The following is a 57,671-nucleotide window of genomic DNA, read 5'->3' on the forward strand; positions in this document are numbered from 1 at the left end:
CTCGAAAAAGACGCTCCTCCGCGTCTGGAGCCGCGGCGGCACCCGCTTTGTCCTCGTTGACGAAACCGAATCTCCCGAAGCCTCGAAAAAATAAAACGAGGCGGCCCGAAACATAACCATCATACCACGTCCCGGCCTGCGCCAACGCAGACCGGGACGTTTTACTTTCGACCGCGGCGGCATCGCTCCACTTGAATCGACCCAAATCGGTTTAAGTCGAATTACATCGCGCCCTCCAATCGGGGACACACACCCGTTTCCAGCCTTGCCAGCGCGGCGGCGCGGGCATTACGCATTTGCCCATCGTGTTATCGCGCTTTCTTCCAGAAGATTTCGACACCGCCAAACCCATCACGCTCATCGCCGGCCAGGGGCGATACCCCGTGCTCGTCGCCGATGCGATACGACGGGCGGGCATACCGATCCGGCTGCTTGCATTTCATGAGGAAACACCGCCCGAGCTTTACGCCACCTTCCCCGACGCCGAGCGGCGCATGGTTTATGTCGGACAACTGGGCAAGGCGCTGCGCGCGCTGCGCGAGTTTGGCACCGGCTACGCGCTCATGGCGGGGCAGATCACGCCCAAGCGCCTCTTTGGCGGGCTGCACCCCGATTTGCTCGCAATCAAAATCCTCTTTTCGTTGAAACGCCGCAACGCGGAAACAATTTTTGGCGCGCTCGCCGCCGAAATCGAAAAAGCCGGCGTGCGCATGCTCGACGCCCGCTGCTTTCTGGACGAGCAACTCGCCTCGACAGGCGTCATGACCGGGGGAAGATTCCCCATCAACAACGAATACCTGGAGCACGGCATCCACATCGCGCGCGAATCCGCGCGCCTCGACATCGGCCAGGGCTGCGTCGTCCGCAAGGGCACCGTGCTCGCGGTCGAGGCGTTTGAGGGCACCGACGAAATGCTGCGCCGCGCGGGAACATTCAAGACTGACGGCACGCTCTTCGTGAAAACGGTCAAGGCCAACCAGGACTACCGGTTTGACGTGCCTGTTTTTGGACAGCGCACGCTCGAAGTGATGCGCGAATCCGGCCTGCACGCCGCCGCGCTCGAGGCGGGCCGCGTCATCATGCTCGACAAGCCAGCCGTGGTCGCGCAGGCCAAGGCGTGGGGCATCTCGCTCTGCGGGTTCGAGTGACCCCGGCCCCCTCGGCGCGGGTGAAATCCAACAACGTGCGCGCGATTTGCGCATATGAGGAAGTGATCGCACCAATCTAAAAAAATTGACCCATCCATTTGTTCGATGTTTTAAGTAAAAATCGTTGTATCCCCCTGCCCCGAAGGGGTATCCCCGCGCATCGCCGCACCTCGTTACTCCACGGCAACCCGAAGCATGTTTCACTGGCTGAAAATTCCTGAAAGGGCTTGACGGTCATTCGAGAATAAGGATTTCTCTAAAAATTATATGACCGACTTGAATCATAAATAAGCCCCCTGGTCCCCAATCGTTCAAATCCCTCAACGCCTGCCTTCGCATCCCGTTACGCCGCATCCCCGTTTTCGCAACAACATCCACTAAAAACATCCGACACTCAATGAAACTGCGCGCACTCATCCCCGCAATCATCGCCAGCCTGTTCCTCGCCGGCACATTCCTTCACGCCGCAAACGCGGATGGGGATTTCCTCAAATACACCAGCCACAATCCCGATCAGCCCGAGCACACGCTCGACGCCGCGGCCTTCGCCTCGCCCTCGGGCTGGGCGCGTCCGCAAACTTGGTGGCACTGGCTCAACGGCAATGTTTCGCGCGCGGGCATCGAGGCCGACTTGCGCGAGATGGCCGACAAGGGCATCGGGCAGGCGCAGGTTTTCTCCGTCGGCAATCGCGACAAAAACCCCGCGCCCGTCCCCTTCGCCTCGCCCGAGTGGTTCGACCTCTTTCGCTTCGCCACCGAAACCGCCGCGAAACACGGCATCGAAGTCGGCATTCATAATTGCGACGGCTGGTCCGAGGCCGGCGGCCCGTGGATCACTCCCGAGCAATCGATGAAGGAGCTCACGTTCAAAACCCTTCGCGTCACGGGCAACGGCGCGGAGCAGTCCATCGCGCTGCCCGAGCTCGACCGCAAGCTCGACTTCGTCCGCGACATCGCCGTGCTCGCCTGGCCCGCGAAAGGCCCCTCGGGCAAGTCGCCCGTCACGCGCTTCAAGTTCATGGCGGGCGCCGCCAGCGACCGCGGTTCCGGCCCCGAGGGAGCCGCGCCCTCCAAGCCCGTCCCTCCCGAGCGCGCCCTGCGCCTCGACGAGATTCGCAACCTCACCGCCAGCGTCACCGGCGGCGCGCTCCGCTGGCGCGTGCCCGACGGCGAGTGGGTTGTCATGCGCGTCGGCTACACCACCACGGGCAAGACCACCTATCCCGCCACCGTCGAGGGGCGCGGCCTCGAGGTGGACAAGTTCGAGCCCGCCTTCGTCAACCAGCACTTCGACGGCTACTCGAAAAAAATGCTCGACGCCGCCGGCCCGCTCGCCGGGAAAACATTTTCCGTCATCGAGACCGACTCATGGGAGGCGGGGCACCAGAACTGGACGCAAAACTTCGAGCGCTATTTCCGCGAGCAAAACGGCTACGACATCCTGCCGTGGCTGGCCGTTTACGCCGGCGAATGCATCGGGGACATAACCACGACGGAAAATTTCCTCCGCGACCTCCGCCAAACCTTCGCCGCCCTCATCGCAAAAAACTTCTACGAGACAATGGCCGCGCGCATCCACGCCGCCGGCCTGCGCTACGAGACGCAGGACCTCGTTGAAAGCTTCGCGCGCAACCCGCTCGGCGGCTACCGCGCCTCCGACGTTCCGATGGGAACCCTCTGGCAGCCGCACCGCGAGAAAAACCTTATCAACAACATCCGCGTCTCCGGCCCCGCCAAGCTGTCGCGCCGCGCCGAGGCCGCCAGCGCCTCGCATTTTTATGGCAAGCGCTATGTCGCCATCGAAACGATCACCGGACGGCGCGGCAACTGGGCGCATTCCCCCTGGAGCCTCAAGGGCACGGTGGACAGCAGCTTTCTTGACGGCGCGAACCTCCTCGTCTTCCACACCTTCTCGCACCAACCCGACGAGCGCTCCCCCGGCTGGCAAATGAATCCCTGGGGCACCGCCCAAAACCGCAAGCTCACCTGGTGGCCGTTCTCCAAGCCGTGGTTCACCTACATCTCGCGCACACAATACATGCTCCAGCAGGGCAAGCCCGCCAACCGCGTCCTCTACTTTTACAGCGACCAAGTCCCCTCGGGAAGCGCCCACCTTGCGCTCCGCACCAATCATCAATACGACATCGCCGACGGCGACGCCGTGCGCAATTTCCTCCGCGTCGAAAACGGACGCCTCGCCAGCCCCGGCCGCATGAATTACGAGCTCATGGTCGTCTCCAAGGACACCACGCTGCTCCCCGAAACACTCGAAAAACTAAAAACCCTCGTCGAGGCGGGCGCGCGCGTCTCCGCCGAAAAAAAGCCCGCCTTCAACCCGACCCTGCGCGGCGGCGCCGAAGCCGGCGCGCGCTGGCAAAAACTCGTCGCGGAACTTTTCGGCGACGGCTCCAAGTCAGCCCGCAAAATCGGCAAGGGCGTTTTCTACGCCGGCCACACGCCCGACGAGGCCATCGCCGCCCTCGGCCTCCGCGAACCGTTCACATGCATGCTCGATGATGCCTTCGCCCCCAAGGACATCGCGTGGACGCACCGCGAGCACATCGACGGCTCCGAGTGGTTCCACATCGCCAACAAGGACTCCACCGCGCCGCGCTCGGGAATCATGTCCTTCGACGTCGCCGGAAAACCCGCCTCCATCTGGCGCCCCGAAACCGGCGAAATCACACCCGTGCCCGTGCTCGACGAAGCCGATGGCCGCACGCGCATCCCCCTCGCGCTCGCGCCCCTCGAAGGCGTCTTTGTCGTGTTCGGCGGCAAAAACGCGCCGCGCGCGCAACCCGCGTCGAGCGTGACCGTGGACGGCAAGCCGGCGTTTCCCGTCACGCCGCCTCCCCCCGCCGACGACCAAACCATCATTGACAACAAAACCATCACCAAAAACTTCACGGTTTTCGTGACCGTCTCGCCCGCCGCGAAACGCCGCGTCACCGAGCGGAGCACCACCGGCGTCATATCGCTGGACGGGGAAAACATCCTCCTTGTCCCCGAGGAAATGCACAAGAAAGTCGGCGACAAAAAGCACGCCTGCGCCGGCCTGAGCGTGGGCCGAAACTCCATCGCCGTCTTCGAGCACGGAGCCAGTTTCCGCAACAGCGTCCTGGTCTGGAACAACCCCGTGCCCCAAAACGCGCGCATCGCCCTCGTTTACAAAAACAACGTCCCCACGCTCTACCTCAACGGCAGGCAAATCGCCGCCGGCTCCGCCTCCGGCCGCGTCGTCCACCCGCCCGCGACCCTCCGGGGCGCGTTCAGGGGCGGGGCGGACGGATTCTCCGTGCATGACACGACATTCGACGCCTCCAAAATCCTCGCCGACGCCCGCGCCAAAAACGTCGCGCCGGACACAATCAAAAACACCGCCCCGTCCGACCGCCCCGCGCTGGCTGACAACACGGCAATCGCGGGCGACTTCACGGTTTTCGTGACCGCCTCGCCCTCGGCCGACCGCCCGCTCACCAAGCAAAACACCCGTGGCATCGTGTCGCTGGACAACGAAAACCTCGTCCTCTATCCCGACCAGATGCACAAGGCCCTCGGCGACAATAACCACGCCTGCGCCGGCCTGAGCGTGGGCCGCAACTCCATCGCCGTCTTCGAGCACGGCGAGCGTTTCCGCAACAGCGTCCTGGTCTGGGACAACCCCGTGCCCAAAAACGCGCGCATCGCCCTCGTCTACAAGGACAACGTCCCCGCGCTCTACCTCAACGGCAAACAAATCGCCGCCGGCTCCGCCTCCGGCCGCATCGTCCACCCGCCCGCCGGCACCCGCGAGGCGTTCAAGGGCAAGGCCCGCGAATTCGCCGTTTATGACACCGCGCTCGACGCCAAAAAAATAACAGCCGACTCCCGCGCCAGCGCCAGCGGCAGGGCACGCAACATGCAAGACTCCCCGCCCGCCCTGGCCGACAACGCCGCCATCGCGACAAACTTCACCGTCCTCGTGACCGCGACGCCCGCCGCCGACCGTCCGCTCACCGAACAACAAACCAAGGGCGTCATATCGTTGAAAAACGAAAACATTCTCCTCTATCCCGAGGAAATGCACAAGAAAGCCGGCGACGACGCCCACGCCTGCGCCGGCCTGAGCGTGGGCCGCAACTCCATCGCCGTCTTCGAGCACGGAGCCCGTTTCCGCAACACCGTTCTGGTTTGGGACAACCCCGTGCCTGAAAACGCGCGCATCGCCCTCGTCTACAAAAACAACGTCCCCGCGCTCTACCTCAACGGCAAACAAATCGCCACCGGCTCCGCCTCCGGCCGCGTCGTCCACCCGCCTGCGGCCATCCAAGGCTTGTTCAAGGGCCGCGCGACCGGCTTTGCCGTGTATGACAAGGCATTCGACGCCAAAAAAATCGCCGCTCTCGACCTCGCGAAAGCGCCGCCCCCCGAATGCGCCGAACCGGAGCCGAAATCGCCCCGCCTTTACGTGACAACCAAGGGCAAAATGGGCGCGGAATTTTTCACGCCTGGGAAAGTTGAAATCAAGAAAGCCGGCGGCCAAACGCGCGCGCTCGCCGCCGACAAAATCCCCGAGCCCAAAACGCTCGCCGGCCCGTGGGCAGTGACATTCGACGCCAAATGGGGCGCGCCCGCCGGCCCGCAACGCTTCGCCACACTCACTTCGTGGACGGAGTCGCGGGAGCCCGGCATCAAGCACTACTCCGGCGTCGCGACGTATGAGAAGGAGATCGCGCTCGACAAAAACGAAACCGCCGCCGGCCAGCGCGTGTATCTTGAGATCGACCAGGTCTGCGAAGTCGCGCAAGTCACGGTGAACGGAAAACTCGCCGGCACGCTCTGGCGTCCGCCCTACCGGCTCGACATCACCGACGCCGTGCGTCCCGGCAAAAACACGCTGCAAATCGCCGTGGCCAACACATGGGTGAACCGCTGCCTGCACGACGCCACCCTGCCGGAATCCGAGCGCCTCACCTGGGCGAACACGATGGACGTCCACTTTCCCGATCCCAAAAAGGCCAAGCCGGCCAACTCCATCCACTGGGCTTACGGCCCCCTGCCCTCCGGCCTGATCGGCACGGCAAAACTCGCGTTCTCAAAACTCGTCGAGGAAAAGTAAGCATCCCTCCAGTCCTCCCTATTCCATCGGACGAAGCATTCCGCTTCGTCCGATTTTTTTATTCCACGCCAAAGACGCTTCACCGCCCGCGCGAACACGCAAACAGCAGCATCAGTCAAAACCCCGTTACCTAATTTTGCCCCAAATGCCATTCGTTTCAGTGGCCCCCAATAGGTTGCACTCCCTATGAAATCTGCCGCGTTTAGAAACTGAAAAAAACAGACGGCTTCTCAGACATCCCCTCAAACGCGGTTTATCACATCAGCGCATCCGCGCGTAAAACCAACCGCCGATGAGCAACAACGCCGCGCCCGGCAGGCATGCCGCGACAACAGGCGGCAAAATGCCCTGCGACCCCATCGACTCGGCCACTTTTTCCAGCGCAAAATAAATCGCAAACAAACCGAGCGATTTCGACACGCCGACCGCCGGATTCACGCGCACGCCGGTGATGGCAAATGGAATCGCGATCAAAATCACAATCAGCGGCGCGAATGTTCCCGCCAGAATCCCGTAGTAGCGCATCGCGTAAATCTTGAGCTTCGGGCTCTCCAGCACCTCGAAATAATCCATGATCTGCCTGAGTCGAAAAAATGACAGGTCCTTCGGTTTTACGTCGAAACTCAACATCAACTCAGGAGCCTCCTTGTAATACGAAACCGCCTTCTCGTCGAAAGGCGCGGAGCCCGTCACCGCGCCGGTTTCGGGATCAAACAAAGTCTCGCGCCCATTGTGAAACACCCAGCAGCCAAGCTCCTTGTCGAGATGAGCCTCCTTTGCGTAAATGCGCAGCTTTTCCTGTCTCCGCACGGTGAACTCGGACACCGTCACGCCGTAACCGCGCTGCGCGTAGCGGCTGTAACGGTTCATAAACCAAATGCGCCCCTCGCGGTCGTTGTCGAACGTCACCATGCGCGTCACCCCGATCGAACCCGCGTCGGTCGCGGCCTTCGCCTCGTTGCGAAATCCGAGCTCCTGCAACATTGTCAGCGATTTCTCCACCGACCAGGGCACGATGCTCGCATTGAGCCACCACATCACGCCGCACATCAGCACGCCCACGACCCAAATGCTCCGCGTTATCTGCCCGTAGCCCAGCCCCGCCGCGCGCATCGCCGTGATTTCGTTTCCGCGGTGCAACCGTCCCAGCACATACAGAAGCGACACGAGCAGGATGATCGGCAGCACAAATGACAAAAAACTCGGCACCCTGACCGCGAAATACTGCCCCATGTCCACGATATTCGCGCCCTTGTTTCGCAAATCGCCGAAGTCCTGAATCATGCACTGGACGAGCAACATCCCCAGCGTGGCCAACACCACGATGAGCAGGAAGCCCAACCATTCGCGCAAAATATGCCGGTCGATCGTTTTCAAGAACCGCTGATAAAAAATCACAACCCGCCCGATGCAAGCCGTCATTCCCTGTCCGCAAAAACATCCGGCGCCTTTGGCGGGGTGAAACAGCCGGGGACCGTTCGTCTATCGCCCACATTTCGGCCCAGCCGGAGGCTTCGCCCTACCGTTTGAGCTTCTTCCTAAACTCGTCCGCCGGGCACGCGCAGTTGTCGCCGCAGCCGGGTTTCTTGCGCTTGCTCCACGCGCGCCACACAAGCCACGTCGCGGCGACCCCAACGATCACCAACGCCGCCACAGTCTGAAACGTCGCGCTCATGGCAAGGTGGCACAGACATTTTTGTCTGTGCCATGAATCGTGCGCCGCTCGGCACAGACAGGAATGTCTGTGCTACCTTGCGAGCGCCGTCTTCTGTTTTTATTCGTGTTCATTCGCGTCCATTCGCGGTTAAAAACCGAGCAGCGTGCCCACTTGATAAACCGCGAAGCACACCACCCACGCGGTGCCTGTCATGTAGCCGAGCTGAAACAGCGGCCAGCGCAGCGAATTGGTTTCGCGCCGCACCACGGCGAGCGTCGCCAGGCATTGCATCGCGAAAACATAAAATATCATCAGCGTCAGGCACACCAGCGGCGTGAACAGCGGACGTCCATCGGGCCACGTGGCCTTCGCCAGCGCATCGCGCAACGGCACCACGTCGTCCTCGTCCTTGCTCTCCACGTTGTAGACCACCTTCAGCGTCGAGACAAACATCTCGCGCGCCGCCAGCGAACCGATCAGCCCGATGCCGATTTCCCAGTTGAAACCGAGCGGCTTGATAACCGGCTCAAGCGCGCGCCCCGCCATGCCCGCGAAACTATGCTTCAGTTGCTCGCTTTCATTTCCGCCATTCTCGACAACAACAACCGCCTCCGCGTTCGCCGCCGCCATCTCCTGACTCCTGACTCCTGACTCCTGACTCCTTTCATTATCCAGCTTCGGATACGCCGACAAAAACCACAGCACGATCGAAATTCCCAAAATCACCGTGCCCGCGCGTTTCAAAAACATCCACGCGCGCTCGAACATGTGCAGCAGCACGTCGCGGATGCGCGGCAGGCGATACGGCGGCAGCTCCATGATCAGCACCGGCGGCTCGCCCTTGAGCAGCGTGCGCTTGAACAACCACGCAAACCCAAACGCGCCCGCGGGCCCGAGCATATACATGAGCATCATCAGGCCGACCTTCATGGCCAGCGACGCCTCGCCGCCCGGCACGATTGTCGCGATCATCAGGAAATAAACCGGCAGGCGCGCCGAGCAGCTCATGAACGGCGCGATCAAAATCGTGACGAGCCGGTCGCGCGGGCTCTCGATTGTGCGCGCGGCCATGATGCCCGGAATCGCGCACGCGTGCGAACTGAGCAGCGGTATGAACGCCTTTCCGTTCAGCCCCACAAAACTCATCAGCCGGTCCATGATGAACGCCGCGCGCGCCATGTAGCCCGTGCTTTCGAGCAGTCCGATGAAGAAAAACAAAATCAATATCTGCGGCAAAAACACCACCACTCCGCCCACGCCCGTGATCGCGCCGTCGGTGATCAAGTCGCGCAAATCGCCCGGCGCCATCGAGTCCTTCACCCGGCCCGCCAGCCCGTCGAACCAGCCCTCGATCAGCTCCATCGGATATCCGGCAAACGTGAAGATGCTCAGGAACAGCACCGTCATGAGCGCGCCGAGCACGAGCCAGCCCCACACCGGATGCGTCACCACCGCGTCGATTTTGTCGCTGCGCGACGAACCGGCGGCGGCGTTTTCCCTCTGCTCGACAATGCCCTCGCAAATCGCGGAGATCGCGTCGTAGCGGCTGTTCACAAGCGCGCCCGACCAGTCCATCTCCTCGGTGTCCCAGCGCTTTTTCCAGCCTTCAAGAATCGCGTGCGTGCGCGCGCTCAACGGAGTCGAGCCGGCCACGCGCATCGCGTCCTGGTCGGTGAGCAGCAGCAACGCCTCCGCGCGCGCGATGAGCGGCGCCTTGCCGTCGTTGGCGACGAGCGACGATTGCAACTCCGCGACCGCCGGCGCGATCTCCGCGGGCACGTCCCACGCGTGGCGCGAGAGCGGCAGGTCGGCGCGGCTCATCGCGAGCTTGATATCGACGATGCCCTTTCCGTTGGCCGCCTCGCAGGCGATCACGGGGATGCCGAGCAATTTTTCCAGGCGCGCCACGCGAATGGTGATCCCCGCCTGCTCCGCGAGATCCATCATGTTGAGCACGAGAATCACGGGCCGCCCGAGATCGAGCACCTGGTGCACGAGGTAAAGATTCCGCTCCAAATTCGCCGCGTCAACGACGCACAAAATCCGGTCGGGCTGCGGCGTGTCGGCGCGGCGGCCGAGGAGCACGTCGCGCGTCACCGCCTCGTCGGGCGAGCGCGCCGCGAGCGAATACGCGCCCGGCAAATCGATGAGCGTGATCGGATGCCCGTGTTGCGAATACGCGGAGCCGACCTTTTTTTCAACCGTGACGCCGGGATAGTTTCCGACCTTCTGCCTCAAGCCGGTGAGCGCGTTGAACAGCGTGCTCTTGCCGCAATTCGGATTGCCCACGAGCGCGTAGACAAGCGGACGCGAAGGCGCGGGAGAAGACTGGGTGGCGCTTTCGCTCATTGCGCCGCCTCCACGATCACGAGCTCGGCCTCGCTTTTGCGCAGCGTGAGATTGTAACCGCGCACTTTTATTTCGAGCGGATCGCCGAGCGGCGCGGCGCGCATGAAAGTTATTTTTGCGCCGGGCAACAGGCCCATTTCGCGCAGGCGCAGCGAAGCCGCGCCGGTTTTCGGCATTTCGCGCACGACAGCCGTCGCGCCGATGGTGAGCTCGGAAAGTTTGCGGGTGTTTGGCATGAAATTTTCTAACCGCGAATGAACGCGAATTGACGCGAATAAAGGCAGAAATACTTTTGTCTATTCGCGTTCATTGGCGTCCATTCGCGGTTGATAGATTGAATTGAAAAAACTCACACCGCGCGCGCCGCCGCGCCGCGGATTGGCTCGACGACGATATGCTGCGCCGCAACCGAGCTGAGCGCCACGCGCACGCCGCAAAGCTGGCAGAGAAGCGTGTGCCTGCCGGAAATCTTATCGACGACCGCCGATTCGCAAAACCCCATCTCGCGCAACCGCTGGCACACCTCGACCTTCCCCGACAACTCGCATACGCGCCCCGACGCCCCCGCCGGAAGCTCGGTGAGCTTCATGCGCTGCCCCCCCCCGTGCGACTGGGTGCGACCGTGCGGATTATGCGGTTTGGTTGTCATTTGAAAAGTGAAACGCCGACTAAAATGAGACTGGGTTTCAATGTCAACCAAAGGCTGCCCCGCAGAGCCCATTTTCTTCGACTTGTGTCGACTTGCGTCGGTTCCAGTCGACTCCAGTCGAATCGGAAGCCGTCTCACGCCAGCCCGTTACGCTTCATCAGCGCGTCGATGCTTGGGTCGCGGCCCATGAAATCGCGGTAGAGTTTGTCGGCGTCCTCGCTGTTGCCCTTGCTCAAAACCGTGTCGCGAAACGCCTTTCCAGTTGCCGCGTTAAAAATGCCCTCGCGCTGGAAGCGCGTGAACGCGTCCGCGTCGAGCACCTCGGCCCATTTGTAGGAATAATACCCCGACGCGTAACCGACCGGGCTCGAAAACAAATGGTGAAAACGGTTCACGTTCGTGCGCGCGGGCGGGTTGGTCGGAATCAGGCAGTCGGTGATCAGGCGGCGGATGCCCGGCTCTACGTCGGGCTCGCGCTTGAACTCGCCCGCGCTGATGTGCAGCAGCAAATCCATCGTGCCAAACGAAAGCTGGCGCATCTGCCCGCACGCCGAGCGGAAATTGCGCGCGGCAATCATGCGGCGGAAAAGTTCGTCCGGGATTTTTTCGCCCGTCTCGTAATGGCGCGCGAACAAATCCAAACCCTCGCGCTCCCACGTCCAGTTTTCCATAATCTGCGAGGGCAGTTCGACGAAGTCCCACGCGACGTTGGTGCCGTTGAGCGATTTCACGGGAACAGCCCCAAACAAGTGATGCATCAGGTGCCCGAACTCGTGGAAAATCGTCTCGACTTCGCGATGGTCGAGCAGCGCGGGTTTGCCGTCGACGGGCGGCGTCATGTTGCCGCAAATCAGCCCGAGGTGCGGCGCCCATGAACCGTCCGCGCGCGGCCCGCCGGTGACGAACGCGTCCATCCACGCGCCCGAGCGTTTCGACTCGCGCGGATACCAGTCGGAGTAGAACGAACCGAGATGCGTGCCGTTCGCGTCATACATCTCGTAAAATTTCACGTCGGGATGCCACACCTCGACCTTGCCCGGTCCCGTGCCGGTTTCACGCTCCTTGACGGTGATGCCGTAAATGCGATTGCACACTTCAAACAGCCCCGTGAACACGCGATCCGCCGGGAAATACGGGCGCAGCGCCTCCTCGTCGAAATCGTGGAGTTTCTTGCGCATTTTTTCCGCGTAATAACTGATGTCCCACGGCGCGAGATGCTCGCCCTTCCTTCCCGCAAACGCCTCCAATTCACCGCACTCGCGATCGAAGGCGGGCTTGGTGCGGCGTTGCAGGTCGTTGACGAACGCGATTGCGCGCGCGCCGGATTTCGCCATGCGGCGCTCGAGAATCATGTCCGGGAAATGCGCCTTGCCGAGCAGCGCGGCCTTCTCGGCGCGCAACGCGAGGATGCGCGGAATGAGCGGTGTGTTGTCGGACGGCGCCTGCGCGCCGACGGCGTTGGACGCCTCAAACAGCTCGCGGCGCAAACTCGCATCGTCCGCGTAGGTGAGCACGGGATTGAGCGACGGCGCGTGCAAGGTGAAACGCCACGCGGGCTTTTCGGGAGTGGAGAGTCCCTTCGATTCGGCGTTGGCGCGCGCGGCGTTTTTGGCGCGCTCCGGCAGCCCGGCCAGGCGCGACTCGTCGGTGATCACGAGCTCGTAGGCATTGGTGGCGTCGAGCACGTTTTCGGAAAATTTCTGCGTGAGTTGCGCGAGCTCCTTTTCAAGCTCGGCCATGCGCGTGCGTTTCTCCGGCGGCAAATCCGCGCCCTGCTGGCGAAACTCCGCGAGCGTTTCGCTGATGAGGCGAAGCTCGACCGGCTTGCGCGCCGCGCCCTTCGCGTCCCCGGATTCCGAATACGTTTTCAGCCGCTTCCATAATTCCGCGTTGAGTGGAATGCTCGCGACAAACGCGGTGACGGCGGGCTGCATTTCGTTGTAGGCCGCGCGCACCGCGGGCGAGTCCGCGACGGACTTCAAATGTTCGACGCGATTCCAAACGCCCCTGAAGTGCTCCGTCACGCGCTCGAGCGCGGCGAACGTGTTTTCGTAAGTGAGCGAGCCAAGCGGCAGCGCGGCGATGGCGTCGACTTGCGCCTTCGCGTCGGCGATGGCCTTGGTGATGTCGGGCTTGACGCGATCAGGCGTGAGCCGCGACCAGGGTATTTCAAAACGGGCGTCGAGAAAGGGATGATCCATGATGCCCTCCATGCGACGGCATAAAGCGGCGGTTTGTCAAGTAGGGGCGCACCTCGCGTGCGCCCTCGCACCCGTCCGCGTTACGGCCGGGCGCGCAAACAAAATGATTTTCGAAACCGAGGGCGCACGCCAGGTGCGCCCCTACATTCCGCGCACTTCCGCGTCCACCGCCTCGTGGCGCTCGACGATTTCTTTCGCGGGCGGCTTGCCGAGCAGGCTCACGACCACGATGGTAATTCCGCCGAGGACGAAGCCGGGGATGATTTCATAAATCGCAAAGGGCAGATGATGCTTGAACAGGATCATCAAAAGCACCGTCGCCGCGCCCACGAACATGCCCGCGGCGGCGCCGTTGCGCGTCATGCGCGGCCAGAAAAGCGACAGCACCACGGCGGGACCGAACGCCGCGCCGAAACCGGCCCACGCGTCGCTGACCATTTTGAGCACCTTGCTGTTCGGATTCATCGCGATGACAATCGCGATCACCGCGACGACGAGCACCATGATGCGTCCGCACCAGACGAGCTCCTTTTGCGACGCGGTTTTGCGCAGAAACGCGCGGTAAATATCCTCCGTCAGCGCGCTCGATGTGACGAGCAACTGGCACGAAAGCGTGCTCATAATCGCCGCCAAAATCGCCGCCAGAAACACGCCCGCGATCCACGGGTTGAAAAGATTGCGCACCAGCTCGATGAACACCAATTCGCTGTTCTTGCCCACCGCGCCCGCAATCGCGGGATTGTTCGCGAAATACGACCAGCCGAAAACGCCCACGGCCACCGCGCCCGCGAGGCAAACCACCATCCACGTCATGCCGATGCGACGCGCGGCCGGAATCTTCGCGGCGCTTTCCGCCGCCATGAAACGCACGAGGATGTGCGGCTGCCCGACGTAACCGAGCCCCCACGCCGCGAGCGAAATGATGGCGAGCGTGTCGAGATCGTGCGTGAGGCTGAAGAAGCCGGGCTTAACCGCCACCGTGTCGGCGAAACTTTGCGCGACTCCGCCGCCCGAATAAATCACCATGAGCGGCGTGATGATCAGCGCGGTGATCATGAGCGAGGCCTGAATCGTGTCCGTCCAACTCACGGCGAGGAAGCCGCCGATGAACACATACGTGATCGTCGCCAGCGCGCCAATCCAGAGCGCGGTGTTGTAAGGCATGCCGAACATCGACTCGAACAAACGCGCGCCCGCCACGACGCCCGACGCGCAGTAAAGCGTGAAGAACACAAGAATCACCGCCGCCGTGAAAATGCGCAGGATGCTGCTCTTGTCCTTGAAGCGCACGCTGAAGTAATCGGCGAGCGTGAGCGCGTTGTCGCATTTCTCGGTGTAGATGCGCAGGCGGCCCGCGACGAATTTCCAGTTGCACCACTGGCCGATGATGAGGCCGATGGCGATCCACGATTGCGACACGCCGGAAAGAAAAATCGCCCCGGGCAGCCCCATGAGCAACCAGCCGCTCATGTCCGACGCGCCCGCCGACAGCGCCGTCACAAAACTGCCGAGCCTCCGCCCGCCGAGGATGTAGTCGGACAGGTTGCTCGTTGAGCGGTATCCGAGCCAGCCCACGAGGAGCATAAGCACAATATAAACGGCAAAAGTGACGATGGTGGGAGTGTCAACGATCATAGGGTCAAACAGATGGTAGAATTTCGCGGTGCAATAAAAACCGCACAGAGTGGGAAAAACTCGAATGGGTGGGAATGACAAAAACAGCGTTTCGCAAAAAAACGCGCGTCCCACAGGTTTGATCACCCGCAAGCGCACAAACCGGCTTGTCACCCCGCCGCAAAACGCCTCTCTAACCGGCATGGATTGGACACAACTCGACTGGCAGGCGCTCGACCGGTTGCGCGACGGCTTCATCAAGGGAACCGCCGCCGTCGGCCCCTATTGGCGCACGCCCGCCGACCTCGCCAACTACGACATGACCTACGCCGAGCGCATCGGCTGGAAATGGGACGCCGTCCTCTCCGAACTCCGCCGCCGCAACTGGACGCCTCCCGCCTCCGCGCGCGCTCTCCTCGACTGGGGATGCGGCAGCGGCGTCGCCTCGCGCCGCGTGCTGCGCGCCTTCGGACCGGAAAACTTCGACACGTTGCACCTCTGGGATCACTCGCCGCTCGCGCGCGACTTCGCCGCGCAAGCCGCACGCCGCGATTTCCCCGACTTGAAGATCGAGCACTCCGCGCTCCGCACTCCGCCTTCCGCATTTGTCCTCCTCCTCAGCCACGTCATCAACGAGCTTTCCGACGCCTCGCTCGCCGAGCTCACCGCCCTCGCCCGCCGCGCCGGGGCGGTCATCTGGGTCGAACCCGGCACGCATGCCGACAGCCGCGCGCTCGTGTCGGTGCGCGAAAAATTGCGCGTTGATTTCGACATCGTCGCCCCCTGCGCGCACGCCGCCCCCTGCGGACTTCTCGCGCCCGGCGCGGAACGCCACTGGTGCCACAATTTCGCCGAGCCCCCGCGCAACATCTACGCCGATTCTGATTGGGTGAAATTTGGCAAGCGCGCCGGCGTCGATCTGCGCAGCCTCCCCTACAGTTTTCTCGTTCTTCAAAAAAAATCCGCTCCTTCAGCGGGGACCGCGCGCGTCTCGCGTGCTGACAGCGTCGTCCCCGACGCTGCCGCCCGCATCATCGGCCGCCCCCGCATCCACAAGGCGCACGCCGCGATCTGCAGTTGCGACGCCGGCGGCGTCAACGACCTCACCCTCTACAAACGCGACGCCACCGTCCTCTTCAAACAACTCGACCGCGCCCCCGCGCATCCGCCGCTCTACATTTGGAAACGCGATCCGTCCAACCCCTCAAAAATCCTCGGCGGCGCACCGTCCTGAAAACACCCGAAGGCGAGTAAGCCGGAGTCAGCGCGATCAAAGTCGCGTCCAAGACAATCAGCCTTTGCGCAAGGGCGTCGTTTGCGGCGCCCCTGTTTGCCTCACCCTCTGCCGCGGCTTCTTCTCAAATCAAACGAAACCTGAACCACGCATTCGCGTTTTGCCCCTGTTGTGGCGCGTTGAAAACGCCACTGGCGCAAAACCGTTGAACGCGCAATATCGTCCAAATCCGCATGCCCCGAACTCCGCTCAACATCAACCGAGCGCGCGCGGCCCGATGCATCAACCACCACGGCCAGTTCCACCACGCCCTCGCGGCCTTCACGTCGCGCCAGTTCCGGATAAAGCGGCTCGGGCATAAACGTCACCGCCCCCCCCAGCCTGCCCGATTTGGATCCGCCAAATTTACCGCTTTCAAACCCTGCAAAAGAAAATCCGCCCGCATCAAACCCGCCCGGACCTCCGGCAAGCGATGCCCCGTGCAGCCCCGCCGTCCCGAACGCCCCGTCCCCGCCTGCAGCGGATATTTGTCCGCATGCCTCGATCCACGCGAACGCATCCAAACGCGATTGCGTCAATTCCTCCGAAGCAAATTCCGATGCCACCGCGGCCAGTTCGTCTCGCGTCAACGCCGGCAAATCCTCATCCGTCGGTGCGTTCGTTGTTTCGCCTCCAACCGAGCCTCCGCCCGCGCGCGCCGCGCTCATGGAGGAGGCATCGACCAGCACAAACGCATTTTCAGCATCCGTCTCGGCACCACCTCCCGCAACACCCGCATCCCTGGTCGGGGTCGCCGGCATCAAAAACAGCGCCGCAAGCAACGCCGCCGTGATGAGCATCGAGAACGCATATTGCGCAAACCACGCGCCAATGACCGTGGTCGCGCTGAATTGCCGGAACGCAACCACCGCCCACTTGCACCTTTCCGGCACGCGCTTCCAGCACCAAGTCAAAAGACGAAACCTCGCGTTCATTCTTTCCGCATGAGACGCATCCAGTGCGTGATCTCTGCTTGCAAAAACTCCATCCCCTCGGCGCAACAAACCGCTCCATTCACCTAAAAAAATGAACATGAACGAGAAAATAATTTTTTTCCAATTACTTAAGAGCATTAAGACCAATGATTAAACACATATGAGACAATGGCTCATTAATAATGAGATTGAGATTGACTCCCAGTAACATCGTGAAAATCGTCCCGTTGCGATAAAAAAATCAAACTATTCATTTTTTTAACACTAACATCATGAACAACACGCTCACACGCCTGACTTCACTCACCGCCGCTCTCGCGCTCGCCCTTCTCGCCGGCTCCGCGACGCTCAACGCCCAAGCCGACGCCAAACCGCTTTCGGTCACCGATCTCGTCGCCGCCATCGACGCCAACGTCGGCAAACGAATCGTCGTCGAGGGCATGGCCACCTGGGTTTGCCCGCACATGGGCTGCAAGGCGCAGATCATCAACGCCGACGGCGAATCCAAGACCGCGCTCCTCCTCACCCAGGGCAAGGGCGCGCCCAAGTTCTCGCCCGAGCTTCGCGGCGACACCCTCCGCGTCACCGGCATCCTTCACGAAACCCGCGTCACCGCCGCCGACCTCGACGAACAGGAGGCCGCCATCAAGAATCCTAAAAACACCGGCGCGCACGATCACGATCACGGCCACGGCAAGGACGACGATTGCGAAAGCTGCCCCACCAAGAAGCAAGAGGTCTCCGCTGAACAGCTCGCCAAGACAAAGCAGGCCCAGCTCGCCCGCATCGCCAAACATCGCGAAATGCTCGCCAAGAGCAAAAAAGGCTATCTGTCCTCGCTCTCGTTCGAAAGCCTCTCGTGGCAAAAAGCGGACTGAGCCCCCGCGACGCCGCAGCCATCCCTTCATCCCGACTTAAATCGGCTCCCGTCGATTTAAGTCGATTTAAGACGCCCGCCATCCTTGAGCACCGCCCGCCCGCCCACTCCCGCCACTCCCGCCGCTCCGCCGCCCCCGCAACGCCCTCCCCGCTGGCGCGCCCTGTTTCGCGCGCTGCACCGCGACCTCGGCTACCTCTTTTTCGGCGCGACAATCGTGTATGCCGTTTCCGGCCTCGCCGTGAACCACCGCGCCGACTGGAACCCCAACTACAGTGTCGAAAAACGCACGCACGCCGCGCCCGCCGAGCTCGCCGCGCGCACCCCGTTCACCAAGGACGCCGCGCTCGCCCTCCTCGCCGACGCAAAAGTCGATGCGCGCTACAAAAAGCACTTCGCGCCCGACGACCGCCACATCCGCATCTTCGTTGACAACGGCGCCGCCACGCTCGACCGCCAGACCGGCGCGCTCGACATCGAAGTCCTGCGCCGCCGCCCGGTCCTCGCCACCTTCAACAAGCTCCACCTCAACCCCGGACGCGCCTGGCTCTGGTTCGCCGACGCCTTCGCCGCCTCGCTCCTCATCATTGCCGTCACCGGCCTCTTCCTCCTGCGCGGCAAAAACGGCATCACCCGCCGCGGCGGCCTCCTCGTCGCCCTGGGAATCATCATCCCCGCCATCATCGCCTGGCAAAGTTTATAACCGCGCCCGTTTCAGCCCTTCAGCCTTTCAGTCCTTCAGCCCTTTTCCCATGCAGCCCGTCATCGAATGCGACCACCTCACACACTACTACGGCGACAAACCCGCGCTACGGGACGTCTCGTGGGCGCTTCGCCCCGGACGCATCTGCGGCCTCCTCGGGCGCAACGGCGCGGGCAAGACCACGACGATCAACATCCTCAACTCCTTCCTCACCCCGCGCTCCGGCCGCTGCCTCCTCCTCGGCGAGGACTCGCACCGGCTCACCCCCGCCACCAAGGCCCGCATCGGCTACCTCATCGAGGGCCACGTCCAGTATGGTTTTTATAATATACACCAAATCGAGAAATTTTATTCGCAATTTTATACAAACTGGGACCCCAAAATATATTATCACCTGATGTCCAAGCTCGACATCACCCCCGGGCAGCGCATCGCCACCATGTCGTGCGGCCAGCGCTCGCAAGTCGCCCTCGGCCTCATCCTCGCGCAAAACCCGGACCTCATCATATTTGATGATTATTCGATGGGCCTCGATCCCGGCTACCGCCGCCTCTTTATAGAAGTCATCCGCGACTACGCGGCCGACGGCAAGCGCAGCATCCTGCTCACCTCGCACATTATACAAGACCTCGAAACCCTCATCGACGATTGTATAATCTACCAGCGCGGCCGCGTCCTCATCGACACGGAAACCAGACGGCTCCGCGACACCTTCCGAAAATATACATTCGCAACCACCCCCGCCGTCACAGACATCCGCGACGAGCCCGCCAACATCCACCTCGAACGCGGTGAAAAGCACAGCGCGCTCCACGGATTCCTCGACGAAAATACCGCCCGCGCCTGGCTCGCCGCCAAAAACATCCCCGCCGCCGACCTCCGCGCCGCCCCCCTCTCGCTCGAGGACACCTTCATCGCATTAACCGGAAAGTATTAATCAACCAACCACCTCGACTTAAATCGATTCAAGTCGCGCTCCCTCTCAATGACACTCGCCCTCTTTCACAAGGAATGGATCAAACTCCGGCTCTGGTGGACGCTCATGGTCGTCGCCGGCATCGCCTTCGCGCTCTTCCTGTTTTTCAAACTGCGCTACGTTTACACGGTCAACGACAGTATCGCCGTCTGGAACGCATGGATAACCAAGGCGTGGCTCTGGTTTCGCGCCTACCAATACGCGCCGCTCGTCCTCGGCGTGGCGCTCGGCTTCCTGCAATTTTTGCCCGAGGTGCAGGCGCACCGAATCCGCCTCGTGCTGCACCTCCCGCTCGGCGAGACGCGCGCCGTCGCCATCCACCTCCTCGCCGGCGTCATCCTTCTCACACTCGCGCTGCTTCCCGCCCTGCTTCTTTTCACAATCGCCGGCATTTATTATTTCCCCGCGGAATGGTTGTATAATTTATACACGGTCGTCGCGCCGCCGCTGCTCGTCGGATACGGGGAGTATTTCGCCGTCAGCGCCATTTTGCTGGAAACCAACTGACGCCACCGCGTTTTCCACCTGCTCCTCTGCCTCGGCGGGCTCCGTTTATACATGATGGAAACCGCCTTCGACAGTTACGCGCGCATCATCGCCCCGCTCGCGCTCTGGGCGCTCGCCCTCGTCATACTCCCGCTTTTTTCCAGCTATCGTTTTAGAAAGGGCCTCGTCCGATGACAAAGCATCTCGCCCGCATTTTCCTGCTCCTGTCCGCCGCGTTCCTGCTCGCCTACTACCTGCCCTTCGCGTGGCACGTGCTCACCGCCAGACGCGCGCGCGTCCCCTTCGTGCAATACAGCGACACCGGCCACGGTTTCCTCTTCACCCGTTACAACATATCGCCCGAGACGCGCGACGTCTCCATCCGCTACACCGACGCCGCCGGCCGCGCCTACGAACGCGACGCCTTCGAGCAAATGCTCCCGCTCACCTATTTCATGCAGTTGGAGAAAAACGGCGCCATGCCGAAAACAATAAACGGCGTGAAGATCACCCCCAGCGCCATTCGCCGCGAAATGTGGAGCCTGCGTGTCCGCCCCGACTCGCTCGACACACCCGCGGTCCCGCTTTATACAGTTTTCGAAACCGACAGCGGACGCGCCCGCTTAGAAATGCCCGACGACTACATGCGCATTCATAAAAACGGACGCGTCGAATTCCTCAGCCCAAAAACAAACAAAGTCCTCCCCGAAAAAAGCGCGCTCTACACCGAAGCCTTCGCCAACGCGCAGTTCGCCTTTCCCGTCACCGCCCTCGGCTCCAAGCCAAACCCGCGCAAATCCTACGACGAAGGCATCTACATCGCCGATGCCAACGGCCAACTCTTCCGCCTCCTCCAAGCCAAGGGCATGCCCCGGCTCGCGCGCATCGCCGACACCGCCGCCGATCCCGACGCCTGGCGCGCGCTCCGCCCCCGGCATATAATAATAAACGAAATCGAAACCCGCGAACTCCGCGCGTTTATTATAGACGACACCGGACAACCCTGGCTCGTCACCGGCAAGGACTACCGCCTGATAAAACTCCCCGTCACCAATTATAATCCGACAACGGACAGCCTGGCCATCCGGGCCAACCTCCTCAGCCGCCTTGTCCTCCTCCAAAAAGAGGACAGCCTCGAAGCCGTCGCGCTTGATCGAAACTACACAGTCCTCGACCGCCACGAGGAAAAAATCGAATCCCGCGACCAGCAACCCGCCGCCAAGATTGCAAAAATCCTTTTTCCCCTGCGCTGGTGGCTTGTTGACAGTGATTCCGGTTATTTTGGCTTTTATACAAAAACCGGCGCCGCCTGTTCCCTGGCGCTCAACGCAATCCTGCTCCTCGGTTATATAATTTTCCTAAAACTGCGCCGCCACAACCTCCGCGCCCAGCTCCCCGAATACGCCCTCATCGCCATCGGCGGCCTCTGCGGCTTGATAGCCGCACTACTCGTCCCGCGCGTTGAATAATATGAGGCAATCCGTAAAGAGTTCCTCCAAGGTAGCACAGACATTCCTGTCTGTGCCAGTGAGACTCGCGCTCCCTCTGCACAGACAAGTTTCGAGCGCAAACGACGGTCCGCCATGTCTGTGCTACCTTGTGACAAAAGCTGTAACTAATTTCACATTACATTCGCGTCCCTTCGCGTCCATTAGCGGTTACAAAATACATTCTTTTAGCATCCGCTAAACACACCCCGCCCCGTCCGTCCGCCCGTCCGACTTTTCTTCCCACTACCATGAACACAGTAAAATACTACAAATTCCAATTGAGACTGCATCCAAGTCGCCACAATATAAAAGCGACATTCGGCCTCCTTACCGCGCTCGCCTTGTCCGGCATGAACGCAAATCTACCCGCGCAGCAAACCGACGCTGCCAAGGCAAACACGGACAAGGAGGTCATTTCCGTCACCGTCGAAGCGAAGGCCGACCAGCCTGGAAAATTTACTATCGATCGAGAGAGAGTTGAACTCACGCCCTCAACCACCGGCACCATTGAGGAAACGCTGCGCCCACACTCTAATATACAATTCGACCTCACCTCCCGCAGCAGTTCGCTGGGCGGTGAAATAACTCCGCCGCGCTTTTCGATCCGGGGCGGAACTTACTACGCCAACGCCTTCCTTGTGGATGGAGTCAGCAATAACAACGTCTTTGGCCAAGGCGGCTTCTTGGACACAAACACCGCCCCCAACAGCGCTCCCAGCGGCGAGGCACAGTCCATCTTTCTCAATCCCGACCTGATTGGCGCTATTGTTGTTCACACGGACAATGTTCCCATTGAATACGGCAATTTTACCGGTGGCGTTTTTGATGCCAAAATTCGCGATCCTAAAACTGACAGTTTCCACGCCTCGCTAAGTTTTCAAGGCTATACGCGCGATTCGTGGACCAGCCAGAAGTATAGAGAGGGAACCGATCCCGATCTCACAACCAATACCAACACGCATCAGCCGCGTTTTGAAAAATATTCGTTCGCCGCGACTGCGGAAAGCCCGCTTTTCAAAAACATCGCCGGCTTGCTTTCCTATTCGGAAAACCGCTCTACCGTTCCGGTGTGGGACACTCTCACGCCATCTGCCGAACACACCGATCGCTCGGTAAACAGGAACCTTCTTGTTAAACTTTCCACATACGGGCTCAACGGCTTCCGCGCATCGCTCACAACCACCTATGCTCCCTATGAACGCGAATGGCGCGTGGCATCTCGCAAAAACAGCTTTGTAACAAGCGAAGGTGGTGGCATCAGCACTGTTCTCAACTTGGAAAAAAAGCTCTCGTTTGCGACGCTCAGTAGCGACATCTCCTATCGTAAAAATTCCATCTCTCGCGATACCGCCACAAACCAATGGATTACTTGGGCAAACAGCTCCACTAACGCATACGCCAACTGGGCGGGCACAAGCTCCAGTGCCAGCGAAGGCAACTGGGGGGATTATGATCAGGACGCAAAAACTTTTGATCTGAACGCATCCCTGCAATTTGTGGAGTTTGGCCCGAAATATTTCAGAAATCACATTAAGATAGGCGGCGAATGGAAGTCCTCGGAAATGGACCGAACAACCGAAGGCTCCGCCATGTATCTATGGAATAAATCCAACGATCCTGCAAATGCCGCGAACGGGCTGGATGTCAATGCCGTTGGCGACAAGGAAAACGGCGTTATCACCGGCGAACAATGGCTTAATACACGCTGGATTTACGAGCCCACCAGCAAGTCGCTTCGACAAAATGATATTTCTTTCTACGTGGAGGACACGGTCAAAATCGAGCGCCTTACCGTGCGTCCGGCAATACGCTTTGACCATGAAACCTACCTTGACACAAGCGCGTGGTCGCCGCGGATTTTTGTCAATGTAGACGTCTTGAACAACGGCATTCTCAATATATTTGGCGGGGCGGGTCGTTATGCGGGAAGCCCGATGAGCTCCGTTAAATACTCGCTTCTTAACATGCAGGAGACCATCCGACAAAAGCGAAGCAGCTATGATGCGGACTGGGAAACCTATCAAATAGCCGACGCATCCGATCCATATGGACTCAAGGACCTGAAGTGGTCGCATTCCAACTCCTTTAATCTCGGTGCGTCCACAGTATGGAATGATATTGTTTTCCGACTCACCGGCAACATCACCCAGCACCGCGATCAAATCCGCACCATGCCCGGCCTGGCAGACGGCTACACCCGCATGTATATAAACTCGGGAGAAAGTGATTACAAGGGCATCACGCTCGAAATTGAAAGAAAACTGTTTGAACTCGGATGGGCGGGCAGGCACAGCATGCTTTTATCTTTCACCTGGTCCAAGACCGAAAGCAACTCACGAGTAGCCTATGCAATGGAGGAACTCGAAGGCGAGGGCACCAATTTCACACCTTACTATGTTTTCCATAATGGTAAATTAGAACCTGCGGACAACCTGCCGGCGACAAATTTCAACTCGCCATTGGTTGTCACATTCTCCGATTTGGCAAGTTTTTGGGGAGGGCGCGTCCGCCTGTATAACATCCTCCGCTTTGAAAAGGGAGGCGACGGTCTCGTGCAATCGAACAAGGATCCGAATATGTCGGCTGGCGACCCCAACTATAATAAATACTATGCTTTGAACGATGGCCGGGACGCCAGCTTGGGTGGTGAATATGTGAGCAGCATTCCGACCGGCCAGGGTCGTCTCGTTCGCTATTATACCACAAGAAAATATTCGAGCACCTGTTTCTGGGATATGACTCTGGATATTGATATTATAAAAACCAAGGCCGGCACGATCACGCTCCAGTTACAGGTGACGAATGTGCTAAACCGTCACAGTTTGGCAAACACTTCCCTCACATCGACTGGTGGCACATACAGCGCGGGCCGCCAGCTCTACACCGGCGTTCAATATAAGTTCTAAAAGAATCACTGTTGGATAAGAACGGTCCCCGCCTTTTTCAGCGGGAGGACACCCTCGCTAGGTCCTCTCACGGCCAAGGTCTGGACATTCCCCAATGTCCTATCTTAACTCAAAGCCACGATTCAAAAAAACAAACGGCCACAGATGCGCGCATATATGGAAAGCCATGTGCTTGTGATTCGATGGTTTGAATATCTGTGTTTATCTGCGTCCATCTGCGGTTGGTTTGTTTTTGAATCGCTATTAATATACACAACCACCCCTCCCGAAACCAATCCGGACGTTATTCACACATCATATCCAGCGCCTTCGCGACCGCCTCGCGGCGCCTGAAATAATACCGCGCCATCAAACCTTGATATATGCACGTCACAAACCCCACCACTGCGTAAAGCAGCGTGTGACACATCCGGAACAATAACATGAGCTGCGCGTCGTCGAGCGCGTCATAAGGATTGTCCACTTTGTAGCGTCGGCTTGCCTGTTCCGTGTATTCGCGAAACTGCGGGATCAACTCCCGGTAAAGTCCCTCGTTAAAATGCGTGAGCTGCCATGTCGCATAGGCGAGTATCACAAACATGAGCAGCAATTGCGCGCGAACCAGCCAGTTGACGCCCCTTTCGTTGCCGCGCGCCAATTGTTGCGAACCATGTATCTCCATCGCGCCCGTGCCCGCTGCGAGGCACGCCGCCACCGCGGCGGTATGACTGCCGCCCGCCGCGGCCAAAAGCGCCCCGATGCCGGCTATCCACATGACCATATGGCCGTCGAACCGCGCGACTTTCATTACGCGCTGGTAAACGAGTTCGGGAATGGGTGGAGGTTTGGCGGACATGGTTGAAATTAAGAATCAAGAATTGCGATTTAAGAAGGACAATCCGCCAATTCGCCAAAAGGCAAAACGAGAAAACTCCCGCCGCAACATTTCCGGCTTCTTACTTCTCAAATCTTAATTCTTAATTTCCCCCTGCGTGACCGAAAACCTCCCAGATTCCTCCCAACCGCCTTTCCCGTTCCGCCTAGAGTTTCCGCCGGAACTGCCCATCAGCGCGCGCGCGGACGAAATCACCGCCGCCATCGCGCAAAACCAAGTCGTCATCCTCGCCGGCGAAACCGGCTCCGGCAAAACCACGCAAATTCCCAAAATGTGCCTCGCCGCCGGGCGCGGTTCGCACGGCCAAATCGCCTGCACGCAACCCCGCCGCGTCGCCGCGCTCTCCATCTCGCGCCGCGTCGCCGAGGAGCTCAACGTCAACTGGGGCCGCGAAGTCGGTTGCAAAATCCGTTTCGACGACCGCACCTCGCGCGCCACCGTCATCAAGTTCATGACCGACGGCATGCTCCTCGCCGAAGTGCAAAGCGACCCCATGCTCCGCGCCTACGATACCGTCATCCTCGACGAGGCGCACGAGCGCTCCCTCAACATCGACTTCCTCCTCGGCCACCTCCGCAACCTCCGCTTCAAGCGCCCCGAGCTCAAAATCATCATCACCTCCGCCACCATCGACACGGAGATGTTTTCAAAGGCCTTCGACGACGCCCCGATAATAGAAGTCTCCGGACGCACCTATCCCGTCGAAGTCATTTACGCCCCGCTCGACGACCTCGGCTCCGATTCCGCCTCCGACGAGAACGACAAAAACGCCCGCGCCGAGGCGCTCCACTACATCGACGGCGCAGTCGAGGCCGTCGAGCGCATCGTCCGCGAAACCGGCGCCGGCGCGGGAGGAGCGGGAGGCGACATCCTCGTCTTCATGCCCGCCGAGCGCGACATCCGCGAAACCACCGACCTCCTCGAAGGCCGCGGACGCTCCGCCAGCGCGCGCCTGAAAAACTGCGAAATCATCCCCCTCTTCGGGCGCCTCTCCAGCACCGAGCAACAGCGCGTCTTCGCACCCACGCAACGCCGCAAAATCGTCATCTCGACCAACATCGCCGAAACCTCGCTCACCATTCCCGGCATCCGTTTCGTCGTGGACACCGGCCTCGCGCGCGTCAGCCGCTACGCCCCGCAAGCGCGCACGCGCCGCCTCCCCATCGAGGAAATCGCGCAATCCAGCGCCGACCAGCGCAAGGGCCGCTGCGGCCGCGTCGCCGAGGGCGTGTGCGTCCGCCTGTATTCGGAAAACGACTACAACGACCGCCCCCGCTTTGCGCAGCCCGAAATCCAACGCGCCAACCTCGCCGACGTCATCCTCCGCATGAAGGCCTTCGGCCTCGGCGACATCGAACGCTTCCCCTTCATCAACATGCCCGCCGCGAAATCCATCCGCGCCGGCTACGCGTTATTGGAAGAGCTGGGCGCGCTGGAAGAAGCCAGAAGGCCAGAGGCCAGAGTGCCAGAAAGCCAGAAGACAGACCACTCCGCCCCTCCGACATCTACTTCTCCGACATCTGGCACTCCGGCCTCTGGCACTCTGGTCTCTGGCCTTCTGGCCTCTGGCTTTCCGGCCTCTTCTCTCACCCCCATCGGCCGCGAACTCGCCCGCCTCCCCGTCGATCCCACCGTCGGCCGCATGATCCTTGAGGCGCGCAAGGAAAAATGCGTGCGCGAAGTCGCCGTCATCGCCGCCGGCCTTTCGATTCAGGACCCGCGCGAACGCCCCCTCGAAAAGCAAGCCCAGGCCGACGCCGCGCACCGCCGTTTCGCTCACGCCGATTCCGATTTTCTCACGCTCCTCAACATCTGGGAAACCTTTCACGACCAGTTCGAGACGATGACCCAGTCGCGCCTGCGCAAATTTTGCCGCGAGCATTTTCTCAGCTACACCCGCATGCGCGAATGGCGCGACATCCACGCGCAACTCCTCGAAGTCCTCACCACCCGCAACGACTTTCGCAAGCAACCCAGCTCCGTCGCCGACGGACTCGACGCCAAACGCCTCGCGCGCGAAGGCGGCGTCCCCCTCCACTACGGCACGCCCGCCTACCGCGCCATCCACCGCTCGATCCTCTCCGGCCTGCTCGGCAACATCGCGCTCCGCGACGACGAGCGCGGCGGCTACAAATCCACGCACGACCGCCGCGTCGCGATCTTCCCCGGCTCCGTCCTCTTCACCCGCGACGAACCGAAACGAAAAGACGCGTCATCGACGCGCGGCAACGACGCGCGCAACAAAAAACCGCCCAAGTCCCCCGCCGCGTTGATGGCCGCCGAGATCATGGAAACCACGCGCCTCTACGCGCGCACCTGCGCCCGCATCGACCCGCAATGGGCGATCGAACTCGGCGAGCACCTCCTCAAGCGCACCCACAGCGAACCCTTTTGGGACGGGCAAAAAGGCCGCGTCCTTGTCAAGCAGCGCACGCGCCTCCACGGACTCGAACTCGAAACCCGCGCCGTCGGCTACGGCAAAATCAACCCGCGCGAAGCCACCGAAATCTTCATCCGCGAAGCGCTCGTCAACGACACCATCACCTGGCCCTTCGACTTCCTCATCCACAACCGCGCCATCCGCGAAAAAGTCGAGGACCTCCTCACCCGCGCCCGCGACAACCGCTACATGAACCTCGACGAAGGCGTCTACCGCTTTTACGCCGGGCATTTGGCGTGCGGCGATTCATCGCCGCTTTCGACGGGCCGATTCATCGGCCCGCAATCTTCCGGAAGCGACGGGATAAATCCCGCCGTCAAAAGCGGTGATGAATCACCGCACTCCGTGTCCTCCGTCCCCGAACTCATCACCCTCGTCCGCGAACGCAAACCGCGCGACCCGCATTTCCTCGAAATGCAAATCGAGGACCTGCGCGCGCCCGAGGAACTCCGGCACGACACCCTCGCCTTCCCCGAAACCGTCCCCCTCGAAAACCGCGCGCTCCCGCTCTCCTACGCCTACAAACCCGGCCAGGCCGACGACGGCGTGACCATCCAAGTCAACATCCGCGAAGCCGAGGCGCTCACGCCCGCCGCGCTCGACTGGGCCGTGCCCGGGCACCTCGAAGCCAAGGTCGAGCACCACCTGCGCGCCGTGCCCAAGGAACTCCGCCGCGCGTTCATGCCCCTCGCCGAAACCGCGAAAACGCTCGCCGCGCAAATCACCTCGCGCGACCGCCTCACAGGCCGCCGCGAAACCATCGCCGAATCCCTCGCCGCGCAAATCGCCGAGCGCTTCAATATACAAATCCCCGTCGTCACCTTCGCGCAAAAACCCCTGCCCGACCACCTCCGCGTCCGCGTGCGCGTGCTCGACGACGACGGCGGGGAAATCTGCGCCAGCCGCGAACTCGACGAAATCCGCGCCGCGCTCGGCGCCCGCACCCGCGAAGTCAGCGCCGCCGTCTCGCGCGACGATCCCGCCATGTGGAAACGCGCGCGCAAGCGCCACGAAAAACCGCCCGCCGAGACATGGGCCTTCGGCGACATCCCCGGGCGCATCATCATCGGCGACCTCGCCGGCGTCCCCGTCGAGGCGTATCCGGGATTGAGCATCGGTTTGAGTGGCACGGGCGACTCGCCCGTGGGTTTGGAAAATGCAAAAGCCAAAAACATTGGCGGCTCGCCCGCGCCGCACAAACCACACGGACGGGCCGCCCGTGCCACGCCACCGCCCGACGACGGCGTCTCCCTCCGCCTCTTTCGCACGCCCGAAACCGCGCGCGAGGAAACCCGTCGCGGCCTCTTCCGCCTCCTCGAGCTCCACCTCAAATACGAACTCGCCTGGACGGAGCGCGACCTCGCCAAAAGCCTCCGCGCCCTCGCCCCGCTCGCCGCCTCCTTTCTCTCCTTCGAAAAACTCCAGGCCGGTGCCTTCGCGCTTCTGCGCCGCCACATCTGCGACCCCGCGCGCGTGCGCGCGCTCACCGCATCCGCCTTCGCCGCCGCCGCGACGCAAGCCACGCACGACGTGCGCACGATCATCCCGCGCCTCACCGAACTGCTCCGCGAAATCCTCACCGCGCGCGTCACGCTCCAAGTCCTCCCCGGCGCGCACGCCACGCTCGCGCGCGACGCGGCCTCGCTCGTCTCGGAAAATTTTCTGCAAGACCCGTCCGTCACGCTCGAACGCCTCTCGCAATTTCCGCGCTACCTGAAGGCGATGCGCCTGCGCGCCGAACGCCACAAACAAAACCCCGCGAAGGACGCCGAGCGCGCCAAGCAACTCGCGCCCTACGAAAAAGCCGCCGCGTCGCTCGCCGCCGATCCGCGCCCCGAGGCGCAAACCTTCCGCTGGCTCGTCGAGGAATTTCGCGTGAGCCTCTTCGCGCAGGAACTCGGCACCGCCGAGCCCGTCTCCGCCGTGAAGCTCGACCGCGCGCTCGCCGCGCTGCGCAAAACCGGCGCGCCTCCGTTCGGCGCAGCCGCCGCGCCCGCCCCCGCCGCGGCGCCGCCACCCAAGCCGCTCATTTCAATGACGCCCTCCCCCGGAAAAAAATCTGCCCCGCTAAAAAGTCTCAACGCGCTCGATTCGTTCTTCAAGCGATAGGGCGTCACGCGAGCCTTCGACATGAATCGACGCAAATCGACTTGTGTCGAAGCAAGGCGGGTTATGAGGGGTTTGATTCCGATCCCGGCTCACCGGGGGACGGTTCGCCCTACCGTCCGGCGCGCAGCTCCACGGCAAACACCACGGGACAATGATCAGAGGCCACCGGCTCGGGGATTGCCTTGTATTCCCGCACCTCAGGTGCCGGGGTTTTTGTTCCGCGCGTCCGGTATAAGAACCAGTCAATTTCCGATTTTGGATTGTGAGAAGGGAATGTTGCTTTCGCTGTTTCGTGTTTTTGAGGCATCAACCAGTTGTGTTGCTTTCTTACCACATCCCAAATCGGCGAGGTTTCCCTCGCGTTGAAATCGCCGCCCCAGATCGCCACCGCCGATGAGTTCTTCTCCATCAGACGCTCCACTTCCTCCGAAATCTGTTTCGCATGCTCCAGCTGCGTTTCCTTTTTTTTGTGATCCAGATGCACGCTCACCAACATGACCCGATGCCCATTGTGCGCTGCCGAGGCATCCTTCGCGCCGGATCGGGGCACCACGATTTCCACGATTCCCGCCGAGCGCGGCTCGACCCCGCCCGCAAGCGACAGCGTGGACGTGTGCGCAAACGGCAGCTTCGACAAAACCGCGTTTCCGTATTCGCCGCCGCCATAACTCATGGCCCTCGCGAAATAGGAATGCATCCCCAGCATCCTCCCCAATTCCGCCGCCTGGTCGACGCCGCCCGAACGCTTCGTTAGCACATCCACTTCCTGCAGCAGGATGGCGTCGGCATTGAGCCGCCGCAAAACTCCGGCGATGCGCGTCAAGTCGAGCTGCTTGTCCATACCGCGTCCGGCATGAATATTGTAACTGACAACGCGCAACGGTGTCTCCGCCGGCGCCGTGCTGGCAACACCGATTGCTAATGCGAGAACTAAACCAATTCGGAAAATAATATTGATGCGCATGTGAGTAGTTTGCTCGCGCATGCGTCCGCTGAACAGTGCAAAATACGCAGTGTGTGAAAGCGAAGGAACTGATCAAAACGCGCCGGCGCCCGACAGCGCCAAGCGCGTTGAAAGGTCACTCGGCCAAGCGCAATTTGACCGCGACCGGGAAGTGATCGGACGGAAGCTTGGGCAGGCCTTTTTTCGCAAGCGATTTTTCGGTGTCGCCCTCCTTCATCAACTCCTTGGGAACCGGAATCCAATAACATTCACCTAGAATCGCGTAACGCTCAACGGCGAATTGTTTTGTCACAAAAATATGATCGATGCGTTCGTCGGTGCGACGGTTTACGTTGAAACCGTTGAAGGTGCCGTTGGGGAGGTGCTTAATCGGCGCGGCGTCGAAGGAATCGGTGACATAATTCGACTTTGCGAGAACGGCGTAGGGGGCGCTTTTTTGCGTCACATTGAAGTCACCCATGATGAGGGCGGGCGATTTGCCGGCGATCGACTTCATCATTTTGAGCACGAGCTTTGCGCTCTCCTCTCGCGCCTGCACGCCCCTGTGATCCATGTGCAGGTTAAATATATACACGGTTTGCTTCGCGCCGGTCTTGGCTTGGAATTTTCCCCAAGTGCAGATGCGCGCGTATCGGGCGTCCCAGCCCTTGCTTCCGGGAATGTCGGGGGTTTCGGAAAGCCAGAATGAGTCCTGCTCGAGCAGCGTGTATTTGTCCTTTTTATAAAATAGGGCGCAGTGCTCACCCTTGTCCGTGCCGTCGTCGCGGCCAACGCCGATGTAGGCGTATTCCGGCATGAGATTAAGCATGTCCGCAAGCTGGTTGGGTTTCACCTCCTGCGTGCCGACAAAATCAAAATCGTGAAAACGGATGAGGCTGGAGATGACGGGGACGCGCTGCGACCAGCCGTCGAATTTTTTATAATCGGAGGCGGCGTCGGTGCGAATGTTAAACGACGCAACATACAGATTGTCCGCCAGCGCGACATGTGAAGCGAAAAACAACAGGAGTGCCGGAATGATTTTATTCATGTGTGATTAAGGGGGATGAGGTTGAAAACACAGCATGTTGCCGCTTCCGCGGAATCAGACAAGCGGAGAAATGACGCTTCAATTTGCGGCACGAACAGGCTCCTCATCCAGCCTAACGCGAAGTGACTCGAAGCTTTCACGCGTTTCCTGGTCGGGTGCGATTTTAATGCCTAGATTGACAAGCGATTTAGCCAAAGTCTTGTCACCATGATATGTGTAGAGTGTGGCAGCGTAACGCACGACATCTGCGTTCTTTGGAAACCTCAACGCGCCCTCAAGCAACACCTTAATATGGGATTCTTTCGGTGTGACGTCACTGCACATCCACGTGTATCCAATGAGCGAATACACATCCTCCATCGGCGGCGGTTGTGTGCGCGCCGTGAAAAGCGGCTCGAGCACATTGGCGGTTTGTGCTGCGCTAAGCCTGCCGTTGGCCCCCGCCGGGGCGGCAAGCGCCTCGTTCAACCGCAGGCGCGCCAGCTCAACATAGGCCCGCGGACGCACGACGTTTTCCTTGGCCGCAGCCTCGAGGAATTTGCGCGCGCGCGCGTCGCGTTGCTCAATCACTTCGAGCAAACCAAGCGAGGCTAGCAGCCCGGCGTCACGCTCTTGGCGCAGATAGGGAACGATGAACGCCTCGCGCGAGGCGTCCATGTTGTTGGCTAAGCGCAGCGCCTCGCCCTTGATGCGTCCGATCTCGGCCTGGGTCGCCTCGCGAATTTCAATAGGCGGCAGGTCACCCAATCCATCCGTGCCCTTCTTCGCCTTGAATAGAATGGAGCCGTAGTCGGAGGCGCTGGCATAACTGCGCAACATCACGGTCATTTGTTTGTAGGTGCGACCAAAACACTCCTTGAAGTCGTCCTCCGTCACAGGGCCGGTCATCGCACGCCGGGAAAAAGAGAGAAAGCCCTTTTGATATTTTTTTTGATACCCATAAAGGCACATGTGAACGAAAGCAAAACTCGCATCCCCCCAATCAGAGGGGCGCGGCGTGTCCCCTTCGGGGTCATAGTCGATGATTTTGCCCAGGGAATCGAGATGGCCGAATGCGACAAAAACGGGGGCGAACGCCTCCCTCTCCGTTGCGCTATCCCCCACCATCGCGCCCATGCTAAATGTCTTTCCTCCGCCAAAATATTCAACACGGCCGAACTCAATGGCTTTTTTTCGCACATCAAGTGTTGCGAAAAGCCGGGTAAGCCCCTCCTCAAGCCACGGAGGAATCGGTTTATGGTTATTGGCGCGACGCATGAGGAATCGCGCATACTGGCGGTAAAACTCCTGGTAAGGGTCGATGCCCGACTCGAAGGAGCCACTGGTGGTATCCTCAAAGGTGCTGCTTGGTTCCACTGCAACGTCGCCAAACGCCTCGACATCTGAAGCGTCGCTGACTGATGAGAACAAGCCGCGCTCAGTTATTTCTTGCAAAAAGAAATCAATGACAATGGCCCCGCGCTCCTTGTCCTCGACAAAAAGACTTGTAGGCGTGATGAAAATACCAGCCTCTTGCGCTTTTTCAGCAAACGGACTGAAGGAATTTCCCTTTCCGCAAATGATGATGAGCGTGGGAATATTAATTTTATTATCGACTAGCGTGGGCCAGACAACCTGGACCGCTCTTTGAAGGTGATGGAAATCCTCCAAAAATCTGCGTGTGGCGCGGGTGGATGCGTTGGAGAGGATTTCGTAGCCAGGCAGCGTGGCATGGCGCCATGATTCGGGCGGCGGGAGGATGCGTGAATCGGTGACGGTGTAGCGAGGCAGCTCGACGACCTCGCCTTCGGGCGCAGCCTCAATGTTGCGCGTGGTCTGAGCAAGGGAGACGGACACGAGCGCGAGTGCCGCGAGCGCAAGGCAAAGCGCCGCGAGGGCGGGTCGTCGGCCGCATGTGATAAATATAGAGGGTGATGTCATACGCTTTATTTTTTTATTCCTGCATAGTGCGGAGTTCCTCGAACTTTTCGCGTGTCTGGTGGTCGGGGGCGATTTTCAGGCCGAGGTCGATGAGGAGCGAGGCAATGGCCTTGTCACCATGTAAGGTGTAAAGCACGGCGGCATTGTAAACGATGTGCGGATTTCGAGGGAAGCGCTTCGCCCCCTCAATCAGCACCTCAAGGTTGGCCTCCTTGGGTTTCATGTCACTGGCGAGCCAGGTGTATCCGATAAGCGAATACACATCCTCCATCGGGGGCGGTTGACTGCGCGCGATGAAGAGAGGGTCGAGCACGGCGGCGGTTTGGGCGGCGCTGAGCCCGCCGTTTTCGCCGGCGGGCGCGGCCTGGGCCTCCTGAAGGCGCAGTCGGGCGAGTTCGAGGTAGGCGCGGGGGCGCTCGACATTTTCCTTTGCGGCGGCCTCAAGGAATTTGCGCGCGCGGCCACTGCGCTGTTCGAGCGCCTCAAGGAGGCCGAGCGAGGCTAGAAGTCCGGCGTCGCGCTCCTTGCGCAGATAGGGGATGATGAATGCCTCGCGCGAGGCATCAGCGTGGCCGGCAAGACGGAGCACCTCGCCCTTGATGCGTCCGATTTCGGCCTGTGTGGCCTCGCGCAGCTCTACCAGCACGGGATCGGGCAGTCCCTCGGCACCTTTCTTGGCTTGGTAGCGCACCGTTTCCTGTGCCATGCTGTCGATGTGTATGGCGAGCATGGTGGCCATCTGTTCGTAACTTTTGCCGAAACACTCCTTGAAATCGGTTTCATCCACGTAGCCTTTGCACGCGCGCATCGCAAATTTGATGAACGACTTTTGGTATTGTTTGTTCATCCCGTAAACGCACATGTGGATAAACGCGAAACACTGATTGCTCCAGCGTCCGCGCCTGATGGTTTTGGCTTGTTCGGAGTCGAACATCTTGTCCAGGGGAAAGATGGTGCCGAATCGCTCCCGCTTGGACTTGTCGGTGGTCGGCCCCTCTGTGAGCATCCAGGACTCATTCGAAGTGGTGCTGTAAATGTCTTCCGTGAGCTCGGGAACCTCCATATCGGGATTGGAGGCGGGATCGGCGTCCGTTTCAGTAAAGCCATATTCAACTTTTCCAAACTCGATCCATTTTTTGCGAAAATCGAGTGTGGTGAAAATGCGGGAGAGCCCTTCCTCGAGCCATTCGGGAAGAGGAAGGTTTCCATTGGCTCGTCTCAGGAGAAAACGCGAATACTGTCGGTAGAATTGACCGTAGGGATCAACGGTGATGATGAACCCGGTTTCGTCAAACATCTCATGTATGTTGAAATCGATCACAATGGCACCGCGTTCCTTGTCCTCGACGAAGAGACTGGTGGGCGTGATGAAGACACCGGAGTCGTCCTCGTCGGGGATGAACTGCTTGAACGAGTTGCCGCGTCCACACAGGACGATAAGCGTGGGCGTTTTGTTCTTGTTGGCGAGGAGCGCGGGCCAAATGACATCAATGGCAACTTGAAGCTGCTGGAAATCCTTCAAGAAACCCTGTGTGATAAAGTTGCGGGAATTGGAGAGAATTTCGTAGCCGGGCAGCGTGGTGTAACTCCATGATTCGGGCGGGGGGAGAATGCGCTCATCGGTGACGACATAACGCGGCAGTTCGACAATTTCGCCGCTTGGCTCGTCTGGCGCGGCCTTGATGTCGAGCTTGGTTTGCGCAACAACAGGCGAAAAAACAGCAAAGGTGAAAAGGAGAACCGCGCCAAAGACAGACCTAACACAGTTACCGAGGGTGTATGAGGAATTCATATCATTGAGGAACCGCCATATTGTTAGCTCAAAATCACGACAAATGTCCATGTTGTTTTGGGGTTTAAAAATATTTGGGCGGCAAACACGCCCCTGCCGCCATGAAGACGCCGCATAATGCGAAATCATACGTATGCGCCTGTAACAAAGGCAAACGGTGCGCTTGACGAAAGCAGTCGGCAAATGATGTCGCTTAATAAAACCTACTTTCATGAATACCGCGATTTTTGCCATTTTTTGCTCCGCAAACACTATTTCGTCATGGCCAAAACACAAATCCCGCGTATCCTGAAATCGCCATGAAAACGATACTCGTTCCAATCGACTTCTCGAAAGCCACAAAAGGGGTTATCGAAGCGGCGACCACCCTCGCCTCCACCATGAACGCGCGCATTGTTTTGCTCCATGTCGTGCAACCACTGATCATCACGAGCGACTATGGCCTGACGATGGAAAACTTCCAGGAAACCATCGCCTCCAGCGAAAAACACGCCACGCGCCGCCTCGCCGAAATCAGCGAGGAGCTAAGATCCCGCGGCCTGCAACACGTGCAAACCGTGCAAATCAGCGGGCCCGCCCAAACCGGGATACTCGCGGAAGCCCAGACACATAATGCCGATTATATTGTGATGGGCTCGCACGGCCACACGGCCTTCTACGACCTGCTCATCGGCAGCACCACGCAAACCGTCCTGCGCAAGGCAGCCTGCCCTGTGGTAATCGTTCCGCGCGCAAGATAAGCCGCGACTCCCCTGCCCCGTGCGCCCGAAGCGCGAGCCGCCCGCACTTGTTATCCAATTCAGCAAACGGGCGGCGCGGCCTTGTTCGGCGCATTGGAACTCTCCCCGTCCGCTCCCGTGCCTTGAAACGCGGCATGACGCGCGGCGTCGCCGCATCACTCCAATTTCAAAGGAGTGAGCGTCACGGGGCCGAGAAGGCCGGAGGGTTGCAGCGGCCACTTCGAGGCGTCGAGCGGCTTGTAGTGGACGTTCACAAAATTGATTTCATGGAAATTTTTCCATTGTTCGCCGCGCACATCCATGTCGCGGATGCGGTTTGCCGCGAGATTTGTGACCTCGATTGCGAGCGTGTTTTCACCGGGCTTCAAATGTTTGCCCACGCGTGTGCGAAACGGCAGGCACCAAAGATAATCGACTTCATTGCCGTTGACAAAAACGCGCGCCACCTCGCGCACATCACCGAGGTCGAGCCGCCAGTCGTCATATTTCGCGCCCCCGGGCAGCGTGAATGTCGTTTCGTAGCGCGCCGTGCCCGCGTAGCGCCCGGCCTCCCCGCCCTGCTCCGTCCACGACTTGAGTTCGCGAGTGACATGGGCAGGCGGAATCGCGGGCGCTCCCTCCGTGAACGTGACGCGCCATTCGCGATCGTCAGAAATCGTCACGGGAATTCCCGCGGGCTTGGCGTATTTCCAGAGGCGGGTGCGCGCGCCGTCGCGGGCAACCTTGACGACGAGGCTTTCGCCGGGCGCGAGTTGGAGGCGTATTTCCGTGCGCGGAATTTTTCCGGAAACACGATGAAGGTCTGCCATGCCGATGGTGCCCGTGCGCGGATCGTGAATTGTGGCGACTTCATTTTCGGCCTCGGCTGGCGAGGGAAGCCGTCCGAGCTTCAGCGTGACCATGCCGTCAAACGCTTTTCCTGTGAGGTTGGTGAGGAAGTAGATTTCGCCGCCGTCATATTTGCGACGCACCATGCCGAGTCCCTGGTTTGCAAACGGCGCGGGCATTTTTTCGAGCGCCTCCATTGACATGACATGAAAGGTGCCGCGCATGGTGCGCACGGGGGTGAGCGGCGCGCGGGGATTGAACGAGGAGGGAAACCCAAACTGCATCTGGCTGAGTCTGGCGCGACGCTCCTCAACGCGGGCAAAACCGGGAACATCGCGAGGGATGTCCTTCATGAAGGTCACCTGCGCGCCGGCTTCGACGAGCCGTATGATGGCGGCAAAGGTTTCCACGGGCATGTGAGTGACCGGCGGAACGACAAGTTGCTTGTAGGCCGCCCCGCTTTCGGTGACCAGAGCGCGGCGTGTTTTGTCGGCCGCCGCTTTTTGTAGTTGATCGTCGGATACAAAATCGAACTGGCGCCCCTGCGCAACGAGGACGCGCGCGATTTCCTCGGTCGGCGAGTCGAGCATCCAACCCCTGCCGTGCACGCCGAAGTTGCGATTCCAGCCGGCGGCGCGGTGCCAAAGATCGTGAACGGGCCAGTAGAGGAGCATGTCGTTGTCGTGCCTCCCCATTTGCAGGAAGGATTGCACGCGGGTGATGTAAGCGTTGAACGCGGTGAACGCGGGCCAGAGCGGATTGCGCGGATTGTATTGCGTCGAGGCGTAGAAGAGCCAGCCCGGCCACGGCACGTCCGCGGGGCTGTAAGCCGCGCCGTGATAAAAAACATGGTTCACGCCTGTGAGAAAAAGCTGATCGAGCTCGGGTTTCAGCGCCGCGGGCGACCCGTGAAAATGCTCTCGAGTCCAGGTGAAGGTTTCTGCGGAGACGAGATTCTTCCCGGCAAGGTGCGCCGCGGATGACGCGAAGCGGTTGACAAGCGGGTGCGGCGACTCACGGCGTCCGGTCGCGTCGGAATTGCGATAATAGGGAATGGGAAACACCGACGAACCGTAGATTTCCGTTTCGGGAATATCGGCGAGCGCGTAAAGGTCGATCAGGTTGGCCGGCGCGCCGTGGGCCTGCTCGCGCGCGATTCCGCCGACGCCATGCGTCCACTTCACCCACTCGCGAACGAAGTCCATGTGCAACGAGGCAAGCGTTTCGCGGTAATCGGATTTAATGCGCGCGAGCTTGTCGGCGTCCCCGGGCGAAAGCGCGGAAATGTCGGCGCCGCGCGTGGAGAGAAGCGCGGAATGATCGGCAAGTTTGTAGCCGTGCATTTTTTCAAACGCCGCAGGAAGCTCATTCGCCCAGTTTGCCTTGTATTGAAATGAATCATGAAGCTGCCCGTGCACGCGCGCGCCCTCGGGCAGCTTCGCCAGCGCGTCCGAAATCGGCGCGAGATAGCGCGCGAGCGCATCGGCCGAGTAAGGGTTGATCACCAAGCCCTCGCCTCCCGGCGCGGCGCGCTTCACGCGAAAATTTGTGGAAACGGGCGCAAACTTCCGCTCGGCATCAAACGCGATTTTAAGTTCGGCGTCCTCGTCGCGCACCTGCGAACCGCCGAACGGCCAGCCCGTGCCCGTGGCCATGTCAACCGAAAGTCCGAGTTTGTTTGCCTCGTTGATTGTGTGGCCGAGCACCTCGATGTAACGCTCCGAGAGAAACGGAATGAAACGCTCCTCATAGCCCTTCGCGCCGTAAATCGGCGTGATCTCCACCCCCCCGAGTCCCGCCTCGGCGAAGAGCTTGAGTTCTCGCGAGAGGTTTTGCTCGTCAACCGCATTGCCGAGCCACCACCAGCGCGTCCAAGGCTTCGCCTCGCGAGTGACTTCGGGCCAGGCAACCTGGGCGTTGACTGCGGATTGCAAGCCAAACCCGCCGGAAACGAGCGCAACCAAAGCGATGATGAAAAGGGTAATTCGAATACGCATGGCCTGAATCATTGCAAAAAATCCACCAATGCCAAGCGAGCTGTATAGTGGCGATATTTCGAAATGGGCGCGAAGGGAATATCGCGACCAATGCCCGGTATCGCCGACATATCATTTGGTTTCGTGTTACCGCTGCTTTTCAACAGTGCGGAAATGTCACCTGATGTTTATTATCATTTATCATCAGGCCGCCAAGGAACCGGACCGCCGGGCTTTGGCTCCAAGAAACGCGCCCCGGTTTGTTTATACCAAGCATGAAGTTTCGCACGCATTTTGGCGACACGCTCGGGTTCCCGCGCGGCCAGATCACGTTTTTCGCCAATGTCCGCGCGCAAATTATACAAGTGCACTCGTCCGTCCTCCAACCGCTCTATCAGTTTCCAATCGCCCATGCGAATGGCCGAGGAGGGAAACCCGCCTTGATTGCCGTAGTGGGGATAATGCCAGTAAAGCGCATCCCGCTCCGGCGCTTCATTTTTTTCCAACAGGGGCATCAAGTTAACACCGTCGATTTCGCGATTCACCGGCAACGCCACGCCGGCAAACGCAAGCGTGGTTGGCAGCAAATCGATGCCGCACACCGGCGTGTCGCATACGCGCCCGTCGCGCGTCGCTCCGGGGAGTCTCGCAATATACGGCACGCGCAACCCGCCTTCATACATCCAGCCCTTGCCTCCGCGATAAGGCAAATTGCATGTGGGATGGCCTTCACTGGTGCTCAACCCGCCGTTGTCGGATGTGAAAATAACAAGGGTGTTTTCCAGAAGGCCCTGTTTGCCGAGCTCGTCCAGAATCCGCCCAACCGCAGTGTCCATGCTCTCCACCATGGCCGCATAGACGGCATGGTTTTGCCGAATGCGCACGCGACGCGGCTGGGCGCGCTGCCAGGATTGCTCCTCCTCGCCAAAATCTTCCCCGCGATCAAGACCGAGTTTTTCCGCCTTTGCCTTGTATTTTTCAATCAACTCGGCCGGAGCCCTCAACGGCGTGTGCACTTGGTAAAAACTATGATACAACAAAAAAGGACGCGTCTTGTCCCTGCTCCGCAAAAGCGCGATGCTTTCGCTCGCAAGCCTGTCCGTGAGAAATTCTCCAGCGGGACCGTCGGGTAGGCGCGGATTTTTGTAAGGGGAAAAATAACTCCCGGGACTTCCCCGCATCCAACCCGCGACATTGGTGTCGAACCCCCGGTGCTCGGGCCAGTATTTTTCGTCCGCCCCCAAATGCCATTTGCCGACAAAAAACGTCTGGTAACCCGTTTCGCGCAAACGCCCGGCCAGGGTGACCTCCTCAAGCGGCATGTGATGAATCATTTGCGCCGGTTGAAATCTGCCGCCGCGCTTCGCGCCAAACCAGTCGGTGGCACCGGCGCGCGTGGCATAGCGCCCGGTCATCAGACCGAACCGCGAGGGACTGCACACGGGGCAGGATGCATAACCATTGGTGAAGCGAACGCCCTGCGCGGCAAGCCTGTCCAAATTTGGAGTCTCATAAAAAGTGCCCTTGTTATAACAACCGAGATCCATGACGCCGAGATCGTCGGCCAGAATCACAACAATGTTTTTCACCGTCGCATCGGCCTGCGCAAACAAGGGAGCCGCAAGGGCGATGACGCCGGCCTTCAATATGTCGTTTTTTTTCATGTCGGGGAACGTTCAAGCCTTTCAGGAAATCCTGTGAACACGCGCAATAAAACGGCAAAGCAAAACTCGCGTAACGTTACATCCGTTCCCACGGACAGGACACTCATGCCACCCAAACCATCTTTGAATGGAATTGCGGGCGGGATGAGCAGGATTTGCGGGACAGGGATACGGTTGGAAAACCGAACTGGTTTATCAGGCGTATCCAAGCGCCTTCGCCACGGCCGTGTTCACGATTTTGCCGTCGCGCGTGTTGACGCCCTTGGCGAGGCCTTGCGTTTCCTCGATCGCGGACTTCACGCCTTTTTCGATAAAGCGCACGAGGAACGGCTCCGTCGCCTGCGTGAGCGCAATTGTCGAAGTGCGCCCGACCATCGCCGGCATGTTCGGCACCGCATAGTGCACGACTCCGTCGCGCTTGTAGGTGGGCGATTCGTGCGATGTCGGACGGATCGTTTCCATGCAGCCGCCCTGATCGACCGCGATGTCAACAAGCACGCTGCCGGGACGCATCTGCCGCACCATTTGACGGGTGACGACAACCGGGGCTTTCGCCCCCGGAATCAGCACCGCGCCGACGACGAGGTCCGCGTTGGCCACGGCGGCCTCGATATTGGCGGGATTCGCCGCGAGCGTGGTGACGGCTCCGCGATACAAGTCGTCGATCATGTCGAGCTTGCGCGTGTCGAGGTCGAGAATTGTGACGCGCGCGCCCATGCCCGCGGCGATGCGGCACGCGTGCGCGCCGGAGTTGCCCGCGCCGACAATCGCCACCGCGCCCGATTTCACGCCGGGCACGCCGCCGAGCAGCACACCCGAGCCGCCGTTCTGGCTTTGCAGAAAATAAGCGCCTATCTGGAGCGAAAGGCGGCCCGCGATTTGCGACATTGGCTTGAGCAGCGGCAGCGAGCCGTCGCGCGCCTCGATGGTTTCGTAGGCGATGCCGAGCACGTTTTTCTTGAGCAAAACCTTCGCGAGCTCGGGCACGGCGGCGAGGTGCAGGTAAGTGAAAAGCGTCTGGCCGTTTTGCAGCAGCCCGTATTCGGCTTCGAGCGGTTCCTTCACCTTCACGATCAGTTCGGCGTTTTTCCAAATCGTGCGCGCCTTCGATTCGATCTCCGCGCCGGCTGCGGCATATTCGGCATCGGCAAACCCGGCGGGCAGTCCCGCGCCTTTTTGCACGAGCACGGTGGCTCCGAGACTGACACACCGCGCGACAAGCGAGGGCGTTACTGATACGCGAGTTTCTCCATTTTTGATTTCCTTGGGGATGCCGATAATCATCCCCAAACATGTGAAATGCCTTGGTGTGGTTGGCAAATAATGTTTTAAAAAAATTTTACGATCCCCGCCGCGCAACGCACCATTTCACACCGCGCAAGACAATCAGCCCGCGCCAATGAATCCCGCCACGGCAAGGCCGTCATCATAAGATTGTTTTCCGAATGGCAGGGGCTGCCTTGACTTGCGCGAGTGTGATTCTCGGACATGGAGTCGCGTCAACAGTCGCGCCGGTTATGGGATTCTTTTTATAAACGCTCCGGACACGGGTTTTCCCGCGCGGAAACAGCGAGCGGATGCATGCAAAAACCGATGCGCGTCTCGTTCGGCAGCGGGACGCAGCCACTCCTTATAAACAAAAAGGGCGTCGCAAGCGACGCCCCTACGGGTGAAATCCGCGAGCCTGAAATCAGGCGAGTTTTACGCAGCGGGATTGGCGGACGGAGCGTTCCTCGGCTTCGCAGGTTTGAAGCGTGGCGACGGCGTCAGCGACAGTAACCGCTTCCGGGGCTGCGCCGCGCGCGAGGCAGTCCGCGAAGTAACGGATTTCCGCGTCGTAACCGTCGGTGCCGCGGGGCTTGATAACGCGCGTTTTTTTGCCGATGGCGTCAATATGCCACGCGCCGCCGTTTGTCAGGTCGCAGGTGAGCGTCGCGCGCTCGAAGTTGAGCGTGAAGCCCATGTTGAACGCCCCTTGGTGCAGCCAGGTGCCGGTGGCGGATACCGCAGGGCCCTTGGGATACTGGTATTGGGTGACGATGTGGTTGATCGCGCCGTTGGGGCCGGTGACGCCGCTCGAAAAAACCGACGCGGGGCGTCCGAAGAGGTAGTGGACAAAATCAGTGTCGTGTATGTGCAGGTCGTAAAGCGCGCCGCCCGCCGCCGCGGTGGAATAGGTTTGCGCGGCGTTCCAGCCGGGCATTTGCGACACGCGGCGGAAGCTGGCGCTCAGCAGGCGTCCGTGAGTGTTTTTGGCGATGAGCTCCTTGAGTTCGCGCCAGCCGGGCCAGAAGCGCATGCACATGGCGGGCATCAGGAAGCCGCGCGATTTTTTCGCAACTTGGAGGATTTTTTTCGTTTCCGCCGAGGTGGACGCGAGCGGTTTTTCGCAGAGCACGTGGCGGCCCGCGCGCAACGCGGCGATGACTTGCGCGGGGTGCAGCGCGGTGGGCGTGCAGATGTCGATGACGTCAATGCCGGGCGCTTCGAGCAGCGCGTCGAATTCGCGGAAGCTGCGCACCTTGGCGCCGAGGTGGATGTCGTCGGAGCGCTTGATGTTGCCGGAGACTCCACGCAACACGCCGTTCTCGGGCTGGCGAATCGCGTCGCACACGGCGACGATGCGCGCGTTGCGGACTTTTTGCCAGGCGCGCAGATGAGTGACTCCCATGAAGCCGAGACCAACCACGGCGACGTTAATGTGTTTTGTTTTTTTCATGTGTATATTTTTTGAGAGGTGTTTTTGGGACCACGGATTTCACAGATGAACACGGATGACGATCCGGGCGTCGCAAGCGACGCCCCTACGGTATTTATCCGTGTTAATCCGTGTAATCCGTGGTTGTATTATTTTAAATATTTCGCGAGCAGTTCGCGGGCGGTGCGGATGTCGGCGACGCGTTGCGCGCCGGCTTCGCGCTCGATGACGAGGTCGCCGGTGTAGTTGAGCGAGGCGAGTTTTTCGAGGAAGCGCGGCCAGTCCACTGCGCCCTCCCCCATCGCGACTTCCTCGCCCCATTCGCCGGCGGTTTTGGCGTAGCGGGCGTCCTTGATGTGGATTTGGCGCAGCCACGGCGCGAGCACGCCGAGCGCGTCAACCGGGTCGCCCTTGCCGTAGAGAATCATGTTGGCGGGGTCGAAGTTCACGCCGGTGTTTTTGTTGTTCAGCGCGGTCAAAAATTCCGCGAGTTCGGCGGCGGTTTCCTGTCCGGTTTCAAGGCCGAGGGCGATGCCGTGCGAGGCGAAGAGGTCCGCGACGGCGGCGACGCGGGAGATCATTTTTTCGAAGCCGGCCTTGTCCTCCTTGTGCGGGAAAAATCCGGCGTGGAGCGTGATGAGCGGAATGCGGAGTTGCGCGGCAATGGCGGCGCATTTGCCGAAGTTTTCGAGGTTTTGCGCCCATGTGCCGTCGGGCGCGATGCCGCCGGTGACGCGAATGCTTTCGAGCGTCGAGTAGTCCTCGCCAACGCAGCGCACCATGCCGGAGACGAGCGCGATTTTGTTTTGCGCAAATATGGCGGCGCAATCGCTCCATGCGTCGGGCGAAACATGCAGCGGGTCGAGGTCGAGTTGCACGCGGGTCGCGCCGGTGAGCGCGAGTTTGTCGAGCAGGTCGCGCAGGTTTGCGGGTTCAAGCGACCATGAGCAAACGGCGATGCGTTCGGCGGCGTTGGTGGAGGAAGCGGTTTCTGTGGGCATGGTTGGGTTTTGACGGATTTAAGGTGTTGTGAGTGAGCGTTAATTTTGCGCCGTAGGGGCGCACCTAGCGTGCGCCCTCATGTGCGAATGACTGTTCGCGCACGTTCGCACAAAGCGGGCTGACACGAGGGCGCACGCAAGGTGCGCCCCCACAGGTCAGAGTCCGGCGACTTCCCAGCCTTTGCGGTAGGGACGGCGGACGTGGCGGTTGGCGGCGGCGAGGTCGAAGCGCAGCGCGGGGCTGTCCCACTTGAGCGTCGTTTGCGGGAAGCGGGAGGCGATGCCGCCGAGGAGCACGGCCTCGGTGAGCGGGCCGGAGTAATCGAAATGCGTGGAAGTTTTGCCGTTGCCGCGGCACGCCTCGATGAACTGCTTCCAGTGGTTTGCGCCGCGTTCGCGCGGCAGTTGGAAGTCGGCGAACTTCACCGAGGGATAGAGCGAGAGGCGCGAGTAGTGCGGGAGCAGGAGCGCGCCTTTTTCGCCGACAAATATCGAGCCGTTGTTGGGCAGTTTGTTGTCCTTGAGCTTGTCGAGCTCGATGAGGGAGGTGACCTCCGCGGGCGGGCGCTCGGTGCCGTCATACCAGCAAAGGCGCATCGTGTCGCCGGCGGTGTAACGCGTCTTGGCGAAGGTGTAGATGGCGCGGGCGTTGAGCGCCCAATTGCCGTGCTCGGAGAGCGGGCCCTCGGAGCGGACGGAGATGGGCGCGGCGAGGTCGAGACCCTTGAAAACGGGATCGAAAATATGGCAGGCCATGTCGCCGAGCGTGCCGGTGCCGAAGTCGAGGCGTTTGCGCCAGTTTTTCGGGTGATAATAATCGGGGCCGATGTAGGGGCGCGCCTCGCGGACGCCGAGCCAGCAATCCCAATCGAGGCCCGCGGGCACGGGATCGGTGCGGGCGGGCATCGGCTTGTCGTCACCCCAGGTTTTGTAGCACCAGGAGTGCACTTCGCGGACCTTGCCGATGGCGCCGGAGCGCAGCGTTTGCACGGCGATGCGATAGTGGGCGTTGGAATGAATCTGGATGCCCATTTGCGTGACGAGTTTTTTCTCGCGGGCGATCTCGGCCATGCGGCGCACTTCGTGGAGTTCGTGCGCGAGGGGTTTTTCAACGTAGGCGTGGATGCCGCGCTGCATCGCGCTCACGGCGATGGCCGCGTGCATGTGATCGGGCGTGGACACGTTGATCGTGTCGATTTGCGAGCCCATTGCGTCGAGCATTTTGCGCCAGTCGCTGAAGACTCGCGCGTTCGGATGCGCCTCCTTGGCCCTGGCCAGGAATTTCTCGTCCACATCGCAGAGGGCGACGATGTCGAGGTTGTCGCAACCGGCGATTTGCACGAGGTCCTGCCAGCCCATGTGTCCCACGCCGACGGCGGCGTGGCGGATGCGCGTGGAGGGTGTGTTGGCAAAGAGGTTTCGCGTGATGAACGGCGCGGTGGCGGCCGCGGCGCCGAGCATTTTCAGGAACGAGCGGCGTGTGTGCGGCGCAAGGGCGAAGGGCGAGGTGGTGCGGTTTTTCATTTTCATGTGTGAATGGATAAGACGAGTGGAAGAGTGAGGCGGTTGTTTATTTCAGCCGCTTGATGGCGATTTCGCGGAGGGCGACGGGGTCGTTGTGTCCGGCGAATCCGAAATGGCCTTTTTCGACATCCTTGCCCGGATGCTGCTTGTTGTCCATGAACTCGGTGACGGTCGATAGATCGGCGTTGAGGATGGGCGTTCCGTTCAGCTCGACCATGATGGTCGAGCCGACGACGGTGACTTCCTGGTAATTCCACTCGCCGACGGGGCGCTGGTAGCCGCGATGCGCCGCGACCATGCCGTAGGCCGAACCGTGCACCTGAAGTTTTTTGAGCTTCTTGCCGGTGTTCTTTTCGTAGTTGTCGTCGAGGATCTGGTTCTCGCACATGCCGACATAAGCGGGGTTGCCCTTGCCGGGATAACGAATCGCGAGGCCGTTGTTCCCGCCGGGGGGAAGTTTGAAATCCAACTGCGCCACGAAATCGGAATACTCGGCCTTCGTGTAAAGCGTGCCTCCTTTTTTCGGCTGCCAGGTGATCACGCCGTCCTTCGCGCGCACGGCGTCGATCGCGCCCGCCCAGCCGTCGAGGTTTTTGCCATTAAAAATGGGCGTGAAACCGACGCCGCTTCGTTTGCGCAAAATCGAGATGGCTTCGTCTCCGGGGATTTCGCGGATGAAGACATCGCGCCAGCGGATTTCCGAGCCGTGCGTCTGGAGCTGGATGGGGCCGCGCGGCGGAATCGGGGCGCGCTCCGCCTTCGGGAGTTTGCGGTCGTAATAGTTGTCCATGATGGCGCCGTCCACGGTGAGTTGGTGGTTGAGCCAGACCCACACGCGCGAACCGACCATGATGACGCGCAGGTGATTCCATTCGCCGAACGGCTTGTCGGCGAGCACGAGCGGGAAGCGGCCAGGCGAGCCCTTGAAGTTGTTCCAAAGCGCGCCGGAGCCCTTGTCCGCGCCGTTCTTCAGCTCCTTCGGATTGGTGTAATCCCAAATCTGCACCTGCGGGCATCCGCGCAAGTAAACGCCGCTGTCGCCGAGCGGAAGCGCCTTGTATTCGAGAAGCAATTCGAAGTCGCCGTAATACTTGTCGGTTGTCAGAAAGAGCCCCTTGCCGTCGTTGACGAGCTCGCCGTTTTCGACGCTCCAGTGCGCGCGAATATCGTCCAGGCTGGCGTCGCGTTTTTTCGCGAATTCGTCGGCGGACATGGCCATGTATTTGCGCGGGTCCTCGGTCTTCGCGCCCCACCAGCCGTCGAGATCGCGGCCGTTGAACAGAGCCGTAAAACCGGGCGGCGGCTCGGCGGAGAATACTGCGGAGGAAAGCAAAACCGCAAGCATGGCGGTTGCAGTGATGACGGACTTGAAGCGACGGAGTGGAGGTTGGGTGCGCATAGGGAAAAATAGGGTTCTGTTCGATTACGCCATGATTAACGCCTTCGACAAGAAGAACCTAATGGAATAATTATTCCATGCCATTCACCCCCTTTCCGCGCACATCTTGCTTCGAAAAAAGCGCAACTGATTGCGAAAACTTCCCAATGCAAAAGTAGGCGGAAAGCACCCCTTAATACTTGTTATCAATGAAAACCCGTGTGCACCAAATCGCAATCCTTGTTGTGAGCCCCCCGGTTTCCCAGCCCGCCATCCCGCGCGTGGTGGCTCCCTTCAATTCCGATTCGCAACACCTGGCGACGCTCGCATGCGACAGCCGCACCCACGCATGACCTTCCGCGCGCAATCGTCACTCCGCAACACAACCGCCGCGCTCGCTCCGGCGGTGTGCGCGATTGTGCTTGTGCTCCTGCTTGGCGCGACGGGAATACTGACGGCGGTTGATCGCGCGTGGTTTGAATCGCTCCAACACCTCTTCACAGGGCGCTCATCCGGGCGCGAACAAATCGCCCGCTCGCTTGTTGAAGGACACTCGTTGCGCGCGCTCGTCGCGATGCTGCTTGCGGTCGCGCTCATCAGTTTCGCGGCGCGCAAGGGAACCGGCCCAATGCGGCTCGCGATCCTGTCCGCCAGCCTGCTCGCGATTGCGACCGGCGGCGGCGCGGCGCTTTTCGTGCTCGGCGGCGTGTGGTTCGCACCCGCGCCCATCGTCGCTGGCGTGATATTCGGATTCGGGATCGAAAGCGCGTCGGGGGTTTTCCGCGCGCGGAAAAAAAAACGCGAAATCCAGGGCTGGCTTGGAGCACATGTCCCTCCCGCGATGGTAAAAAAAATCATGCAAAATCCCGAGGCGTTCACGCTCGGCGGCGAACGCCGGGAGTTGACGGTGCTGTTTTCCGGCATCGCCAATTTCACCGCGCTCAGTGAACGCCTCTCTTCCACGCAGCTCGTCTCGCTCGTCAACACCTGCCTGCATGAACTCAGCGAGTGCGTGATCGCGCACGGCGGATACATCGATAAATACATAGGCGGCGCACTGATGGCGGTTTTCGGCGCGCCCGAGCCGCTCGGCAACGACGCGCTGTGCGCCTGCCGGGCCGCGCTCGAAAGCCGCCGCCGGCTCGACGTGATCAACGAGCGCATCGAGATCGAATACGGCGAGCGCCTCGGCATCCGCATCGGCATCAACACGGGCGGCATGGCGCTCGGAAATGTTGGCTCCGAGAAAATGAAAAACTACACCGTGCTCGGCGACGCCGTAAGCATCGCCGCGCGCCTCGCGAACGCGAACAAGGAGTTCGGCACCGGCGTGCTCATCGGCCCGCTCACCGCGCAACGTGTCCACTGCTTGATGGCCGCGCGCCCCGTCGCGCTGCTTCGCGCCAAGGGCAAACCCGCAGCCATCAAGGCGCACGAACTCATCGGCGAAATGACCGCGATCAGCGCGTCGCAACGCGCCTATCTGCAAGCGTGCGCCGACGGATTCGACGCCTGGTGCGCACACCGCTTCGGGCCGGCCTCGGAGGCCTTCGCGCACGCGGTCATGCTCCGCCCCGATGACGCCGTCTCCGCGCGCTACCACGAAATATCGCTAAACCTCTCCGCACGCCCCCCCGCCCCCGATTGGACGCCAATCATCGAACTCCCCAACAATTGAAGCCAGCCGGGATTCCCGATTTGATTTATTCCCGATGATTGCCGCGCACGCTCGCAAACAAGCCCGGCGCGGCGAGAGCAACCCAACACAGGACGCATATTTATGCCGCATTTATTTTGATTCCAAAGATTGACCTGAATCGGATGCGCATTCATAGATTCGCACCTGTTTTCTGGCTCTTGTGTCCCCAATGCCAAGGACACCAACCCTCAACCAACCAATATTGCAGTGTTATCAAATATGACCTCCTCATCCGCTTCCGCGAAACCCTCGGCCGGCGCGCTTCCGGTATTATCAGCCATGATGTTCCTCCAGTTTTTTGTCTGGGGCGCATGGTATGTGCCCGTGACGGGCTGGCTCAACGACATGGGGCTTGGCGGCCTGACAGTCTGGGTTTTCAGCGTGTGCCCGATCGCGGCGATTGTTTCGCCCATCTTTCTGGGCATGATCGCGGATCGTTTTTTTGCTTCGCAAAAAGTGCTCGGCATACTGCACCTCGTCGGGGCGGTCTTCATGTTTTTGATTCCGACGATGATCACGAAGGATTCGGTGGCGGGAACCGCGCCGACGAGCTTCTGGCATCCGTGCGTGCTGCTGATGCTGGGACACGCCCTGTGCTACATGCCCACGCTGGCGCTTAGCAGCTCGGTGGCGCTGGCGCATCTCACGAGCGTCGAAAAACAATTTCCCATTGTCCGCGTCTCCGGCACCATCGGCTGGATCATCGCGGGTCTGGTGGTCTCGATGCTGCTGCCCGGCGGCGACAAATCACCCTGGCAGTTTTATCTTGTCGGCATCGCCGGCGTCGCCCTCGGGTTCATGAGCTTCGCGCTCCCCAACACGCCCCCGCCGCTCGCCGGCAAAAAGGTCGGCGTGGGGCAGTTGCTCGGCCTTGACGCAATCTCGCTGCTCAAGAATCCGCAGTTCGCGCTCTTCATGCTTTGCTCGCTGCTCATCTGCATACCGCTGTCGGGCTACTATCAACAAGCGCGCAACTTTGTCGATTTCTCAGGCCTGGCCGACCCCGCCTTCAAGATGACCTTCGGGCAAATGTCCGAGGTGTTCTTCATGGCGATCATGCCCCTGATCATCGTCCGCCTGGGCGTGAAAAAAATGCTTCTCTTCGGAATGCTCGCATGGGTGGCCCGCTACGGATTGTTCGCCCTCGGCGCGCCCGACAAAGTGGCATGGATGGTCATCGGCGGCATCCTCCTCCACGGCATCTGCTACGACTTCTTCTTCGTGGCCGGCCAAATTTATGTGGACAAGGACACCCCGCATGAAGTCCGCGGACAGGCGCAGAGCTTCTTCGTTCTCATCACGCAAGGCGTCGGCATGTTGATCGGCGCGCAAGCCATCAACTGGCTTGTCGGAAAAAGCACCACCATCACGGAAACCGTCGGCGGCGCCAAGGAGGTTGTCTTTAACTGGCAGCAAATCTGGTTCTGGCCCGCGATGTTCGCCGCGGTGATCGCCGTCATCTTCTTTGTGTTCTTTAAGGAGAAAAAAGCGGCGGGAGCCAAATAACGCGCAACACACACGCACTCGCATAAAACGCGCCCCGGATCGCAATCGTGATTGCGTTGCCGGGGCGCGTTTGCATTGTCTGCACACCTTAGCTTTGGAGCCAGATCGTCGCTCCGAGTTCTTTGATCTCAGAGAGGAAAGTCCGGACACCACAGGGCAGGACTCCCGGCAAGAAAAGTTGTCGCGCCGACCCGGTGCGCGCCGCCGCAAGGCCGCGCACGCGCCGGTCGGACACGCCTCCACTCAAGCCGGGGCAACACGGGCCACATCCCGCGTTGACGGACAGTGTCACAGAAAACAAGTAGCCGGGCGCAAAGTCGCAAGACCTCGCGCCCGGTCATAGTGAAAAGGTGGTGTAAGAGACCACCGCGCCCCGCCGCAAGGCGGGCGGCACGAAAAACCCAATCCGGTGCAAGGCAAAATAGGCGGCTGGGCGGCCCGTCCAACAGTCGCGGGTATGCCGCATCGCGTCGCAAGACGCGGAAGTCGCGCAAGCGGCTTAGAGAAATGACGGTCATGGCGCAAATCTTCGGACGCGCGCCTTACATAATCCGGCTTACCGGCTCCAAAGCTAATCCAATTTTAATCCCCCCAAAAAAGACCACCGCGTCCGCCTGAAATACCCCGCGCAACGTGAACTCGCATTGCGAACGGAAAAGATCAATCGCCCCTGAACAAAACAACATCATGCGCCCCGCCCGCGCCGGGATTCCGGCACGGAATGCACTTGCGATACGACAAGGCAAAAAACTGTTTTTTTTGCACTCGCTACCGCCCTAAGTTTCACAAATGTTCTCGTGTCCGTTTTTCAAAAAACAACACCCTTCGCCCCTTCTTTTCAATCAACGCAAAACAACAACGACATGATCTCCACAGCCTCGATCAACCAGTTTCTCCTCAAAAACAACCTCCGCATTGCCAGCAACCCCTGCGTGTCACCCGACTTCTGCCTCGACTGGCCCGCGCTGGCCGCGAAACTCGCCAACGCCTCGCCCGATGTGAAGGCCTGCCCCAAAAGCAATTTTGAAACCGAGGCCGGCCAATGGATGCTGCTTGAGGACGTGACCGGAGATTGCGCGTGGAAACTCACCCCCATCGCCGAACTCGGCGCCGACGCCGTGAAAGTGCTGGCCGGGGGCGTCGCCCTCAACGACGGCGCGGTCGCCTTCCCCGCCTCCTTCGCAAACCTCCTCCGCATTAAAAACCTCATACAGGAGCACAATCCCGAATCGACCATTTTCCCCACCGCGTCGCAACGCCTCGGCCAAAGCACGCTCGGCATCGGCGCGCGCTTCACCACGCTGCACTGGCCCGCCGTTGAGTGGGCCATGAGCGCGCTCGAAATCGGCATGACAGCCAACCAAAACTCCATCCCGCGCGAACTCGTTTACGATGTGAACGCGATGCTCGATGGCAAACTCGACACCGTCCCCTTCCCCTTCATCGGCACCAACGTCCCCGAAGGCCACCAAGGCCAGTCCGTCGAAGGCATGAGCCACGGCTGCGTGCTCTCCAAACTAAAAACCGGTTTCCACAAACGCGGCATCGCATGGAGCTTCAACGCCGACCACCAACCCATCGGCGGCAAGTTCGACGTGCGCGAAGACCAACTCGTGCGCGGCTGCGTGCTCGCCAGCTACATCACCTTCGACATCTCGCCCGAGCTCGCCCTCACAAAAGCCCCCGGCGACGCCCGCGCCTGGGTCGCCGAAAACATGGCGCCCGAACTCGTCGAAAAAGTGAAAACACGCGTTGCCGCCGCCGGACTCCAACTCGACGGGGACGCGCTCACCAAGCTCCTCGCCTACGTCTGGCCCGCGATGAAAAAAATGAAAGTGCGCGACGAAAAATACCGCATCGCCCGCGAACAACTCTTCGCAACCAAGGAAGGCTGCGCCTACCTCCGCGAACTCTCCATCGACGAACTCCCCGGACTCACCACGCCCGAAACCACCGCCATCATGCTCGCCCTCTGCGAGGCGATGGGCATGACGATCAACTTCGTCGCCCCCGCCTTCGGCTTCCAGAAAAACATGCCCTACCCCGACAACACCGCGCTCCGGACTCTCATCGAAAAACAATGGGACGTCTGCAAACAATTCGGCGTCAGCATCGGCTTCCATTCCGGCTCCGGCAAGTCCGCTGAAAACTACCAAGTCATGGGCGCGGTCACCGGCGGCTGCCTCGAAATCAAAACCAGCGGACGCTACACCTACGAAATGGGCCGCGCCCTTCACGCATCAAAGAACCCCGCCGATCAGGCACTCTGGAAAGACTGGTATCAATTCACCGTCGAGCTCGCCGTCAAAGGCGCGTTCGCGACCGACGTCACCGAGCAAAAAATGGCGCGCAGCTTCATCATCGACGCTCTCGAAAAATCCGGCAACCCGACCGATGTTTTCGCCAACGAGGCCGCCACCCGCGCCGCGATTGACTCGCTCACACCAAGCCCCGAGCACATGTTCTGGTTTGAGTATAACTTCCTCTACGTCCTCGCCGGCGGCGGCAAGGCGGAGAAGGCGGCGCTCGGCGACCACTCGCCCGCCGGCTACGGACAGCGAGCCCGCTTCTATTCGGTGAGCGACGAAGGCCTGATCAACTACTCGAAAAATGTGGCCGGCTACATTGTATTCCTCGCCGAAAACACAGCCCTGGCCCCGAAAGACCGCTGTGCCTCCGCGCTCAAGCAACTCGAATCCTACACGACGCTCGACCAAATGCTCGGCGACATCAGCCGCTAAGCATACGACATTCTCCATGCGCCAAGCGTCTGGCTCACGCGCAACGCAAGACGAAATCCAAAGCGAAAGCTTGACCACTGGCGCGAACACTAAATTATGAGGGCAAGATTTTCCCACGCGGCTGTAGTTTAGTGGTAAAACTCCTGCCTTCCAAGCAGGTCTCGTCGGTTCGATTCCGTCCAGCCGCACCAATCTCTGACAATCAACGGATGAAGTTTTGGGAAACACTAATTACCCTGTTGTCGGCAATAAAATCCATCACGAGGCGGGATGCTCCGCGTTGTCGCATGCAAACTGAAAGCGCAAAAAGGAGTGCTCTTTAAAACACTGAAATTCTATGCTTGCCGCGCGTCCGACAGCAGTGTGTCTTTTGCGGTTTCCCAAGTCGCCCAGATGGTGGAATTGGTAGACACGCAGGTCTCAGAAGCCTGTGCCTAACCGCATGGGGGTTCGAGTCCCCCTCTGGGCACCATATTACCCCTTCCCCCTATGAGGGGAGTTTTGTCCCGTGCGGTAATATAGGGGTGTGTTTGCATGAGATTGCTTGGGGAAAGCCCGCTCCAATCCCGGGAATACTTCCACTCGGCCACCCATCTCTGCGCGCCCACGAAACATCCAACAAGCACCCCCCATCAACACCCGCATTGCGCCCCTCTGTTTTTTCAAGCAAAGCCCGCCGTCACGATCTTCAAAAGCAAGAGTGGAAACGGCGCGCGCTCTAATGTCAAAAAACGACGGGGTTGAAAAACAAAAAACTCAAGAACTCGTCCAAATTTCACGAACTGGAGCCGCTGGGTTGACATGTGCGCCGCAGTAGCGTTTGACTCTCAGATTCTAAAAACTGAACTGACCATTATGAATTCGGAAGCTGTCAACGCGCTCATCGCAAAAAATCCCACGCTCAAAGCGTCCAAAGCCAAGCTCGAGGCCATGAAAGCCGGCAGCTACGTTATTCACAACAGCTGGGGTTTCGGCCAGATCAAGTCCTACAACGAGGGCTCGCAACGCCTCATCATCGATTTTCTTGAGAAAAAAGGCCACTCCATGGACCCCGCCTTTTGCGTGAACACCATGCAGGTGCTAAACGAAAAACACCTCCTCGTCCGCAAACAGACGGAAGCCGCCACGATCAACAAACTTATCACCGAGGCGCCCGCCGAGCTCATTGTCGAGGCCCTGAAATCCTACCCCAACCACGCCACGACCGCCATCGACCTCGAGCTCACCCTCGCGCAGGTCGTCGGCCAGCCCGCGTTTAAAAAATGGTGGACCGCCGCAAAAAAAGCCATCGCCCGCGATCCGCGCATCGTCATTCCCGAGAAAAAAACCGAGTGCTACATCCTCCGCGAGGTGCCCATCGCCGCCGAGGATGAGATTGAGGACGATTTTAACGCCACCCGTTCCGCCCGCCGCCGCATCGCGCTCGCCGAGGAACTCCTGCACACGCTTACCGCATCCAAAAACACCAAGAAGGATGTCAGCAAGGTTCTCGACGCGGTCACCGAGGCTGTAAAAAACAGCAACCAGCTTGACGCCGCGCAAAAACTCTACGGCGCGCACATCCGCGACTCGCTCGCACGCCATGCCGGCGTCGACGTGACCACGCTTGAACCCTCGCAGGGCGCGCTCGTCGCCAACCAGCGCGAACTCGGCTCCATCGCCGAAAAAATCCCCGTCCAGTTCCAGGGCAAGTTCCTCGACCTCGTCAAGGAAGCCCATCCCGGCGATTACATCGAAATCACCTTCGGCCTCCTCAAAAACAGCCAGGGCAAGTTCACCACCGAATGCATCAACTTCCTTGTGGAGAACGAGCAGTCGCAGAAACTCGCCGAGACGCTCAAGCGCTGGCAGACCGAGCAAAACCTTCGCGCGCCGGTTCTCCAATGGATCATCAAGAACCGCAACTCGAAGAAATTTGCCAAGCTCCTTCAGGACCTCATCGCCCCGCGCCTCCTGAGCTCCATTTTCTACGCGATCGATTACGAGGCGCTTCAAGCCGCGTCGGCCCGCCGCATTCCGCTGGCTGAAATGCTCAGCGACGACCTTGAGCTCATCGGCGACCTCCTCCGCGAGGCCGACCCCGAAACCGCCCGCGACCTCGCCAGCGCGCTTCTCCTCAACCAGGGCTTCGAGGAACTCACCAAGAAGTCGCTCCTCGCCCGCTTCATCAAAATTTTCCCGGCCATCCAGTCGCTCGTCGCCAGCGACGCCGAAAGCAAGGAGGAGCAGCTCCTCGTTTCCCGCGAAAGCTACGAGCGCAAGCGCGAGGAATACGAAACAATCAAATCGAAAAAAATTCCGGAAAACTCCCGCGCCATCGCCGCCGCCCGCGAGCACGGCGATCTCAAGGAAAACTCCGAATACAAAATGGCCAAGCAGGACCAGCAGGTGCTCATGGCCCAGAAGGCGCAGCTCGAAAAGGAAATCGGTCGCGCGCGCATCACCGACTTCACCGAGGCCACCACCGACCAAGTCAGCGTCGGCAGCGTCGTGGACGTCAAGACCGCCTCCGGCAAAAACGCGCGCTACACGATCCTCGGCGCATGGGACAGCATCCCCGAGCAAAACATCATCGCTTACAAAACGCCGCTCGGCCTTGCTCTTCTTTCCAAAAAAGTTGGCGACACCATCACCGTCAAAATCGGCAACGCCGAGGAGACCTACACCGTTACCGCCATCTCACGCTACGTGGATGCCAAGTAACACGACCCAGCACTCCCTAGTTTCGCAGGCCAACAGAAAACACACTGCTGGCCTGTTTTTATTGTAACCGGAGCCATGATGGACCTGACACCTTTCGCCCAAGGTTTGGGAGCCGGCATTGCGGTGTGTGTGGCGATCGGGCCCATTGCGATTTTGATCCTGCGCCGCACGATGGCGGACGGCCGGCTCGCCGGCCTCGTGTCGGGCTTCGGCGCGGCCACTGCGGATGCCATCATCGGGGCGATCGGCGCGCTCTTCCTCTCGTGGATACTCCCGATTCTCGACGCGCACAACACCGCGGTGCAGTTCGTCGGCGGCGGCGTGGTCATCTCGATGGGCATCTTTCTGCTTTGCACGCCGCCGCGCATCAAGGAGGTCAAGCGCCCCGTGCATGAGCGCAACCTGATTGTCGCCTACTTCTCGACATGCGTGCTCACCTTGTCGAACCCCATCACGCTGTTCAGCATGACGACGATCATCGCCGCGACGGGCATGGGCGGCCCCGACACAAACCACATGCACGCCGCGATGCTGGTTTCGGGAATCTTCGTCGCCTCAATGGGATGGTGGGTGCTTCTTTGCATGTGCGCGCACACGGTGTCGCGCTTGCTCGGCCACGGGTTCCTGCGACGACTCAACATGATCGCCGCCATCATCGTGATCATCTTCGGCGTGTGCATGGTCGTGAACCAGGCGCAGAAAAAACTCTACCAATCCCAGAGCAATCATGCGCCGGCGCCGGACGCGCAAGTGCTGCCGGTTGACGGGCAATGAGATTCGGACGCCCTCGAACGCGCCTCGTTCATTTCAGTCACGGTCAAAATCCGTCGGCAAATCCGGATTGCGATGATGCTCAAACATCCTGGCAATTTGCGCCGTTGTGACCCTGCTGATTGACAGTTCAGGAATATCCTGTTCGCCAAAAAAAACCAGCAGAATCCGTCTCCTCACTGGTCGTTTCCTTCCCGCCCTCAATGGCGCACAGCATGAAAATTTTATATATGTGAAAGGCAAACGGCGGGGCGTGCTCATGCTTTTCACGATCAAACACCGCCAGGATTTTCAACGCGCGGGTCAGCAACCCTGACTCCTCATGAATCTCACGCACGACATTCTCCGCCGGAGACGCGCAGACATCCGCCCACCCTCCCGGCAGCGTCCATTTTCCATCCGCACGCTCGCGCACCAGCAACAATTTGTCGCCGCGAAAAACGACGCCGCGAACATCCACCTTGGGCGTGGCGTAACCCGTTTCGTTTTCCATCAAACCAAGTATGGCAGACTGCTCCATGCCTGAACCCGCGGCGAGCATCTCGGCGGCCAGCTGGCGAATCGCCTTGTAGCGTTCAATGTCGTAGAAATCCCGGGTAAAAGTGAGCCCGGTTTGGGCGATGGCTTGAAGCCGCCTGCTCCACTCAAGCCAGCGTGTGTCTGGGTGCGCCTCCATAATACCCGACACTCATGGACGAGCCGCACGCTTGCGACAAATTCAAAAAAACGCGCCATGTCGTGGTTGGCGAATCCCAAAGCTTGGAAATACCCGGGCAGGGCGTTTGCAACGGAGCGGCGATTTTCAAGTCGCCGCCCCAAATTGAAAAACTGCGTCCGGAAAAATGTCTTGGTTTTTACCGGCGGCCTCCGCGCGAACCCGACCCGGAGGATGAACGCGATCCCGATGACGGCCCGCCTCGTTGCGACGAGCCCGATGATGAGCGGTGCTGG

At 60.1% G+C, this 57,671-nt stretch carries 40 protein-coding genes, 2 tRNA genes, 1 other RNA gene and 1 pseudogene (2 of these 44 cut by a window edge); 22 read left to right on the top strand and 22 right to left on the bottom strand.

Annotation, left to right across the window (positions count from 1 at the left end; translation table 11 throughout):
• From M2103_RS08660 to M2103_RS08670, 3 genes are all read left to right on the top strand, one after another.
• On the top strand, positions 1-94 hold the 3' portion of the coding sequence (locus M2103_RS08660; RefSeq protein ID WP_277509989.1) for a DegQ family serine endoprotease. Its footprint begins 1,517 nt before the window's first position; the window shows 94 of its 1,611 coding nt (coding positions 1,518-1,611); its start codon lies off the left edge, out of view; it ends in the stop codon at positions 92-94.
• A 211-nt stretch (positions 95-305) separates the two neighbouring features.
• Positions 306-1,148: a UDP-2,3-diacylglucosamine diphosphatase LpxI gene (lpxI, locus tag M2103_RS08665; protein WP_277509990.1), complete on the top strand. Its 843-nt coding sequence runs from the start codon at positions 306-308 to the stop codon at positions 1,146-1,148.
• A 397-nt stretch (positions 1,149-1,545) separates the two neighbouring features.
• On the top strand, positions 1,546-6,246 hold the full coding sequence (locus M2103_RS08670; RefSeq protein WP_277509991.1) for a glycosyl hydrolase: 4,701 nt from the start codon (positions 1,546-1,548) through the stop codon (positions 6,244-6,246).
• Between the two features lie 261 nt (positions 6,247-6,507).
• Here the strand turns inward: M2103_RS08670 and M2103_RS08675 are convergent, their stop codons facing one another.
• The 7 genes from M2103_RS08675 to putP all read right to left on the bottom strand — a co-directional run bounded on the left by M2103_RS08675 (position 6,508) and on the right by putP (position 14,737).
• Positions 6,508-7,623: an LptF/LptG family permease gene (locus M2103_RS08675; RefSeq protein WP_277509992.1), complete on the bottom strand. Its 1,116-nt coding sequence runs from the start codon at positions 7,621-7,623 to the stop codon at positions 6,508-6,510.
• Between the two features lie 142 nt (positions 7,624-7,765).
• Entirely contained in the window at positions 7,766-7,921 is a 156-nt protein-coding gene (locus M2103_RS08680) for a FeoB-associated Cys-rich membrane protein (protein WP_277509993.1), read from the bottom strand.
• A gap of 129 nt (positions 7,922-8,050) precedes the next feature.
• Positions 8,051-10,252 carry a ferrous iron transport protein B gene (feoB, locus tag M2103_RS08685; RefSeq protein WP_277509994.1) on the bottom strand — a complete coding sequence of 734 codons (2,202 nt, stop codon included), beginning with the start codon at positions 10,250-10,252 and terminating at the stop codon, positions 8,051-8,053.
• Positions 10,249-10,488, bottom strand: a complete 240-nt coding sequence (locus M2103_RS08690; protein ID WP_277509995.1) for a FeoA family protein — start codon at positions 10,486-10,488, stop codon at positions 10,249-10,251. Before M2103_RS08690 ends, feoB begins: the two co-directional genes overlap by 4 nt.
• A gap of 113 nt (positions 10,489-10,601) precedes the next feature.
• Positions 10,602-10,901, bottom strand: coding sequence for a FeoA family protein (locus tag M2103_RS08695; RefSeq protein WP_277509996.1), 300 nt, complete (start codon positions 10,899-10,901; stop codon positions 10,602-10,604).
• A gap of 134 nt (positions 10,902-11,035) precedes the next feature.
• Entirely contained in the window at positions 11,036-13,102 is a 2,067-nt protein-coding gene (locus tag M2103_RS08700) for a M3 family metallopeptidase (RefSeq protein ID WP_277509997.1), read from the bottom strand.
• A 141-nt stretch (positions 13,103-13,243) separates the two neighbouring features.
• A complete protein-coding gene (gene putP / locus M2103_RS08705) occupies positions 13,244-14,737 on the bottom strand; it encodes a sodium/proline symporter PutP (RefSeq protein WP_277509998.1) in 1,494 nt (497 codons plus the stop codon).
• 181 nt (positions 14,738-14,918) lie between these two features.
• Between putP and M2103_RS08710 the strand changes: the two genes are divergently transcribed.
• Entirely contained in the window at positions 14,919-15,950 is a 1,032-nt protein-coding gene (locus tag M2103_RS08710; protein ID WP_277509999.1) for a small ribosomal subunit Rsm22 family protein, read from the top strand.
• Positions 15,951-16,051: 101 nt separating this feature from the next.
• On the opposite strand, the gene M2103_RS08715 is transcribed toward M2103_RS08710, so the two are convergent.
• Positions 16,052-17,062, bottom strand: coding sequence for an energy transducer TonB (locus M2103_RS08715; RefSeq protein WP_277510000.1), 1,011 nt, complete (start codon positions 17,060-17,062; stop codon positions 16,052-16,054).
• 134 nt (positions 17,063-17,196) lie between these two features.
• On the opposite strand from M2103_RS08715, the gene M2103_RS08720 reads away from it, so the two are divergent.
• The 7 genes from M2103_RS08720 (at position 17,197) to M2103_RS08750 (ending at position 24,362) form a co-directional block, all read left to right on the top strand.
• Positions 17,197-17,802, top strand: coding sequence for a hypothetical protein (locus M2103_RS08720; RefSeq protein WP_277510001.1), 606 nt, complete (start codon positions 17,197-17,199; stop codon positions 17,800-17,802).
• 84 nt (positions 17,803-17,886) lie between these two features.
• Positions 17,887-18,504: a PepSY-associated TM helix domain-containing protein gene (locus tag M2103_RS08725; protein ID WP_277510002.1), complete on the top strand. Its 618-nt coding sequence runs from the start codon at positions 17,887-17,889 to the stop codon at positions 18,502-18,504.
• Positions 18,505-18,553: 49 nt separating this feature from the next.
• On the top strand, positions 18,554-19,441 hold the full coding sequence (locus M2103_RS08730) for an ABC transporter ATP-binding protein (RefSeq protein ID WP_277510003.1): 888 nt from the start codon (positions 18,554-18,556) through the stop codon (positions 19,439-19,441).
• Between the two features lie 48 nt (positions 19,442-19,489).
• Positions 19,490-19,987, top strand: coding sequence for a hypothetical protein (locus M2103_RS08735; RefSeq protein ID WP_277510004.1), 498 nt, complete (start codon positions 19,490-19,492; stop codon positions 19,985-19,987).
• Between the two features lie 51 nt (positions 19,988-20,038).
• Positions 20,039-20,161: a hypothetical protein gene (locus M2103_RS08740; protein WP_277510005.1), complete on the top strand. Its 123-nt coding sequence runs from the start codon at positions 20,039-20,041 to the stop codon at positions 20,159-20,161.
• Entirely contained in the window at positions 20,158-21,435 is a 1,278-nt protein-coding gene (locus tag M2103_RS08745; protein WP_277510006.1) for a DUF4857 domain-containing protein, read from the top strand. The genes M2103_RS08740 and M2103_RS08745 overlap by 4 nt, the downstream gene beginning before the upstream one ends.
• 269 nt (positions 21,436-21,704) lie before the next feature.
• On the top strand, positions 21,705-24,362 hold the full coding sequence (locus M2103_RS08750; protein WP_277510007.1) for a TonB-dependent receptor: 2,658 nt from the start codon (positions 21,705-21,707) through the stop codon (positions 24,360-24,362).
• Between the two features lie 283 nt (positions 24,363-24,645).
• On the opposite strand, the gene M2103_RS08755 is transcribed toward M2103_RS08750, so the two are convergent.
• Positions 24,646-25,197 carry a hypothetical protein gene (locus M2103_RS08755; protein ID WP_277510008.1) on the bottom strand — a complete coding sequence of 184 codons (552 nt, stop codon included), beginning with the start codon at positions 25,195-25,197 and terminating at the stop codon, positions 24,646-24,648.
• A 136-nt stretch (positions 25,198-25,333) separates the two neighbouring features.
• Between M2103_RS08755 and M2103_RS08760 the strand changes: the two genes are divergently transcribed.
• Positions 25,334-29,785: a DUF3418 domain-containing protein gene (locus M2103_RS08760; protein WP_277510009.1), complete on the top strand. Its 4,452-nt coding sequence runs from the start codon at positions 25,334-25,336 to the stop codon at positions 29,783-29,785.
• 109 nt (positions 29,786-29,894) lie between these two features.
• Here M2103_RS08760 and M2103_RS08765 read toward each other — a convergent pair whose 3' ends face one another.
• The 4 genes from M2103_RS08765 to M2103_RS08780 all read right to left on the bottom strand — a co-directional run bounded on the left by M2103_RS08765 (position 29,895) and on the right by M2103_RS08780 (position 35,491).
• Positions 29,895-30,749 (bottom strand): endonuclease/exonuclease/phosphatase family protein, encoded by an 855-nt coding sequence (locus M2103_RS08765; protein ID WP_277510010.1) that lies wholly within the window; start codon positions 30,747-30,749, stop codon positions 29,895-29,897.
• Positions 30,750-30,864: 115 nt separating this feature from the next.
• Positions 30,865-31,779, bottom strand: coding sequence for an endonuclease/exonuclease/phosphatase family protein (locus tag M2103_RS08770; RefSeq protein WP_277510011.1), 915 nt, complete (start codon positions 31,777-31,779; stop codon positions 30,865-30,867).
• Positions 31,780-31,857: 78 nt separating this feature from the next.
• A complete protein-coding gene (locus M2103_RS08775; RefSeq protein WP_277510012.1) occupies positions 31,858-33,615 on the bottom strand; it encodes a hypothetical protein in 1,758 nt (585 codons plus the stop codon).
• 97 nt (positions 33,616-33,712) lie between these two features.
• Positions 33,713-35,491, bottom strand: coding sequence for a hypothetical protein (locus M2103_RS08780; protein WP_277510013.1), 1,779 nt, complete (start codon positions 35,489-35,491; stop codon positions 33,713-33,715).
• Positions 35,492-35,790: 299 nt separating this feature from the next.
• On the opposite strand from M2103_RS08780, the gene M2103_RS08785 reads away from it, so the two are divergent.
• Entirely contained in the window at positions 35,791-36,231 is a 441-nt protein-coding gene (locus M2103_RS08785) for a universal stress protein (RefSeq protein WP_277510014.1), read from the top strand.
• A gap of 155 nt (positions 36,232-36,386) precedes the next feature.
• Here the strand turns inward: M2103_RS08785 and M2103_RS08790 are convergent, their stop codons facing one another.
• From M2103_RS08790 to M2103_RS08820, 7 genes are all read right to left on the bottom strand, one after another.
• Positions 36,387-39,056 carry a glycosyl hydrolase gene (locus M2103_RS08790; protein WP_277510015.1) on the bottom strand — a complete coding sequence of 890 codons (2,670 nt, stop codon included), beginning with the start codon at positions 39,054-39,056 and terminating at the stop codon, positions 36,387-36,389.
• A 173-nt stretch (positions 39,057-39,229) separates the two neighbouring features.
• Positions 39,230-40,699 carry a sulfatase gene (locus M2103_RS08795; protein WP_277510016.1) on the bottom strand — a complete coding sequence of 490 codons (1,470 nt, stop codon included), beginning with the start codon at positions 40,697-40,699 and terminating at the stop codon, positions 39,230-39,232.
• 195 nt (positions 40,700-40,894) lie between these two features.
• Positions 40,895-41,983 carry an alanine dehydrogenase gene (gene ald, locus M2103_RS08800; RefSeq protein WP_277510018.1) on the bottom strand — a complete coding sequence of 363 codons (1,089 nt, stop codon included), beginning with the start codon at positions 41,981-41,983 and terminating at the stop codon, positions 40,895-40,897.
• Between the two features lie 406 nt (positions 41,984-42,389).
• Positions 42,390-43,418, bottom strand: a complete 1,029-nt coding sequence (locus M2103_RS08805; RefSeq protein ID WP_277510019.1) for a Gfo/Idh/MocA family oxidoreductase — start codon at positions 43,416-43,418, stop codon at positions 42,390-42,392.
• Between the two features lie 128 nt (positions 43,419-43,546).
• Positions 43,547-44,398 carry a sugar phosphate isomerase/epimerase family protein gene (locus M2103_RS08810; protein WP_277510020.1) on the bottom strand — a complete coding sequence of 284 codons (852 nt, stop codon included), beginning with the start codon at positions 44,396-44,398 and terminating at the stop codon, positions 43,547-43,549.
• 156 nt (positions 44,399-44,554) lie between these two features.
• On the bottom strand, positions 44,555-45,928 hold the full coding sequence (locus M2103_RS08815; protein ID WP_277510021.1) for a Gfo/Idh/MocA family oxidoreductase: 1,374 nt from the start codon (positions 45,926-45,928) through the stop codon (positions 44,555-44,557).
• 40 nt (positions 45,929-45,968) lie between these two features.
• Positions 45,969-47,321, bottom strand: a complete 1,353-nt coding sequence (locus M2103_RS08820; RefSeq protein ID WP_277510022.1) for a DUF1080 domain-containing protein — start codon at positions 47,319-47,321, stop codon at positions 45,969-45,971.
• Positions 47,322-47,509: 188 nt separating this feature from the next.
• Here M2103_RS08820 and M2103_RS08825 point away from each other — a divergent pair, with 188 nt between their 5' ends.
• The 9 genes from M2103_RS08825 to M2103_RS08865 all read left to right on the top strand — a co-directional run bounded on the left by M2103_RS08825 (position 47,510) and on the right by M2103_RS08865 (position 56,723).
• On the top strand, positions 47,510-47,653 hold the full coding sequence (locus M2103_RS08825; RefSeq protein WP_277510023.1) for a hypothetical protein: 144 nt from the start codon (positions 47,510-47,512) through the stop codon (positions 47,651-47,653).
• Positions 47,650-48,978 (top strand): adenylate/guanylate cyclase domain-containing protein, encoded by a 1,329-nt coding sequence (locus tag M2103_RS08830; protein ID WP_277510024.1) that lies wholly within the window; start codon positions 47,650-47,652, stop codon positions 48,976-48,978. Before M2103_RS08825 ends, M2103_RS08830 begins: the two co-directional genes overlap by 4 nt.
• Positions 48,979-49,218: 240 nt before the next feature.
• Positions 49,219-50,505: an MFS transporter gene (locus tag M2103_RS08835; protein WP_277510025.1), complete on the top strand. Its 1,287-nt coding sequence runs from the start codon at positions 49,219-49,221 to the stop codon at positions 50,503-50,505.
• A gap of 92 nt (positions 50,506-50,597) precedes the next feature.
• An RNA gene (rnpB, locus tag M2103_RS08840) (RNase P RNA component class A) lies at positions 50,598-51,080 on the top strand.
• 288 nt (positions 51,081-51,368) lie between these two features.
• Entirely contained in the window at positions 51,369-53,246 is a 1,878-nt protein-coding gene (locus M2103_RS08845) for a tagaturonate epimerase family protein (RefSeq protein WP_277510026.1), read from the top strand.
• Between the two features lie 117 nt (positions 53,247-53,363).
• Positions 53,364-53,437 (top strand) — tRNA-Gly (locus M2103_RS08850).
• Between the two features lie 196 nt (positions 53,438-53,633).
• Positions 53,634-53,718: transfer RNA gene (locus M2103_RS08855), tRNA-Leu, on the top strand.
• A gap of 383 nt (positions 53,719-54,101) precedes the next feature.
• Positions 54,102-55,949 (top strand): GreA/GreB family elongation factor, encoded by a 1,848-nt coding sequence (locus M2103_RS08860; protein ID WP_277510027.1) that lies wholly within the window; start codon positions 54,102-54,104, stop codon positions 55,947-55,949.
• A 75-nt stretch (positions 55,950-56,024) separates the two neighbouring features.
• Positions 56,025-56,723, top strand: coding sequence for a LysE family transporter (locus tag M2103_RS08865; protein WP_277510028.1), 699 nt, complete (start codon positions 56,025-56,027; stop codon positions 56,721-56,723).
• Between the two features lie 33 nt (positions 56,724-56,756).
• Here M2103_RS08865 and M2103_RS08870 read toward each other — a convergent pair.
• Together M2103_RS08870 and M2103_RS08875 are read right to left on the bottom strand one after the other, a co-directional pair.
• Positions 56,757-57,396: pseudogene (locus tag M2103_RS08870) on the bottom strand (NUDIX hydrolase).
• A 178-nt stretch (positions 57,397-57,574) separates the two neighbouring features.
• Positions 57,575-57,671: the 3' portion of a DUF3300 domain-containing protein gene (locus tag M2103_RS08875; protein WP_277510030.1), read on the bottom strand. 1,478 nt of this gene lie beyond the right edge of the window; the window shows 97 of its 1,575 coding nt (coding positions 1,479-1,575); the start codon falls outside the window, past its right edge; its stop codon occupies positions 57,575-57,577.

The sequence above is a fragment of the Ereboglobus sp. PH5-5 genome (genome assembly GCF_029504805.1).
In the GTDB taxonomy this organism is placed as follows: domain Bacteria; phylum Verrucomicrobiota; class Verrucomicrobiia; order Opitutales; family Opitutaceae; genus Ereboglobus.

Bases quoted from the DNA above. Each gene is read 5' to 3' on its own strand.
- putP (WP_277509998.1), bottom strand. From the start codon at position 14,737: ATGATCGTTGACACTCCCACCATCGTCACTTTTGCCGTTTATATTGTG.
- feoB (WP_277509994.1), bottom strand. From the start codon at position 10,252: ATGAGCGAAAGCGCCACCCAGTCTTCTCCCGCGCCTTCGCGTCCGCTT.
- M2103_RS08750 (WP_277510007.1), top strand. From the start codon at position 21,705: ATGAACACAGTAAAATACTACAAATTCCAATTGAGACTGCATCCAAGT.
- M2103_RS08740 (WP_277510005.1), top strand. From the start codon at position 20,039: ATGATGGAAACCGCCTTCGACAGTTACGCGCGCATCATCGCCCCGCTC.
- M2103_RS08825 (WP_277510023.1), top strand. From the start codon at position 47,510: ATGAAAACCCGTGTGCACCAAATCGCAATCCTTGTTGTGAGCCCCCCG.
- M2103_RS08785 (WP_277510014.1), top strand. From the start codon at position 35,791: ATGAAAACGATACTCGTTCCAATCGACTTCTCGAAAGCCACAAAAGGG.
- M2103_RS08765 (WP_277510010.1), bottom strand. From the start codon at position 30,749: ATGCGCATCAATATTATTTTCCGAATTGGTTTAGTTCTCGCATTAGCA.
- M2103_RS08835 (WP_277510025.1), top strand. From the start codon at position 49,219: ATGACCTCCTCATCCGCTTCCGCGAAACCCTCGGCCGGCGCGCTTCCG.
- M2103_RS08745 (WP_277510006.1), top strand. From the start codon at position 20,158: ATGACAAAGCATCTCGCCCGCATTTTCCTGCTCCTGTCCGCCGCGTTC.
- M2103_RS08735 (WP_277510004.1), top strand. From the start codon at position 19,490: ATGACACTCGCCCTCTTTCACAAGGAATGGATCAAACTCCGGCTCTGG.
- M2103_RS08790 (WP_277510015.1), bottom strand. From the start codon at position 39,056: ATGCGTATTCGAATTACCCTTTTCATCATCGCTTTGGTTGCGCTCGTT.
- M2103_RS08755 (WP_277510008.1), bottom strand. From the start codon at position 25,197: ATGTCCGCCAAACCTCCACCCATTCCCGAACTCGTTTACCAGCGCGTA.
- M2103_RS08770 (WP_277510011.1), bottom strand. From the start codon at position 31,779: ATGAATAAAATCATTCCGGCACTCCTGTTGTTTTTCGCTTCACATGTC.
- M2103_RS08810 (WP_277510020.1), bottom strand. From the start codon at position 44,398: ATGCCCACAGAAACCGCTTCCTCCACCAACGCCGCCGAACGCATCGCC.
- M2103_RS08680 (WP_277509993.1), bottom strand. From the start codon at position 7,921: ATGAGCGCGACGTTTCAGACTGTGGCGGCGTTGGTGATCGTTGGGGTC.
- M2103_RS08715 (WP_277510000.1), bottom strand. From the start codon at position 17,062: ATGCTCTTAAGTAATTGGAAAAAAATTATTTTCTCGTTCATGTTCATT.
- M2103_RS08720 (WP_277510001.1), top strand. From the start codon at position 17,197: ATGAACAACACGCTCACACGCCTGACTTCACTCACCGCCGCTCTCGCG.
- M2103_RS08710 (WP_277509999.1), top strand. From the start codon at position 14,919: ATGGATTGGACACAACTCGACTGGCAGGCGCTCGACCGGTTGCGCGAC.
- M2103_RS08700 (WP_277509997.1), bottom strand. From the start codon at position 13,102: ATGGATCATCCCTTTCTCGACGCCCGTTTTGAAATACCCTGGTCGCGG.
- M2103_RS08690 (WP_277509995.1), bottom strand. From the start codon at position 10,488: ATGCCAAACACCCGCAAACTTTCCGAGCTCACCATCGGCGCGACGGCT.
- ald (WP_277510018.1), bottom strand. From the start codon at position 41,983: ATGATTATCGGCATCCCCAAGGAAATCAAAAATGGAGAAACTCGCGTA.
- M2103_RS08815 (WP_277510021.1), bottom strand. From the start codon at position 45,928: ATGAAAATGAAAAACCGCACCACCTCGCCCTTCGCCCTTGCGCCGCAC.
- M2103_RS08845 (WP_277510026.1), top strand. From the start codon at position 51,369: ATGATCTCCACAGCCTCGATCAACCAGTTTCTCCTCAAAAACAACCTC.
- M2103_RS08860 (WP_277510027.1), top strand. From the start codon at position 54,102: ATGAATTCGGAAGCTGTCAACGCGCTCATCGCAAAAAATCCCACGCTC.
- M2103_RS08730 (WP_277510003.1), top strand. From the start codon at position 18,554: ATGCAGCCCGTCATCGAATGCGACCACCTCACACACTACTACGGCGAC.
- M2103_RS08795 (WP_277510016.1), bottom strand. From the start codon at position 40,699: ATGAAAAAAAACGACATATTGAAGGCCGGCGTCATCGCCCTTGCGGCT.
- M2103_RS08830 (WP_277510024.1), top strand. From the start codon at position 47,650: ATGACCTTCCGCGCGCAATCGTCACTCCGCAACACAACCGCCGCGCTC.
- M2103_RS08805 (WP_277510019.1), bottom strand. From the start codon at position 43,418: ATGAAAAAAACAAAACACATTAACGTCGCCGTGGTTGGTCTCGGCTTC.
- M2103_RS08670 (WP_277509991.1), top strand. From the start codon at position 1,546: ATGAAACTGCGCGCACTCATCCCCGCAATCATCGCCAGCCTGTTCCTC.
- M2103_RS08820 (WP_277510022.1), bottom strand. From the start codon at position 47,321: ATGCGCACCCAACCTCCACTCCGTCGCTTCAAGTCCGTCATCACTGCA.
- M2103_RS08780 (WP_277510013.1), bottom strand. From the start codon at position 35,491: ATGAATTCCTCATACACCCTCGGTAACTGTGTTAGGTCTGTCTTTGGC.
- M2103_RS08695 (WP_277509996.1), bottom strand. From the start codon at position 10,901: ATGACAACCAAACCGCATAATCCGCACGGTCGCACCCAGTCGCACGGG.
- M2103_RS08865 (WP_277510028.1), top strand. From the start codon at position 56,025: ATGATGGACCTGACACCTTTCGCCCAAGGTTTGGGAGCCGGCATTGCG.